Raw genomic sequence first — 55,873 nt, 5'->3', positions numbered from 1 at the left:
GCGCGGTCAGCGCCACCGAGGCGGCGGGGGAGCGCCGCACGGCCCGCTCGGCCAGCCGGCCGGCGCCGAACGCGCCGCCCGCGCACACCGCCGCGAAGAGGGCGCCGCGGGCGCGGTCGTCGCGCCACAGCCGCTGTTCCAGGGCACCGGCCAGCCGTCCGAACCCGGCCACCGGGTGGCCGCGACGGGGGTCGCCGGCCAGCAGGTCGCCGAGGAAGCCGAGCGCGGCGCCGTACGCGAAGACGCGGTCGGCACGCGTCATGGGCGGGTCGTGTCCGCGGCCGGGAAGGCCGCACGGGCGTGCCAGGGCATGGCAGGAGTCCTCACTCAGGGTCCGCGCCCTGGATCGACGTGACCGGCGGTGAGAGTCTCCTGGCTCCCGGATCGGCGCACTCCCCGGGCCTTCCAGCCGGTGGAACCGGCCGTGGCGTACGGGTGTCGGGAGGGCGCTCCCCGGTGACAGTGGCGGGACCGCGCCGGATTCGCACCGGACTTCCTCTCCTGCCGCCGTATGGCTCCCGGCAGTTCACCACGTGCCGCATAGCCCGTCAACTCGCCCTTGACCTGCCGCTCGGCACGCTCCGCGGACCCGGCGCGGAGGGGTGCGCCCCAGCCCACCGGGGGCGCGCCCCGCGGCCGCCCGCGGAACAGCGGAACAGCCGGCCGCCGCCCTCGGACGGTGCCGGGGGCGGCGGTCAGCTGGTACGGAGGCGGGCGCGGGGTGCGTCCCGGGCGTCCCGGGCTGGGCGGGCGGCCCGGCCGGTCAGCCCGCGATCAGGTAGATGCCGTACGCCACGGCCGCCGCGCACGCGGCGAAGCAGACGTAGGCGCCGGCCCGCGACAGCGCCGCGGTGGCGCCGCGCTGGACGGTGGCCGCGGCGGGCCGCGACAGCCCCAGCACGCCGAGCGTGAAGACCCCGACCAGGCCGACGGTGGACAGCACGGTCACCAGGAGGACGGAGCCGAGCGCGTGCCAGTCGATGCTCATGAGGGTGCCCTTCAGACCGTGGTGGGAGCGGAGGCCGCGGGGGCCGCGGACGGCTGGACGTGGAGCGGCGGCTGGAGTTGGGCCTCCAGCAGGTCCACGGGCTGGGCCGCCGACGGAGCCGGAGCCGGAGCGGAAGCCGGAGCAAGAGCGGAAGCCGGAGCCGTGGGCACCGACCGCTCCGGGGCCGGGGCCGGGGCTGCCACGGCGGCGGCCTGCGGGGCGACCGGCTCGACGTCGTTGACGTTGGAGTGGGTGACGGGCTTGCGCCGGGCGGCGGTCCGCACGACCGCGCAGACGGCGAGGCCGATCACGCCGACCGCGGTGACGCCCCAGGCGCCCCGGTCGGCCAGGTACGCGGCGCCGCCGCCGATCAGGCCGGCCGCCGGCAGGGTCAGCGCCCACGCGGCGACCATCCGGCCGGCGGTGCTCCAGCGCACCGTGGCGCCGGAGCGGCCCAGGCCCGTGCCCAGTACCGAGCCGGTGCACACCTGGGTGGTGGAGAGCGCGAAGCCCAGGTGCGAGGAGGCCAGGATGGTGGCCGCCGCGCCGGTCTGGGCGGCGAAGCCCTGCTGCGGCTGGATGTCCGTGATGCCCTTGCCGACCGTGCGGATGATCCGCCAGCCGCCGAGCCAGGTGCCCAGGGCGATGGCCGAACCCGCGCTGACGATCACCCACAGCGGCGGGTCGGAGTGCGGGGCGACGACCCCGCCGGTGACCAGCGTCAGCGTGATCACGCCCATGGTCTTCTGGGCGTCGTTGGTGCCGTGGGCCAGCGAGACCAGCGCCGCGGAGGCGATCTGGCCGGCGCGGAAGCCGCGCCCGGCCGCCTCCGGGTCGGCCCGGCGGCCCAGCAGGTAGGTGAGCCGGGTGGCGAGCATCGCGGCCAGACCGGCCACGAAGGGCGCCGCCACGGCGGGCACGATCACCTTGGTGACCACCGCGTCGCCGTGCACCCCGTGGGTGCCGACCGACACCAGCGTGGCGCCGATCAGCCCGCCGAAGAGCGCGTGTGAGGAGCTGGAGGGGAGGCCGGCCAGCCAGGTCACCAGGTTCCAGATGATCGCGCCGACCAGGGCGGCGAAGATCATCGCGGGTCTGATGCCGGCGGACTCGTCCACGATCCCGCCGGAGATCGTCTTGGCGACCTCCACGGAGAGGAAGGCGCCGACGAGGTTCAGCACGGCCGACATCGCCACCGCGAGGCGGGGAGCCATGGCACCGGTGGAGATGGTGGTCGCCATGGCGTTGGCGGTGTCGTGGAAGCCGTTGGTGAAGTCGAAGACGAGGGCGGTGGCGATCACGATTCCGATCAGGAGCGTGACGTGTTCCATAGACCCGGCAATCGTTCGGTATGGGTAGTGGCGAGGTGAACGTACGGATCGTTGGTGAACGGAAGGTGAACTGGGTACGGCGTCAGAGTACTGGCGTGAATCGCGGGTGAACCAGGTGGGATCGGAAAGGGCCGGGAACCCTTCGTTCTCGGGCTCCGCCGCCGGTCAGCGGGCCCGTTCACGTGCCGCGCACCGCTTCCTCACCGAGCCGCCCGGACCGCGTGCGGAACCTCCCCGGAACCCGTCCGGACCGTCCGCGCCTCCCGGGCCGCCTCGGTCCCCGCGCCCTCCCGCGCCTTCTTCCGGCCCCGGCGGCCGCGCCCTGCGGTACGGTCGGCGCGACCACAGGAGAGGGGGCCCAGTGCCAGACGCCGCGCACGGAACCGCCCGCGAGGCCGCGCCGCCCGCCGCCCCGGACACCACCGCGGACACCGCCCCGGAGCGGCCGCAGGAGCCGGAGGCGCCGGAGCGGCCCGCCGAGCAGGCCGTCGCGGAGGCGTGGCTCCAGGTGGTGGACGCGGCCCGCCGCACCGTCGCCGACGGCCTGGTCGTCGGCACCTCCGGCAACGTCTCGGCCCGCGTCGGCGGCCTCGTCCTCGTCACGCCCACCGGCGTGCCCTACCACCGGCTCGGCCCGGACGACGCCGTCGGCGTCGAACTGGACACCGGCCGCCAGGTCCTCGGCCGGCTCCGGCCCACCAGCGAACTCCCGCTCCACCTGGCCGTCTACCGCTCCACCGGTACCCGGGCCGTGGTCCACACCCACGCCCCGCACGCCACCGCCGCCTCCCTGCTGACCGAGGAGCTGCCGGCCGTGCACTACATGGCCGCCGAACTCGGCGGCCGCCCCCGTACCGCCGGCTACGCCCTCTACGGCACCCCCGAACTGGCCGAGTCGGTGCTGGCGGCCCTGCGCGGCGGCCGCGGCGGCTGCCTGATGCGCAACCACGGCATGCTCACCCTCGGCGCCGGGATCGACCACGCCTACGACCGCACCGCGCAGCTGGAGTGGATGTGCCGGGTGTGGCTGCTGGCCCGGGCCGCCGGCGACACGCCCACCCTGCTGGACGACGCCGAGCTGGCGGCGGCCGCCGAGCGGTTCCGCGGCTACGGCCAGCCCGCCGCCCCCGGGACCGGGACCGCCCCCGGGACCGAGGCCGAGTCCGGGCCCGGCGCCGCCACAGCGCCGTAGGCCCCTTCGCGGGCCGCCGGGAGCCCTTCGCGAGCCGCGGGAGCCGCCCGCCGGGAGCCGCCCGCCCGCCGGGTGGGCCGGCCGCCCGGCTGCGGGCTTCCGGCGGCCGGCTCACCCGTCCGGCGGCGCTCCGGGGTGCCGCCCGCCCGCCGGGGGCACAGACTGGAAGGACCATGCGCCTTCGATACGCGGTGGCCGTTCTGGCCACGACCGCTCTGGGTGCCGGGACGGCCGTACTGGCGGCCGGCCGGTACGGCTCCGGCATCGCGCTCAACCCCGCGCTGGCGGGCCCGGCCGAGGAGGGCCTGGTCACCGTCCACCGGGTCACCGCGGACCGGATCGTCCTCACCCGCACCCCGGCCACCGTCCGGCCCGGTGTGCACGGCCTGACCGGGCCCGGGGTGCACGCCACCGTCGGAGCCGTCACCGAACTGGCCGCCCACACCGTCACCCGTGAGCTGCTCGCCGTCGGCAAGGGCGAGCCGCACGCCGGCATGTTCGTCCGGATCACCCCCCAGGCGTACACCGGCGACCCCCGCTCGGCCCTCGGCCTGGACTTCGAGGAGGTCCAGTACACGGGGGAACTGGGCCTGACACCCGCCTGGAAGCTCGCCGGCGCCCGCGGCACGTGGGTGATCGCCGTGCACGGAGTGGGCGCCACCCGCGAGCAGCTGCTCCCCGTGCTGCCCGCGCTGCACCGCTTCCGGCTGCCCACGCTGGTGCCCGCCTACCGCAACGACCCCGGCGCGCCCCCTCGCCGGACGGTCTGGCGCACCTCGGCGACACCGAGTGGCGGGACCTGGACGCGGCCATGCGGTACGCCGTCGAGCACGGCGCCCTCCGGCTGGTGCTCTACGGCTGGTCCACCGGTGCCGCGATGGCGCTCCGCGCCCTCCAGCAGTCCCCGGTGCGCCGGCACGTGCGCGGCATGGTGCTGGACTCGCCGGTGCTCGACTGGCGCTCCACCGTCCACGCCGCCGTCAGCTCCCGCGGACTTCCCACCGCCCTCGCCCCGCTGGCGGTGCGCGCCGCCGAGGGCCGGACCGGACTGCGCTCCGGGCACCATGCGGAGGCCGCCTCCCCGGCCCGGTTCACCGTTCCCACCCTGCTCGTCCACGGGCCCGGCGACACCTTCGCGCCCTGGCAGGGCAGCCGGGAGCTGGCCGAGCGCCGCCCGGACAAGGTGGCCCTGCACCCGGTGCCGGACGGGTCCCACACCGGTATGTGGAACGTGGACCCGGAGGGCTACGAGGAGACGCTGAGGCGATTCCTGACGCCGCTCATGTGAGCATCTCCACGCGCGGGTTTGGGATTCTGGGGTGCGAGCGGCGAGACTGATCCGGTGACGTCCCGTATCCCGCGAGACACGCCGCTCCGCCTCGTCCCGCGCCGTCCGCTGACCGCGGCCCGCAGGACCGCCACGACGCGCAGGTCACGGCCTCCGCGTCCGCCTGAGGGGACCCCCTCGGTAGCCGAACTCGCCACGCTCGCACGCGCCGAACTCGCCACCGCGGCCCGCCTCGCCCGCTGGGTGGGCGGCGGCCCCGGTGTCGGCGGCCCCCCGGGACACCACCCGAGGCGCTGCTGCGCGCCGCCGCCCAGGCCCTGGACCTGACGCCCCCGCAGACCCGCGCGGCCTGGGACCGGGCCCGGCTGTCCGGCCTGATCGAGCTGCACCAGGGCACCGCGCGCCCCGGCTGGCGGCTGCGGGCCTGGGACCGCGACGACACCGCCGTGCTGCGCGGCTGGGTCGCCCTCTTCGACGCCTGGTCACTGGCCCACCCCTTCCTGCCCGGCGACCCCGTAGGGCCCGCCGCCGGTGCCGGGGGGAGCGGTACGGAGGCCGGTACGGACGGCGCCGCGGACGGCGGCCCCGGAACCGACCCCGCGCTGGTCGCCGAGGTCATCGAGGCCGCGCCCCAACTGCTCGCCCTGCTCCACCTCTCGCAGGAGGCGATGCCGGTCGACGCGCTGCTGGACCTGCTGCGCCAGCGGGTTGCCGAGCTGCGCACCGAACGCCACGAACCGCCCGCCGACGGCGACCCGCTGCCCGCGCTGCTGGAGTGGGTGCTGGACGCCGCCACGCAGGTGGGCGCGGTGCGTCCGCGCGACCCGCGGCGGCCCGACGAGGCCGCGCTGACCGCGCTGGGCAGCTGGGCGGTGTGGGTCAAGCTGGAGCAGATCTGCGTGGCCGCGCAGGGGCCCGCCGGCAACATGGAGCAGGACGCGCCCACCATGCTGCGTGCCTGCGCCGGGCTGTCGCCGGGCACCGCCAGGGCGGAGTACCGGGCGTGGCTGGCGGCCCGCCCGGCCGGCCTGGCGGTCACCGAGCTGCTGGAGGCCGCCCGCGGCGAGGACGCGCTGCTGCGCGGGCTGGCCTTCGAGGCGCTGCGGGTCGTCGGCGACCGGGCCGAGGAGGCCGTGCGGGAGGTGGTCGCCGAGCCGACGCTGCGGCCCTACGCGGTGCTGTGGCTGGCCGAGTTGGAGGGCGGCGACCCCGACGCCGCCACCGAGCTGCTCACCCGCGAGGAGGCCACCTGGCTGTGGGTGGACACCGCCGCGGCCGTCGCCGACCACGGTGACGGCCAGCTGCTGGTCAGCCACCTGGAGAGCGCGGTCCAGGGCTCCGTGCCCGGCCTGCTCCAGGAGCTGCGCGACGTCGGCCACCCGCGCACCGTCCAGGTGCTGGTGGCGCTGGCCGCGGCCCACCCCGATCCGGCGCTGTCGAAGGCGCTGCGCCGGGCCGCCTTCCAGGTGCACACCGGCGAGGCGTGAGCGTGCCGGGCCCCCGCGGCAGGGGGCCCGGCGCGAGCCGCGCGGCGCCGGGAACCCCGCCCGGCGCCCGGTACGGCTACCCGTCTCCGGCGGGGGGCAGCTCGGGCGAGTAGGTCCCGAAGCACCACAGGTTGCCCTCCGGGTCGCGGGCCACGTAGTCGCGCGAGCCGTACTCCTGGTCGGTGAGCGGCCGGACGACGTGTACGCCGCCGTGGGCCAGCGCCCGGTCGTGGTGGGCGTCAGGGTCGTCCACCACCACGTACACCGAGACCGGTCCGGGCTCGCCGGCCAGCTCGTCGTAACTGCCCTCCGGCGGCTGCTCCCCGGCGGTGCCGAGCATCACCACTCCGTTGCCGTGGGCCAGCTCGGCGTGGGCGACGCCGCCGTCCGCGTCCTCGTGGACGGCGAGTTCGGTGAAGCCGAACGCCTCCTTCAGCAGCTCGATGGCGGCCCTGGCGTCCCTGTACCGCAGAGCCGGGTACACGGTGGGCCGGGTCGCGGGCCGGTTCGTCGCCGGCCGGCCGTTCGGCGGGGTCATGTCGGTCTCCCTCCTCGGCGGGGCTCGTGGTGCCCGTCGTGCCCGTGGTGCCCGCCGTGCCTTTCGGGGGAGGCGGGCGGACACCGCGCGGAGCCGCCGGAGTTCGGCGGTACATGTCCGAGTATGGGTGATATGGGTCACCTGCGGGGCGGTGGAGCCCGCAAAGCGGTTGCCGTGTCCCCGTAGACTGTCCGTATGGCAGTCCTGCTCCTCGATTAGCCGCGCGGCTCACGACCCGACGCCCTCTGACGGCCCACCGCCGCCCTGTCGTCCCGCGGCCGCTTCCGCACGCCCGGCCGCGTCCACCGTGCAACCGCCCAGGAGTAACCCCCGTGATCACCGCCACCGGCGTCGAGCTGCGCGCCGGCGCCCGCGTCCTCATCGAGTCCGCCTCCTTCCGCGTCGCCAAGGGCGACCGCATCGGCCTCGTCGGCCGCAACGGAGCCGGCAAGACGACCCTGACCAAGGTCCTGGCCGGCGAGGGACAGCCCGCCGCCGGGACCGTCACCCGCAGCGGCGAGGTCGGCTACCTGCCCCAGGACCCGCGCACCGGTGACCTCGACACCCTCGCCCGGGACCGCGTCCTGTCCGCCCGCGGGCTGGACACCGTGCTGCGCAAGATGCGCGAGAACGAGGAGCGGATGGCCAACGGGAAGGGCGCCACCCTCGAGAACGCGATGAAGAAGTACTCGCGGCTGGAGACCGAGTTCCTCACCAAGGGCGGATACGCCGCCGAGGCCGAGGCGGCCACCATCGCCGCCGCCCTCGGCCTGCCCGACCGCGTCCTCGGCCAGCCGCTGCACACCCTCTCCGGCGGCCAGCGGCGCCGCGTGGAGCTGGCCCGCATTCTCTTCTCCGACGCCGACACGCTCCTGCTGGACGAGCCCACCAACCACCTCGACGCCGACTCCATCGCCTGGCTGCGCGAGTACCTGAAGACCTATCGCGGCGGATTCATCGTCATCTCCCACGACGTGGAGCTCGTCGAGACGGTCGTCAACAAGGTCTTCTACCTGGACGCCAACCGGTCCGCGATCGACGTCTACAACATGGGTTGGAAGCTCTACCAGCAGCAGCGCGAAGCCGACGAGAAACGCCGCAAGCGCGAGCGCGCGAATGCCGAGAAGAAAGCCGCCGCGCTGAATTCCCAGGCCGACAAGATGCGCGCCAAGGCCACCAAGACCGTCGCCGCGCAGAACATGGCCCGCCGGGCCGAGAAGCTGCTGGCCGGACTGGACGACGTCCGGCTGTCCGACAAGGTCGCCAAGCTGCGCTTCCCCGACCCCGCGCCGTGCGGCCGCACCCCGCTGATGGCCAGCGGGCTGTCGAAGTCCTACGGCTCGCTGGAGATCTTCACCGACGTCGACCTGGCCATCGACCGCGGCACCCGGGTGGTCATCCTCGGCCTCAACGGCGCCGGCAAGACCACGCTGCTGCGGCTGCTGGCCGGGGTGGAGAAGTCGGACACCGGCGAGGTCGTGCCCGGCCACGGCCTCAAGCTCGGCTACTACGCGCAGGAGCACGAGACGCTCGACCCGGCCCGCACGGTGCTGGAGAACATGCGCTCGTCGGCGCCCGACACCGACCTGGCCGAGATCCGCAAGATCCTGGGCTCCTTCCTCTTCTCCGGCGACGACGTCGACAAGCCGGCCGGGGTCCTTTCCGGTGGTGAGAAGACCCGGCTGGCGCTGGCCGCCCTGGTCGTCTCCAGCGCCAACGTGCTGCTGCTGGACGAGCCGACCAACAACCTGGACCCGGCCAGCCGTGAGGAGATCCTGGGCGCCCTGCGCACCTTCACCGGCGCGGTGGTGCTGGTCACGCACGACGAGGGCGCGGTGGAGGCGCTCCAGCCCGAGCGGATCATCCTGCTGCCCGACGGCGTCGAGGACCTGTGGGGCCAGGAGTACGCGGACCTGGTCTCCCTCGCCTGACCGCCCTGCCCCGCGGGGGGCCGACGGTGGGCCGGTGGCTCCGATGATCATGGTGAATCGATCATTCGGACCACCGGCCCTCCTGCATCTGTACGAGGCGGCCTGGTACCGGCTCCGACGCCCGGCCACCCGTCCGGCCCAGCCCGGCGCAACCGGTTTCCGGCCTGCGGGGCTTCCCGGTGAACGCTGCTGACCTGCCCGTATTGCCCCGGTCCGGATCGCCGTGGCGAATTGGCGACCAGGGAATTGCCGCCGCGGGGCGTTGTGCGGGTGGCTAAGCGGGACATTCAGTTTGCGAATGTCCGGTGATGGGCCTTGTGCATTGGGTGGCCATCAAGGACCTTAGGGGTGATCATGAGAGTGCATAGCGCACTTCCCTCAAGGAGGCACGGGTGGCCGAGACTCTGAAGAAGGGCAGCCGGGTGACCGGCGCCGCGCGCGAGAAGCTCGCGGCAGACCTGAAGAAGAAGTACGACTCCGGTGCGAGTATCCGGGCGCTGGCCGAGGAGACCGGCCGTTCCTACGGATTCGTGCACCGGATGCTGAGCGAGTCGGGCGTGACCCTGCGCGGTCGCGGCGGCGCGACCAGGGGCAAGAAGGCCGACGCGGCCTGAGCCCCGCGGGGGCGGCGCGCGGTACCCGGGCGTCTTCTCCTCACCCGGAGGTCGGACCGCGGGGCCAGGCTGGTTACTCTTCGGTAATCATGTCCGCGGTCCGCTCGGAGGTGCCCGATGCCCGCTGCCCCTGCCCTGCTCGAACGTGACGGAGTCCGGCTCACGCTGGAGGACGCCGTCGCGCACGTGACCTTGTGCGACCCGGCCCGGCGCAACGCGCAGTCGCCCAAGCTGTGGCGGGCGCTGGCCGAGGTCGGCCGGACGCTGCCTGGCTCGGTACGGGTGGTGGTGCTGCGCGGAGAGGGCCCGTCCTTCTCCGCCGGCCTCGACCGCCAGGCGTTCACCCCCGAGGGCTTCGACGGCGAGCCGTCCTTCCTGGACCTCGCCCGCGGCCCCGAGGAGGAGCGGGACCGGGCCATCGCCGGGTACCAGGAGGCGTTCACCTGGTGGCGGCGCGCCGATCTCGTCACGATCGCCGCCGTCCAGGGCCACGCGATCGGCGCCGGGTTCCAGCTCGCCCTCGCCTGCGACCTGAGGGTGTGCGCCGACGACGTGCGGTTCGCGATGCGCGAGACCTCCCTCGGCCTGGTGCCCGACCTCACGGGGACCAGGCCGCTGGTGGAGCTGGTCGGCTACGGGCGGGCCCTGGAGATCTGCGCCACCGGCCGCTTCGTGTACGCCGAGGAGGCGGCCAGGACGGGGCTGGCCACCGTGGTGGTGCCCGCCGCCGACCTGGAGGGAGCGGTCGCCGACCTCACCGCGGCGCTGCTCGCCTCGCCCCGCGCGGCGGTGAACGAGACGAAGGCGCTGCTGCTCTCGGCCCTCGCCGGGGCCCCCGAGGCCCAGTACGCGGCCGAGCGCGCCGCCCAGGGCCGCCGCCTCCAGGACCTGGCCGGCCTGGGCGACTGACCGGCCGGCCGGTCGACCGGCCCGAGCTGGGAGGGCGCGGACGGCCCGGGTCAGGCCGAGGTGACCAGCACGGCCACGGCGACCGGCCCGGGCGCCCCCGGGGCCGCCGCCGCGCGAGCCGCGGCGGCGGCCAGCCGGCCGACCGTCAGCGCGTGGTGGCCGGGCGCTGCCGCCAGCTGCACCTGCACCCGGCGGCCCGGCTCCGCAGGCGGCCGGGAATCGCGCACCCGCAGGCCGCCGGTCCCGGCCAGCACTCCGGCGAGGTCCGCGACGCCCGGCACGGCCCGCAGCGCCGCCTCGACCGCGAGCCTCGCGTCCGCGGAGTCCGACAGGGCCGGCCCGGAGCCGGTCCCGGACGCCGGCCCGGCCCCGGCAGGGGAGCCGCCTCCTCGGCCACCCCGGCCCGGCCGTGCGACTCGGCCCCCGAGCCCTCCTCGTCGACTCCCTCGTCCCCTTCGTCGAGCAACCCGGCCACCTCCAGGTCGACCACCTCCACCGCAAGGCCCAACCCCTCGCGGGCCGCGGTGAACAGGGCCTGCCGCAGCCGCTCGGCGGTGGCCGGCAGCGGCTCGGCCGCCGAGGCCTCGAACGCCGCCGTGATCCGCAGCGGCCCGTGCGGCAGCGCGCCCAGCGGCGCCGCGTCCAGCCCCGGCCGACCGCGGTCCGGGTGGCCGCGGTCCGGGGCGCCGCGGTCCGGGCCGCCGTCCTGGGCGCCGCGGTCCGGGCCGCCGTCGAGCGCGTCGCCGTCGTGCGCGCCACCATCGTGCGCGTCACCGTCCTGGAGCAGTACCGCGACGGAGCCCAGCCGCGCCCCGGGGAGCGCCGCGCAGCCGCGGCGCAGCGCGAGCACCGCCGCCCGTTCGGTGATCCACACGGGATCGTCCCCGTCGCCCAGCGGCAACAGGCGGCCGAGCGCGACCTGTTCCCGCACGGTTCGGGTCAGTCGGTCCCCGCTCACCCTTCGTCCCTCCCGTCGGCCGGCCACTCGATCGGGGGGTCGGCTCTACTCGCTCGCCGCATCCCCCACGCGCTCCAGGGCATGCGGATCTAGTGTGGTGCACGGAGCAGCCCAGACGAAGGGACGACTCGCGATGACGGACAGCCAGCAGTACGGACCGGGCGACCAGACCGGCACCTCCCTCGGTGAGGGCAGGACCTTGGACAAGGGCGGTTCCGGTGCCCGCCGGGCCCTGGGCGATCCGGCCACCCGCGGCCGTACCACCATCGCCGACGGCGTGGTCGAGAAGATCGCCGGCCTGGCCGCGCGGGACGTGGTGGGCGTGCACGCGATGGGCACCGGCCTGTCGCGCACCTTCGGCGCCGTCCGCGACCGGGTGCCGGGCAGCCGGTCCGCCGCCCGCGGTGTCAAGGCCGAGGTCGGCGAGGTGCAGACCGCTCTCGACCTCGACATCGTCGTCGAGTACGGCGTGTCGATCGTCGAGGTCGCGCGGGCCGTGCGGGAGAACGTCATCGCCGCCGTGGAGCGGATGACCGGCCTGGAGGTCGTGGAGGTGAACGTCGCGGTCGGCGACGTGAAGCTGCCCGACGAGGAGGACGAGGACGAGCGTGAGCAGCGGGTGCAGTGACAGTGACGTGCCCGGACGCGCACGGCGGGCGGACCGGTTGATGCGGACGGAGAGCGCGGCATGAGCATGGCGGTGATCGGCCTGGCGGCGGGGATGGCCCTCGGGTTCGCCGGATACTTCGGCGGCTTCGGGGCGTTCCTCCTGGTGGCCGCGTTGGGCGCGGTCGGCTTCGTGGTGGGCAAGTTCCTCGACGGCGACCTCGAACCCGGGGAGTTCTTCCGTTCGCGTGACCGCGACCGGCGGCGCTGATGGCCCGCCCCGTCCCCGTCCGCCTGCTGCCGGCCGGTGAGCGGGGTGCGCTGCGGATCACGGACCGGGTCGTCGCCAAGATCGCCGCGCAGGCGGCCGGCGAGGCGCTGGGCGACGCGCCGGGCGGGGAGCTGGTGCCCAAGGACGTCCGCCCGCACGCCACCGTCTCGGTGCGGCGGCAGACCGCCCGGCTGCGGCTGGCCCTCGAACTCGGCTACCCGGCGGACCTCGGCGCGGTCTGCGGCACCGTACGCCGCCATGTCACCGAGCGGGTGGAGATGATGACCGGCATGGACGTACCCGAGGTGGCCGTGGAGGTGGAGCGGCTGCACACCGCGGCGAGCCCGGGCGAGGACGAACGGAGAGTGCGGTGAGCGAGTCCGGCCACCCGGCCGCGCCGGGAGCGGCGGACGAGCCGGCCCCCACCGTCCGGCTGCCCGTCGGGGCCGGCGCCGGCCCCGCCCCCGCGGCCCAGCCGGGCACCGGCGGTTCCGGTGGCGGTTCCCACGACGGTTCCGGTGGCGGCCCCGAGGGGCCCGGCGGCGACTCCTCCGGCGGCCCGGACTCGGGCGCTGAGCGGTACACGCCGGGGCCGGGGGAGCCCGGCGGCGGCCACGCCCGCCGCTTCTGGTCCAGCCGCCGGTGGCCGGCCGCCCTGTGCGCCGCCGCCGTGCTGGCCCTGTCGGGGCTCTTCCTCTACGACGTGTCGGCGGTGCGGGCCGGTCGCAGGACGATGGCGTGGCGGCGCACCCTGGCCGACGAGTTGGCCACCCGGCACCTGGACAACGTCTGGATCATCGTCGGGGCGGCGGTGGCCGCGGCGCTCGGACTGTGGCTGCTCGTACTGGCGTTCACCCCGGGCGACCGCCAGGTGCTGGTGATGGCCCGGCGCGGGCCGCGGGGGGTGCGCGCGGGCCTGGACCGGCACGCCGCCGAACTCGTCCTGCGCGACCGGGCGATGGAGGTCTCCGGCGTGCGCTGGAGCCAGGTCGGCGTGAGCCGGCGCAAGGTCAGGGCCCGCGCCGACTCGCACTTCCGCCAGCTGGACGACGTACGGCGGGAGCTGACGGAGGCGCTGGAAGCGGCCATCGACCAGCTCGGCCTCGCCAAGCCGCTCCCGCTGCGCGTCCGGGTCCGGCGGGCCGACCGCAAGACGTAGGCGGGTCACCGAGGCAGGCGGAGAGCAGGCGGAGAGCAGGCGGAGAGCCGGACGATCCGCCGCAGCGGGGCTCCCGGCGGAGTCCCGTGACGGCGGGTCGGGGCCGGGAACGCGGGTCGAGTACAGCGAGGGAGGAGAGGGCCGATGCGCACCACCGTCAACCGAGTCCTGTTCGGGCTGATCGGCCTGGTGCTGCTGGTGGTGGGCCTGTCGGTGCTGGTCGGCAGTCTCGACCTCCAGCGCCACTGGGACTTCCGGATGCCGCACTGGTGGCCGTTCACCGGCCCGAAGGACGTGCTGCTCGCCGCGCACGACCGCACCCGCTACCGGTCCGACGGCTGGTGGTGGCCGGTGGTCATCGCCGCCCTGGCCGTCCTGGTGCTGGCGTCCCTGTGGTGGCTGCTGGCCCAGACCCGTACCCGGCGGCTGCGGCAGCTGCGGATCGACAGCGGCGACGGCTCCAGCGCCCTGCTGCGCGGCCGGGCCGTCGAGCGGGTGCTGACCGCCGAGAGCCAGGCGTACGACGGGGTCGAGTGGGCCGGGGCGCGGCTGGTCACCCGGCACGGCAACCCCGAGGCGCGGCTGCTGCTCGGCCTGGAGCCCTTCGCCAACCCGCGCGAGGTCGTCGACGGGCTGGACGACGACGTGGTGGAGCACGCCCGCACCTCTGCCGGCCTCGACGTACTGCCGACCGAGGCCCGGCTGCGGGCGGTTCGGCACCGGGCGCGCAGGGTCACCTGACGCGACGGCGGTTGGAGGCGGGCTCGCTCGCGGTGCTCGCGCGGGGTCGGCGGCGGGCTCGCGGTGGCTCACGAGCGGGCTGTCCGACAGCCGCGCGTCCGGGTCAGCCCCTGGCCCCGGCCGGCCCGCCGGACAGCGCCAGCGCGCTGTTGACCAGGCCGATGTGGCTGAACGCCTGCGGGAAGTTGCCCAGCTGGCGCCCGGCCACCGGGTCCCACTCCTCTGCCAGCAGCCCCACGTCGTTGCGGAGCGACAGCAGCCGCTCGAAGAGCTCCGCGGCCTCCTCCCGCTCCCCGGTGGCGTGCAGCGCGTCCACCATCCAGAAGGAGCAGGCCAGGAAGGCGCCCTCGGTGCCGGGCAGGCCGTCCACGCCGGCCGCAGCCGGGCTGTAGCGGCGGACGAACCCGCCGAGGTCCAGCTCGCGCCGCACCGCCCTGACCGTGCCGGCCACCCGCGGGTCCGACGCCGGAAGGAAGCCCACCTGCGGGATCAGCAGCGTCGCCGCGTCCAGTTCGGCGGAGCCGTAGGACTGGGTGAAGGTGCCGCGGTCCTGGTCGAAGCCCTTCGCGCAGACCTCCGCGTGCACGTCGTCGCGCATCGCCCGCCAGCGGCCGGCGTCCCCGCGCAGCCTCGGCGACGCCTCAAGGGTGCGCACCGCGCGGTCGGCGGCCACCCACGCCATCACCTTGGAGTGGACGAAGTGCCGCCGCGGGCCGCGTACCTCCCACAGGCCCTCGTCGGGCTCGTGCCACTTCGTCTCCAGGAAGTCCATCAGCGCCCGCTGGAGGTCCCACACGTGCGCCTCGGTGGCCAGGCCCCGCTCCCGCGCCAGGAAGAGGGAGTCCAGCACCTCGCCGTAGACGTCCAGCTGGAGCTGCCCGGCGGCGGCGTTCCCGACCCGGACGGGTGCCGAGCCCTCGTAGCCGGCCAGCCACGGCACCTCGTACTCCGGCAGCCGGCGCTCGCCCGCGATGCCGTACATGATCTGGAGGTCGGCCGGGTCGCCGGCCACCGCGCGCAGCAGCCAGTCACGCCAGGAGTGCGCCTCGTCCAGGTAGCCGCCGGAGATCAGCGCGTTCAGGGTGAGGGCGGCGTCGCGCAGCCAGCAGTAGCGGTAGTCCCAGTTGCGGACCCCGCCCACCTCCTCGGGCAGCGAGGTGGTGGCCGCGGCCGCTATGCCGCCGCTGGGCGCGTAGGTGAGCGCCTTGAGGGTGAGCAGCGAGCGCAGCACCGCGTCCCGGTGCGGGCCCTCGTACCGGCAGCGCGCCGACCACGCCTCCCAGTCCTTGAGGCAGGCGTCGAGCGCGGCGAACGGGTCGACCCGGCGCAGCCGCTGGTGGTGCGAGGCGTTCCAGGTCAGTACGAAGCCGATCCGCTCGCCCGCGGTGACGGTGAAGTCGGCGTAGGTGCGCATGTCCTGGCCGTACGTCGGGACCGGCGGGGTACTGCGCAGCCACACCGCGTCCGGCCCGGCGGTGGCCACCAGGTGGCCGTCCACCCGGCGCACCCACGGCACCACGTTGCCGTAGTCGAAGCGCAGGGCCAGCTCCGAGCGCATCGCCACCTCGCCGGACAGGCCCTCCACGACGCGGATCACGTCCGGTGCCCGGTCGCGCTGCGGCATGAAGTCGGTCACCCGGACCGTGCCGGTCGGCGTCTCCCACAGGGTGTCCAGCACCAGGGTGTCGCCCCGGTAGGAGCGTCCGGAGCAGTGCGAGGAGCCGGCCGGGGCTATCCGCCAGCGGCCGTTGTCCTCGTCGCCCAGCAGCGCGGCGAAGCAGGCGCCGGAGTCGAAACGGGGCAGGCACAGCCAGTCGACGGAGCCGTCCCGGCCCACCAGGGCGGCGGTCTGCAGATCGCCGATGATCGCGTAGTCCTCGATACGTCCCGCCACGTGCCCGCCTCGCCGCTCGACCGTCGCCTGCACCACGACCGTACAGGGGCCGGACGGCCCCTCGCGGGGCCGGCGGGTTTCGGACGGGGCGTCAGGCGCTCGGGCGGGCGGCGAGGCGGGCGGTATGACGGGCGGTATGACGGGCGTTCCGTCAGGCGGTTCGCGTCGGGCCTTCGTCAGGCGGTTCGTGTCGGGCCTTCTCCGGGCCCTCGGCGGGGCGGGTGTCCGGGGGCGGCGTCCTCAGGCCGGGGTCGAGGCGCCGACGCGGTCGACCACGCCCTCACCGCCCTCCGCCTTGGCGCAGTGCGCGCAGCAGTAGAAGCGGCCGTCCACCTGGACGCCGTGGCCGACGATCTGCACCCGGCAGTGCTCGCAGATCGGCGCCATGCGGTGGATGGCGCACTCGAAGCTGTCGAAGACGTGCACGGCGCCCTGCGCGTGCACCTCGAAGCTCATCTCGTAGTCGTTTCCGCACACCTCACAACGGGCCATGCGCCCATTGCGCCCCCGGGCGACGCCGTTCGCAATCCGCCCCGCTGCCGCCGGGACGGGATTCACCCGGGCGTACGCCCTGCGCCACGGCCGGCAGAGCCGCGTGAGGCGGGAGCCGCGGGAGGGGAGGAGGGGCAGGAGTGGTTTCGCAGCGTGGCCGTATGGTGCCAAGCTGTCGTTGTGATGGGCTACCTTCCACCCGAGACCTCCAGTTTCGTCGGGCGGGGGCCGGAACTCGGCCGGCTCGCCACGGCGTTGGCCCGGCACCGGCTGGTCACGCTGACCGGCCCCGGCGGGGTCGGCAAGACGCGGCTGGCCCAGCGGGCCGCGCTGGCGGCGACCGCCGTCGGCGGACCCGGCGCGGCCGACCGCCCCGACGGCGCCGGCTGGGCCGACCTCAGTGCCCTGGACGGCCCCGAACTGCTGGCGGCCACCCTCTCCGACGCCGTCGACCTCGCCGACCACTCGGCGCTGCCGCGCACCGAGGCGCTGGCCGCCTGGCTCGCCGACCGCCGGGTCCTCCTCGTCCTCGACTCCTGCGAGCACCTGGCCGAGGAGTGCGCCCGCACGGTGGCGGAGCTGCTGGCGGCCGCGCCCGGCCTGACCGTCCTCGCCACCAGCCGCCGACCGTTGAACTGCCCCGGCGAGCACCTGGTGGAGGTGGCACCGCTGGCGCCCGACGGGCCGGACGCCGTCGCCCTCTTCCGCGACCGGGTCGCCGGAGCGGGCGCCGGGGCGCTGCTCGACGAGCCCGGCGCGGACGGGGCGGTGCAGGCGATCTGCCGCGCCCTGGAGGGCATTCCGCTGGCCATCGAGCTGGCCGCGGGCCGGGTCGGGCCCACTCCGGTCGGTGAGGTGGCCACCGCCCTGGCCTCCCGCTTCGAGGTTCTGGCCCGGGAGGACGGCGACGAGTTCGTCTGGCCCCGCCGCCACCGGACGCTGCGCACCACCGTCGGCTGGAGCCACGAGCTGTGCGCGCCCCTGGAACGGCTGCTGTGGGCCCGGCTCAGCGTCTTCCGCGGCGCCTTCGGCCTCGCCGACGCCCGGGCGGTGGCCGCCGGCGGGCCGTTGGACGACGACCAGGTGGCCCCCGTCCTGGAGCGGCTGGCGGCGCAGTCCGTGGTCCACCGCACGGCCGGGCCCGACGGCGAGGACCGCTACCGGCTGCTCGACACCATCCGCGAGTACGGCCAGGGGTGGCTGCGGGAGCTGGGCGAGGAGCGGGCCGCCGCCGACCGGCACGCCTTGCACTTCACCGGCCTGGCGCGCTGGGCCGACGCGGTCTGGCCCGGCCGCGACCAGCTCCTCGGCTACCGCCGGGTGGAGGAGGCCCACGCCGACCTGCGCGCCGCCCTCGACCACCTGCTGGCCGCGGACCCCGCGGCGGCGGCCGAACTCGCTGGCCTGCTGGTGTACTTCTGGACCTGCTGCGGCCACCTGAAGGAGGCCCGGGGCTACCTGGAGCAGGCCCTGGCCGCCCATACCGTGCCGGGGCCCCGGCGGACCCGCGCCCTGATCGGCCTGGGCGCCACCCTCACCCTGCACGGCGACCACGCCGCCGCCCGGGCCGTGGACGCGCGGGTCCGGGCAGCCCTCGACGCCGATCCGGACAGCCCCGGCGACGGGACGCAGCGGCTGGCCGCGGCCTGCCTGACCGGCCTGCTCGGCCTGCTCTCCGGCCGCCCGCAGGAGGCGCTGGACGCCACCCGCGAGGCCCTGGCCGCCGTGCCCGGCACGCCCTTCGACTCACCCGACCGGCTGCGGTGCACCCTCGCGGAGGTGCTGTCGCTCACCGTGCTGGGCCGCTTCGACGAGGGGCGGCAGCGGGCCCTGGTACTGCGCCGGCTGTGCGTGCGCGGCGGTGAGCTGTGGACCCGCTCCTACCTGGACTACCAGCTCTCCGTCGTGGCCCTCTTCTCCGGCGTGCCCGCGGAGGCCGCCGGGTACGCGCGCACGATGCTGCGGGCCAAGGCGGCGCTGGGCGACGCGTTCGGCATCGCGCTCGGCCTCGACCTGCTCTCCGCCGCGCTCGCCGCCGACGGCCGGCCCGAGGAGGCGGCCGCCTTCTACGGCGCCGGCGGCGCGTACTGGCGCAGCGTCGGCCATCCGCAGCGGGGCGCGCGGGAGCTGGAGCCGGTCCGGCAGCGGTGCGAGGAGACGCTGCGGGCCGAGCTGGGCGACGAGGGGTACGCCGCCGCGTGCGCCCGGGGAGCCGCCGCCAGCGGCCCGGAGGTGCTGGCCGCCGCCGTCGGGCGGCAAGGGCCCGAAGGGCCGGAGGAGCCGGCAGGGGCGGAGGAGCCCGAGTCGCCGGCGTAGTCCGTGGCCGGCACGGTGGCCGTCACCGCGCGGCCTTCCTGACGGCCCGGCACGCGGCCCGACTGACGGCCCGGCACGCGGCCCCGGCTCAGCCGTGCACCTCGGAGGCCGGCACGACCGCCTTGAGCAGTTCGGTGAACTGCCGTTCGTCGACGACCGGCGTGCCCACCTGCCGCGCCTTGACGGCCTTGGAGCTGAACGTGTCCGGCTCGTTGGTGACCAGCAGGCTGGTGAGGCGGCTGATCGAGGAGGCCACGTGCAGGCCCGCCTCGGTGGCGCGGTCCTCCAGCAACTCGCGGTCTATGCCCGTGTCCCCGGTGAACGCCACCCGCATGCCCTGCACCAGCGGCCCGCCCGGAGCCAGCCGCCCCGGGTTCGGATACGGGCACGCCGGCCGCCGTCGGGCCGGCCGCCAACCGCCGCCGAACCCGGAGCCCGGGGCGCGGCCGGAACGCGGCCCCGGCACGGGCGTCCCCGGCCGGGGGGTGTCCACCCACTCCGTCAGCGGCACGCAGGTGTGCAGCGGCAGCCGCAGCCCGGCCGCGGCGGCCAGGCGCAGGCTGGGCCGGAACGCCTCGGCCAGCACCCGCGCGTCGTCCAGCGCGTGGTGGGCCCGCCGCTGGACCACGCCGTAGTGCGCGGCGAGCGTCTCCAGCTTGTGGTTGGCCAGCGGCAGCCGCAGCTCCTTGGCCAGCACGATCGTGCACAGCCGCTGCTCGACCGGCGCCGTCGTCCGGGCCCTGGCGAACTCCCGTGCCAGCATGGACCAGTCGAAGACCGCGTTGTGCGCCACGAGCACCCGCCCGGCCAGCCGCTCCGCGAGGGCGCCGGCGATCTCCGGGAAGAGCGGCGCGTCGGCCAGCAGCGCCGGGGTCAGCCCGTGGATCCACACCGGGCCCGGGTCGCGCTGCGGGTTGACGGGGGAGTACCAGTGGTCCTGCACCTCGCCGCGCGCGTCCAGCTGGTAGACGGCGGCGGACACGATACGGTCCTCCCGGCCGAGCCCGGTGGTCTCCACGTCCACCACCGCGTAGCCCCCGGGGTAGCCCGCCGGCCACGGCTCCCCGGCGGCGGCAGCGGCGGCAGCGGCGACGGAGGGCGGCGCGGCGGCGGGGGTCCCTTTGCCGCCGGAAGATGACGGCTCGGTCCGGTTGTCCAGCATGGTCAATGAGGATACGGCCCGCGGCGGACACCGCCGGCACCCGGCGCCCCTGACCGGAGCCGTACACCGGACCGGCCGGGCCGTCGTCGTGCCGCCGGCCGGCGCCGCCCAACGCCTCTCCCGAGCCCCCGATGCCGGCGGGCGGCACGGTCCGGCGGTCCGTCCCGGCCCGCGCTTACGGGTCCGGGCATGGCGGATCCACCCGACGCCGTGCCGCGGTCCGCTCCCCGTCCGCGCTGCCCGCGGTCGCCGAGACGGCCGGTCGGCCAACGGGCCCATCCCGACGACGGTGCCGCCGGCCGCACCGGTAAGGACACGGCGGCCGGCCTGTCCACGGACCCGGGCTGCCGCCTCCCGACGCCGCGGCGGATCCCGGTCCTCGTGGTCCGCCCGGCGCGGTACGGTCTCACCCCGCCGAGGGTGCGGCCGCACTGGCGGACGGTACTTCTGGCGCCGCCGGCGCGGGACTTCCGCTCCCGCCGGCCGCGCCCGACGAGCGCCTCGAACCCGGGGCGGCGAACACCGGGGCCGCCGGTCGTCGGCGGAGGCGCGGATACGGAGCCGTGCCGTGGACATCCGGGGCCGACCCGAGCCGCTGCGCGGCCTGTCGAGGCCACGGCCTTTCGATGTCCGCCAGGAACTGTTCCAGCGGCTGGTCCGGGATCGGCCCGGTGAACCCGCCCGAACCGCGGGGCCGTCAGGGTGCTGGGGCTCAGGGGCCCGTCCCGGCCCGGCCGGGCGGACCAGGGCCAGGCCCCGCCCGTTCGCGGTGGATAACCTGAAGGCATGGCTGATCTGGAGACGCGCGAGCTGGAGTACTTCGTCGCGGTCGCCGAGGAACTGCACTTCGGCCGCGCCGCCGAGCGCCTGTCCATCGCCCAGCCCGCGCTGTCGAAGGCGATCCGGCGCGTCGAGTCCAGGCTGGGCGTCCTCCTGTTCGTGCGGACGAGCCGTCACGTCTCGCTGACGTCCGCCGGGGAGGCGCTCCTGCGGTACGGCCGGCACGCGCTCGACGCGGTGAGCGCCGCCGCCCAGGGCGCCCGCCGGGCCGCCGACAGCCAGGCGCGGCTGCGGCTGGTGGTCAAGCCCGGCGGCGACGGCAACCTGCTCTCCGGCATCATCGCCGCCTACGCCGGCCGGCCCGACGCGCGCCGGGTGGACATCCTGTTCGGCGGCGCCACCGACCGCGCCGACCACGTGCGCGACGGCAGGGCCGACGTGGCGCTGCTGTACGTGCCGTTCGACGACCTCACCGGGCTCGACCACGAGACGCTGTACGTCGAGGGGCGCGTCGCGATCCTGCCGCGCGGGCACCGGCTGGCCTCGCGCGGCGAGCTGCGCATGGCCGACCTGGAGCCGGAGACGCTGCCGCGCTGGAAGGGGGTGCCGGGCAGCAGCGGCCCGGGGCCGGAGATCGAGGACGCGGCGCAGATGGTCCAGCTGATCATGCTCGGCCGGATGGTCGAGGTCCTTCCGCGCTCGCTCGTCGAACCCTTCCACCCGGACCTGGTGTACACGCCCGTGGTGGACGCGCGCCCCAGCCGGCTGGTCGTCGCGTGGTCGCGGCTCGACCGGCGGCCGCTCGTCGCCTCGTTCGTCGAGGCGGCGGTCGCCGCGAGCGCGGCACGGCGGGACATGGCGCCCGACCGGGCCGCGAGCACGGCGGGGTGACGTGAGGCACGGCGGGGCGATGCGACGACGGCGGGGTGACGTGACGTCATCAGCTTGACGGAGCGCTGGAACCCGCTGCCCGGCGGTGCTTCCCGACGGCACGGTGGCGCGCTACTCCCCGCTTCCGGCGGGGCGCCGGCGCAGCTCGGCGACGGTGAGCAGCGGCAGCCACACCCTGCCGTCGAGCCCGGCGGGCGGCGGCACGGTGCGCGGCGGGCGGGGCGGGGCGGCGACCGCCCGGGGCAGGGGCACGCTCCCGTACGGCCTGCGGGCCGGCAGCTGCGGGTCCGGGGGTGAGGGTGGTGGTGAGAAGCTCAACGGTGGTCCTCGCGGGCGGAAGGGGCTCCGGCACCGCGCGGACGGGCCGCCGAGCCGGTTGCTCCGTTCAACGAAACGGCGGGGCATGGGTGTCGCTCCCGCGGGCTCCGGCCCGGCCCGTCCGCCCACGCCCAGCGGGACCGTGCCCGTCGCGGCACTAGGGTGGGAGGGGATGGAGAGCGAACGGAACGCGCCGGGGCGCTCGCGAGGGGAAGGAGGCGCCGTGCTCACCGACACCTACGGACGGGTGGCGACGGACCTGCGGGTCTCCCTGACGGACCGGTGCAACCTGCGCTGCACCTACTGCATGCCCGAGGAGGGCCTCCAGTGGCTGCGCGGGCCGGACCTGCTCACCGACGACGAGGTGGTCCGGCTGGTGCGGATCGCGGTGACCCGTCTCGGGGTGCGCGAGGTCCGGTTCACCGGCGGTGAACCGCTCCTGCGGCCCGGGCTGCCGGGCATCGTGGCCCGCTGCGCCGACCTGGAGCCGAGGCCGTCCCTGTCGCTCACCACCAACGGCATCGGGCTGCGCCGGACCGCCGGGGCACTGCGGGAGGCGGGCCTGGACCGGGTGAACGTCTCGCTCGACACCCTGCGCCCGGAGGTCTTCCACGCCCTCACCCGGCGCGACCGCCACCAGGACGTACTCGACGGCCTGGCCGCCGCGCGCGACGCGGGCCTCGCGCCGATCAAGATCAACACCGTGCTCATGCGCGGCACCAACGACGACGAGGCCGCCGACCTGCTCGGCTGGGCGCTGGACGAGGGGTACGAACTGCGGTTCATCGAACAGATGCCGCTGGACGCCCAGCACGGCTGGGAACGCTCCGACATGGTCACCGCGCGGGAGATCCTGGCCGCGCTGCGCACCCGCTTCACGCTGAGCCCGGAGGGCGACACCGAGCGCGGCCACGCCCCGGCGGAACGCTGGCTGGTCGACGGCGGCCCCGCCCGTGTCGGCGTGATCGCCTCCGTCACCCGGCCGTTCTGCCGCGCCTGCGACCGTACCCGGCTGACCGCCGACGGCCAGGTGCGCAACTGCCTCTTCGCCCAGGAGGAGTCCGACCTGCGCGGGGTGCTGCGCTCGGACGCGGGGGACGAGGAGGTGGTCCGGGTGTGGCAGGCCGCGATGTGGGGCAAGAAGGCCGGTTCCGGCCTCGACGACCCGTCCTTCCTCCAGCCGGGGCGGCCGATGTCGGCGATAGGCGGCTGAGGCACGGGCACCCGGGCCGCACGGGCGTACGGGTGCGGCGGGAGGGGCTCCGGCCCCGCCTCCGCCGGTGCTCCCCTCGGGCGGTCGGCCCGGTCCTGACGCGGCGGCGCTCGTGGGCTGTCGCGGGTGTCGCCCGTGGTGACGTGCGGTAGGGGCCCGCCGGTCAGGTTCAGCCGTCGGCGGCCTCGGACCGCGAACGCCACTCCGGCAGCGCCACCACGTCCTTGAGGAAGCCGCGCATCCCGAGGAACTGCGACAGGTGCTCGCGGTGCTCCTCGCAGGCGAGCCACGTCTTGCGCCGCTCAGTGGTGTGCAGCTTCGGGTTGTTCCAGGCCAGCACCCACACGGCGGGGGCGCGGCAGCCCTTCGCCGAGCAGGTCGGCGTCTCGTCGGTCGTGTCGTTCATGGCGTCCAGTAAACCGCCATCCGAGGGATCCACCGCACCGGGCGCGGGCGTGGCGACGCCGGGCAGCCACGGGGGGAGCCGCCCGGCGTCGGTCCATTCGCTCCGACGGGGGATACGGAGCGTGTATCGAAGTATGGCACGGGGGGCCTTGCCTGTAGAGGGCTTCCTCGTGATTGGGATGAGCATTTCCTGAGGTTCGCCGACCGCCTTCCAGCGGTCTGGACCAGCGCCGGTCAGCGCCGGTCAGCACCGGAAACGCTGCCCCCGGCGGGCCGGGATCACGGTCGCCGTCCGTCCGCCCGACCCGCTCCGCGAGCACCGCGAAGCGGCGGCGTCCGGCCTGTTCGGGGGATGGGGGATACCCCTACGCGACGGGCTCCCCGCCGCGTTCGCGTGCCCGCGCCCCTGCCGCCCCGGAAACGGGCTCGGAGGCGGCCTCGGCGGCCTCGGGCCGGGTGGGACCGGTGCCCTCCCCAGTAGGGGACGCGTCCTCGTCACCCGCGAGGAGCTCGTCCTCCGGGACGTACGGCGACTCCCGCGCCTCCCGCTCGGTGCCGGTCTCCACCCGGGAGGGCTCGATCGCCGGCTGCGACGGCGGCGGTACGTACGTCGTCTCCGGCGGCGGCGGGATGTTCTCGCGGCCCGCGTTGGCGATCACCACGGCCACGTACGGAAGCACCGCGCCGACGACCAGCATCGCCCAGGCCACCGGGCGTTCGATGTTCCACAGCACGATGGTCAGGATCACCGACACCGTGCGGATCGACATGGAGATGGCATAGCGGCGCTGGCGGGCGCGGACGTCGTCGGCGAGGCCGGACCGCGCCCCGGTGATCCGGAAGACCTCAGAACCGCTGCGCTTCCGCATCCCCACTCACCGCCCGCTCCTCGTCCCGGTCCGTGCCGGGCACGCTTCCGGCACCCCTGTCCCGGCCCTTCCCACGGTACGCCGCCCGCCGTCCGCGAAGGAGGGCGGGGGACCTGTTTCGGCGAGTCGTACGGGCGGCCGGGGTCGGCGGGCGGCGCGGGTCCCGGGCGGGGCGCCGGACCGGCGGCCGCGGCCCGGCCACCGGATCGAGGTGCGGGGCGTGGCGGGCGGCCGCAGACTGGCGGGGCGACCATCACCCGGGCGCCGGCTGCCCGGGGCGAGGAGGCGATGGAATGAGCTGGCTGTGGGCGATCCTCGTGGGCCTGGTCCTCGGCCTGATCGCCAAGGCGATCATCCCCGGCAAGCAGAGCCTCCCGCTGTGGCTCACCATCATCTGCGGTATGGGCGGCAGCGCCCTGGGCAACGGTGTGGCCAGGTGGCTCGGAGTCGCCGACACCAAGGGCTTCGACTGGACCCGGCACGTCCTCCAGCTGATCGGCGCGATTGTGCTGGTGGCGCTCGGCGACGCCCTGTGGGGAGCCCGCCGCCGCAGACGGGACACCACGAGGTACTGACGCCCGGGACGGGACCAGCCCGGGAACGGCCCGGGGCGCGCCCGCGGCGCTTCTCCGAAGCGTGCGGTGCTCCCGGGTTCGGTACGTCCGGGGGCGGGGGAACGCCGACGGTGGGCGATGGCGGGGCCTCGCTCCGGGTCAGGAGCGGTGCCGTGGACCTGGCGGGCCGGTGCGCCTGCCGGGGCGCGGCTCAGCCGGCGGGGAGCAGCCGGAGCCAGCGCGCCGGTACCGCCGAGGTGAGCCACACGCCGTTGGCGCTGACCTGGAACGCGTGGCCGGTCGCGGCGAGTCCGGCGGCGTCCACCGCGAGGACCGCCGGGCGGCCGTGCCGGGAGCCGACGCGCAGCGCGGTCTCCTGGTCCGTCGACAGGTGCACGTCCTGCCGGCCCATCGGCCGCAGTCCCCGCGCCAGGATCAGCGGCACCGTGGCCGTGGCGGTGCCGTGGAAGAGCACCTCCGGCGGGACGGCGTCGGGCAGCCCGAGCTCCACCGGAACGGAGTGGCCCTGGCTGGCCCGTATCCGGCGTCCGTCCGCCGAGTAGGCGAACCGCTTCTTGTCGTTGGCGGCCACCACGTGGTCCAGCTCTTCCCGGGTGAGCGGCCGCCGGGCTGCCGCGAGGGCGTCGAGCAGGACATCGACCTCCACCCAGCCGGCCGGGTCGAGGCTCAGCCCCGCCGCCTCCGGGCGGTGGCGCAGCACCATCGACAGGTACTTCGACGCCTTGACCATCCGTTTGCCGTCCACCGGCGGCCTCCTCTCTCCAATGGTCCGTTCGGTCTCGTCTTTCGTCCGGTGGCGTCCCGTACGCGGCTCGTACGCGGCTCGTACGCGGCTCGTACGCGGCTCGTACGCGGCTCCCGCGCGGTGCCGGGCGGGCCGGAAGCAGCTCCGGCCCGCCCGGTCCGGTCACACGCCCTGGCTGACGGAGCTCATGTTGAAGTCCGGCACCCGCAGGGCAGGGGTGGCGGCACGGGTGAAGTAGTCGGACCACTCCCGGGGCAGGGTCCGCTCGGTGCGGCCCGCCTCCGTGGCGCGGCCGAGCAGGTCGACCGGGGACTCGTTGAACCGGAAGTTGTTGACGGCCCCGACCACCTCGCCGCCCTCCACCAGGTAGACGCCGTCACGGGTCAGACCGGTCAGCAGCAGCGTGGCCGGGTCCACCTCGCGGATGTACCACAGGCAGGTGAGCAGCAGGCCGCGCTCGGTGCCGGCGACCATCTCCTCCAGCGAACGGGTGCCGCCGCCGTCCAGCACCAGGTTGTCGGCCATGGGGGCGGGCGTCGTCCCGGCGAGGCCGGCGCTGTGCCGGGTGCTGACCAGCTGGTTCAGCGTGCCCTCGCTGACCCAGTCGACCGGCGCGAGCGGCAGCCCGTTGTCGAAGACGGAGGAGTCGCCCCCCGAGGCGCGGGCGACCACGAAGGGGGCCGCCTCCAGGCCGGGGTGGGCCGGGTCGCTGCGCAGGGTCAGCGGAAGCGGGGACAGCTTCTCGCCGATCCGGGTGCCGCCGCCGGGCTTGGAGAAGACCGTCCGGCCCTCGGCCGCGTCCCGCGCCCCGGCGCTCCACAGCTGGTAGATGAGCAGGTCCGCGACGGCGGACGGCGGCAGCAGCGTCTCGTACCGGCCGGCCGGCAGCTCCACCCGGCGCTCGGCCCAGGCCAGCCTGCGGGCCAGGCCGGCGTCCATGGTGCGCGGGTCGACGTCGGTGAAGTCGCGGGTGGAGGCGCCGGCCCAGGCGGAGCGGGTGCCGTCGGGGGACTTCGCGTTCAGCTCCAGGGTGCCGGTGGGCTGGTCGTGGCGCAGCCGCAGGCCGGTGGAGCTGCCGAGGTAGGTGGAGGCGACCGTGTGGTGCGCGAAGCCGTACAGCTCCCGGCCGCCGGCCCGGGCTTCGGCGAACGCCTCGCCCAGCGCCGGGGCGAACTTCGCGAAGACCTCGGAGGAGGTCTCGGCGGGCGGCTCGGTGAAGCCGGCCGAGGCCGGGGCGCCGGCCACCAGGGGCTGCGCGTCCTCGGCCGGACCGGCCTCCCGGGCCGCGGCCTCGGCCGCCCGTACCAGGGCCTCCAGCTCGTCCGCCGACACCGCCGAGCGGGAGACCACGCCGGAGGCGGTGCCCTGCGCTCCGTCCACGGTGGCGATGACGGTCAGTGTCCGGCCGCGGGTGACACCGTTGGTGGTCAGGGAGTTGCCGGCCCAGCGGAGGTTGGCGCTGGACTCCTCGTCGGCGATCACCACGCAGCCGTCGGCGCGGGAGAGCTCCAGGGCGCGCTCGACGGTCTCGTGGGGGGCGGCGGTGCTGCCCGTGCGGCTCATCGGCCTGCCTCCTGCGTGGTGTTGAGAATGCTGACGTCCCGGAAGAGGGCGGAGGGGCAGCCGTGGCTGACCGCGGCGACCTGGCCCGGCTGTGCCTTGCCGCAGTTGAAGGCGCCGCCGAGGACGTAGGTCTGCGGGCCGCCGACGGCTTCCATGGAGCCCCAGAAGTCGGTGGTGGTGGCCTGGTAGGCGACGTCCTTGAGCTGGCCGGCCAGCGCGCCGTTCTCGATCCGGTAGAAGCGCTGACCGGTGAACTGGAAGTTGTAGCGCTGCATGTCGATGGACCAGGAGCGGTCGCCGACGACGTAGATGCCGCGCTCCACGCCGGAGATCAGCTCTTCCGTGGACGGGCCGCCGGGCGCCGGCTGGAGGGAGACGTTGGCCATCCGCTGCACCGGGACGTGCTGCGGGGAGTCGGCGAAGGCGCAGCCGTTGGAGCGCTCGAAGCCGGTCAGCCGGGCGATCCTGCGGTCGAGCTGGTAGCCGACGAGGACGCCGTCGCGGATCAGGTCCCAGGACTGGCCGGCCACTCCCTCGTCGTCGTACCCGACGGTGGCCAGGCCGTGCTCGGTGGTGCGGTCGCCGGTCACGTTCATCACCGGGGAGCCGTACGTGAGGCTGCCGAGCTGGTCGAAGGTGGCGAACGAGGTGCCGGCGTACGCCGCCTCGTAGCCCAGCGCGCGGTCCAGCTCGGTGGCGTGGCCGATCGACTCGTGGATGGTCAGCCACAGGTTGGACGGGTCGACCACCAGGTCGTACCGGCCGGACTCCACGGAGGGGGCGCGCATCTTCTCGGCGAGCAGGCCGGGGATGCGCTCCAACTCGGTGTCCCAGTCCCAGCCGGTGCCGGTCAGGTACTCCCAGCCGCGCCCGGCCGGCGGGGCCAGGGTGCGCATCGAGTCGAACTCGCCGCTCGCGGGGTCGACGCAGACGGCGGTGAGCGACGGGTGGACGCGCACCCGCTGCTGGGTGGTGGTGGTGCCCGAGGTGTCGGCGTAGAACTTGTTCTCCTGCACGGCGAGCAGGGAGGCGTCCACGTGCGAGACGCCCTCGGCGGCCAGCAGCCGGCCGCTGAACTCGGCCAGCAGGCCGGTCCGGTCGGCGTCCGGTACGTCGAAGGGGTTCACCTCGTAGGAGGAGACCCAGGTGCGGTCCGGGTACACCGGCTCGCCGGCCAGCTCCACCCGGCTCCGCTCGGACGGGCCCGAGGCGGCGGCCACCTTGGCCGACAGCTTCGCCATGGCGACGGCCTGCGCGGCCACTCTGGCGGCCCCGTCCATCGTCAGGTCCACGCCCGCGGCGAAGCCCCAGGCCCCGCCGTGCACCACCCGCACGGCCAGGCCGAGGTCGGTGGTGTCCGATGCGCCGGCCGGCCGGCCGTCGCGCAGGTGCAGGTCGGCGCTGCGCACCCGCTCGATCCTGACGTCGGCGTGTTCCGCGCCCAGGGCGCGCGCCCGCGCCAACCCGGCATCGGCCAGGGCGCGCAACGGCAGCGCGACGAACGACTCATCCAACTCATGCGGCACGGCGATCTTCCTTCCCTCGCGTCACTCGCATACAACCACGTGCGCGCCGACCCGCGGCGGCGATTTCCCCGCGCCTGTGGACAACTCCCCGCGAGCCCGTGGCGTCCCGGCCGGAAAAGGCCGCGAAAAGGGGTCGGGAACGGGTCGGGAACGGGTCGGGCGGCGGGAAACGGGCCGGGGCGCGGGGCGGCGGAGCCCCGGGGCCGCCCGCGCCGCCCGCGCGTCCCCGGGCGGTGGAAGCGCGCATCCCAGCCGAATGGTCCATCTCAACTTCCTTGGCGTGCAAGGTACTTGGCTTGGTATGGACCAATCTCTATCCTCGTCGGCAACCGCCCTCGCCTGTCCGCAGGTTCCGTACACGCACCGCCACGACAAGGAGTCACGCATGTCCGTACGAGGCATCACGGCGAGCGCGGGAGCGGTCGCCGCCGCCACGGCCGCGCTGGCCGCGTTCACCACCGTCCCGGCGAGCGCCCACGGAGCGCTCGACACCCCGGTCAGCCGGATCTCCGCCTGCTACGCGGAGGGCCCGGAGAACCCCGTCTCCCAGGTCTGCAAGGACTTCGTCGCCGACAGCGGCACCCAGCCGCTGTACGACTGGAACGAGGTCAACATCGCCGACGCCGACGGGAACAGCCGCCAGATCATCCCCGACGGCCACCTCTGCTCCGCCGACCGCGACAAGTACCGCGCCCTGGACTGGGCCCGCACCGACTGGCCCGCCACCCCGGTCACCTCGGGCAGCTTCAACGTGCGGTTCCGGGTCACCGCCGCGCACCTCGGCACCATGACGCTCTACATCACCAAGCAGGGGTACGACCCCACCCAGCCGCTGAAGTGGTCCGACCTCGACGACACCCCCGTGGCCGTCTACGCCACCAGCGCGTCGGCGCCCTCCGGTTACTACCAGTTCACCGCCAACCTGCCCCAGCGCACCGGCCGCCAGCTGATCTACCAGGTGTGGCAGCGCAGCGACAGCCCGGAGGCGTTCTACGGCTGTGCCGATGTCGTCTTCGGACAGAGCGCCCAGGCGGCCGCCGCGGCCGTCCCGGACGTGGCCAAGGCCCCGACCGACACCCAGATCGCCGCCGGCGCCGCCCGGTCGACCGTCTCCCACCACGGCCACGGCGGCGGTGAGACGGCCCCCGCGACCACCGGGACCATCGCCGCCGGGACGGCGGCGGCCAGCGGCGGAACCCTGAAGGCGGCGCTGTCGGCGAGCGCCCTGGCCGCCGCCGGAGCGGTCGGCCTGCTCGCGCGCAGCCGTCGCCGGGCGGCCGCCCGCGCCCGCGGCTGACCCCGCCTCCGGCTCCGGGACGCCCGTCCCGGAGCCGGAGCGGCGCAGGTCACCGCTGTAGGAACCCCACAGGGTCCGCGCGGCCGCCCTGTCGGCGCCGATTCCCAAAAGCGGCGCGAGGACCGATAGGTTCTCACGGAGACACCCACGATCCAGGGAGTGATCCGTTGAGCCGCTCGGTTCTCGTCACCGGGGGAAACCGGGGCATCGGCCTTGCCATTGCCCGGGCTTTCGCCGACAACGGCGACAAGGTCGCCGTCACGTTCCGCTCGGGCGAGCCCCCGGCGGACCTCTTGGAGCGCGGCGTGCTCGCGGTCCGCTGCGACATCACCGACAGTGAGCAGGTCGAGCAGGCGTACAAGGAGGTCGAGGAGAAGCACGGCAACGTCGAGGTGCTGGTGGCCAACGCCGGCATCACGAAGGACCAGTTGCTGATGCGCATGTCGGAGGACGACTTCTCCTCCGTCCTCGACACCAACCTCGTCGGCGCCTTCCGGGTCGTCAAGCGCGCCAACCGCGGCATGCTGCGGGCCAAGAAGGGCCGCGTCGTCCTGATCTCCTCGGTCGTCGGCCTGATGGGCCAGGCCGGGCAGGCCAACTACGCCGCCTCCAAGGCCGGCCTGGTCGGCTTCGCGCGTTCCCTCTCCCGTGAGCTGAGCTCCCGGAACATCACCATCAACGTCGTCGCGCCCGGTTTCGTCGACACCGACATGACCCGCGCCCTCAGCGAGGAGCAGCGGGCCGGGATCGTCACCCAGGTGCCCATGGGGCGCTACGGGACCACCGAGGAGATCGCCGCGGCCGTGCGCTTCCTCGCCTCCGACGACGCCGCGTACATCACTGGAGCCGTCATCCCGGTTGACGGCGGATTGGGCATGGGTCACTGAGTCACATGAGCGGAATCCTCGACGGGAAGCGCATCCTGATCACCGGGGTGCTGATGGAGTCCTCCATCGCCTACCACACCGCCAAGCTGGCGCAGGAGCAGGGCGCGGAGATCATCCTGACGGCCTTCCCCCGGCCCACGCTGACCGCGCGCGTCGCCAAGAAGCTGCCCAAGCCGACCAAGGTCCTCGAACTGGACGTCACCAACACCGAGCACCTGGCCGGGCTGGCCGACGCCGTCCGCGCGGAGCTCGGCGGGCTCGACGGAGTGGTGCACTCCATCGGCTTCGCTCCGCAGGACGCCCTGGGCGGCAACTTCCTCAACACGCCGTTCGAGTCCGTGGCCACGGCCATGCACGTCTCGGCGTACTCGCTGAAGTCGCTGACCACGGCCTGCCTGCCCCTGATGGACGGCGGCGGCTCCGTCGTCGGCCTCACCTTCGACGCGCAGTTCGCGTGGCCGCAGTACGACTGGATGGGCCCGGCGAAGGCCGCCCTGGAGGCCACCTCCCGTTACCTGGCCCGCGACCTGGGCAAGCAGAACGTGCGCTGCAACCTGGTCTCGGCCGGACCGCTCGGCTCCATGGCCGCGAAGTCCATCCCCGGCTTCTCGGACCTCGCCGAGGTGTGGAACCACCGCTCCCCGCTGGAGTGGGACATGAGCGACCCCGAGCCGGCCGGCCGCGGTGTGGTCGCCCTGCTGTCGGACTGGTTCCCGAAGACCACCGGCGAGATCGTCCACGTCGACGGCGGCGTGCACGCCATCGGCGCCTGACACCCACCGCTCCCTCCGAGGGCTCGGAGACCGCCGCGCGGCAGCCGCGGCGGTGACGGACGCGGCGCCGACCGCCCCGCACCCGCACGGGTGCGGGGCGGTCGTGCGTCCGGACGCGGTCGCGACGCCACCGGTGGCGGTCCCGCGTGCTGACGGCCGCCGGCCCCGCGTGCCGCCGGCCGCCCGTCACGCGGCTCTGACGGCCGCCGGTGACGCGCCGGCGGCCCGCGGCGGGGTCTGAGCGCCGCGGCCCTACGGTCGCGGGTCGGTGAAGCGGCAGAAGAAGGCGTGCTTGCCCGCCTCCGCCGCGGCGGCCTCCTCGTCCCCGGCGTGGATCGCGGCGACCAGCCGATCGTGGTCGACGTAGTCCGCGTCCCGCAGCTCCGGGCCGAGGTCGGCGCGCAGGAAGTCCCGGACGACCTCGCCCAGGTCGGCGTAGAGCGCCGTGAGCACCTCGTTGTGGGAGGCCGCCACCACCGCGAGGTGCAGGGTCGCGTCGGCGGTGACGAACGCCTCCGCGTCGCCCGCTTCCCACGTCTGCTCGCGGTTCGCCATCAGGGCGTCGAGCTGCCGCAGGTCCGCAGCCGTACGCCGGCGCGCGGCGAGCCCGGCCGCCGTGGCCTCCAGCGAGCCGCGCAGTTCGGCCACGTGCAGCGGGTCGGCGTCCGCGAACCGGCGCTGCATCACCCCGGCCAGCTCGCTGGTGGCCGCCACGTAGGTGCCCGAGCCCTGGCGGATGTCGAGCAGCCCGTTGTGCGCCAGCGCCCGCACCGCCTCGCGGACGGTGTTGCGGGCCACCCCGAGGAGGTCCACCAGCTCGGGTTCGGTGGGGATGCGGGAGCCGACCGGCCAGGTGCCGGAGGCGATCTCCGCGCGCAGCCGGGCGATGACCTGGTCGGCGAGCGGTGCCGGGCGGGAGACGGGACCGAGATTCATCCCATCATTCTATGATGGGTTCATGCACGACGACGAACCGATCACCACCGGCCCCGCCGCCGCCCCTCCCACCCGAGCCCGTTCCGGCGCCGCGGACCTCGCCACGGACCTCCCGGCCACCCGGCCCGCCGCGGCCGCCGCCGCCACACCGCCCGTACCGGAGGCCGCCGAGGACCGGCCGCAGGCCCCCTGGGTAGGCCGGCTCGTCATCGCCGCGCTGCTGCTCGCCGCCCTCAGCCTGCGTCCGGCCGTCACCAGCCTCGGCGCGGTGCTGAAGCAGGTCCGCAGCGGCCTCGGGATGAGCGGCACCATGGCCGGACTGCTCACCTCGGTGCCCGCCGTCTGCTTCGCGCTCTTCGGCTTCGCCGCACCCCGCCTCGCCCGCCGCTTCGGCCCCGGCGCCGTGGTCTGCGCCGGCATGGCCGCCATCACCGCCGGCCTCGCGCTGCGCCCGCTGGCCGGCACCACCCCGGTGTTCCTCGCCGCCAGCGCTCTCGGCCTGGCCGGGATCGCCGTCTCCAACGTGCTCGTGCCGGTCATCGTCAAGCGCTACTTCCCGCACCGGGTCGGCACCGTCACGGGCCTGTACTCGATGGCGCTGTCGGTGGGCACCTCCGCGGCCGCCGCCGTCACCGTGCCGCTGGCCCACGCCATGGGCGGCGGCTGGCGGCTGGGCCTGGGCATGTGGGCGGTGCCCGCCGCGGTCGCCGTGCTGCCGTGGATCCCCCTGATACGGGACCGGGCCGCCGCCCCGGCCCGCCCGCGCGCCTCCGCCGGGGACGCGCCCTCCCCGGCCGCCCCGGCCCAGGGGGAGCACGGCCGCATCACCCGCAGCCGCACCGCCTGGGGGCTCGGCTGCTTCTTCGGCCTGCAGAGCACCGCCGCCTACGTGACCATGGGCTGGTCGCCGCAGATCTACCAGGACGCCGGCATCTCCGCCGGCCGCGCCGGACTGCTGCTGGCCTTCATCATGGCGCTGAGCGTGCCGCTGTCCTTCGTGCTGCCGCCACTGGCCGCCCGGATGCGCTCCCAGGGCCCCGTCGTGGCCGTCCTCGCCGTCTTCCAGGTGGCCGGCTTCCTCGGGCTGTGGGCCGCGCCGGCCGCCGAGCCCTGGCTGTGGGCCTTCCTGCTGGGCGTCGCGAACTGCGCCTTCCCGCTGGCCCTGACGATGATCGGGATGCGCTCGCGCACCGGTGCCGGCGTCGCCCGGCTGTCGGCGTTCGCCCAGAGCACCGGCTACCTGATCGCCATCCCCGGCCCGATCCTGGTCGGCACCCTGAACCAGGCCACCGGCGGCTGGGGCCTGCCCATGGGGCTGATGGCGGTCCTGGCCGTGCCGCAGGTCGCCGCCGGGATGGTGGCCGGCCGCAACCGGCACGTCGAGGACGAACTGTGACCCGGCGGAGGAGAGCCCAGGAGACGGTGCCACACTGGCGTCCATGCCCGTACTGGAACCGAATCCTCCGAACCCGCAGCGCCGACTGCTCATCGTCTTCGGTCTGATGATGGGTGTCCCGGCGATCGTGGCCATCGTCGCGATCATCGCCGCCGGAATGGGATAGCCCTGGACGCGTACCGGAGCGCGTTCGCCCAGGGAAGGTGGGGACAACCCCACCTTCCCTAGGGGGCGGGGCTCAGGGACAAGTGGGTGGACGACCGGATGGGACCGGCCGCCCCGCCCCCGTAGCGTCGAGCCGTACCGCCGGGCACCAGGGCACGGCGGCAGGTCCGAGCACGTCCGCCGGCGGGCGGGGCGGCCGGACCGTCGACGGTTTCCGCGGAGGCGTTCACCGTGAGCACGCGCACTTCCCACCTCGGTCAGCGGCAGCCCCGGCCCACCGGCCCCCGGGACCCCGACAGCCGGGCCGACGGCACGCGGGCCACGCTGCCGTGGTGGGCGCTGGCCCTGCCGGCCGCCGCCTTCTTCGCCCTCCTCGCGCTGCTCGACGCCGGGCCCGCGCGGGGCGCCGGCTCGGGGGCAGGCGCCGCGCAGGCCGCACACCTGGCCACCGCCCTGGGCACCCTGCTCTCCCGGCTGGCCTGAGCCCCTTGGCCCGAGGCTCCTGGCCTGAGGCCCCTTGCCTGAGGCCCTGGCCCGAGGCCCCTGCCCGGAGCGCGTCCGGAGCCCGTCCTGATTCGGCCCCCGGTCGCTCCGGGGCCGCCAGGGCCCCTGCCCCGTCTGGCCGCGGTGAGGTGCTGTCCGCCCAGTGGAACGCCGGGTCCCACGGACCGGTCCGCCGGTGGACATCCCGCGCCTGACCGCGGGATATCTGGAAAGCTGAGGGGCATGAGCGCCGACACACCCCGCACCCTCGTCGTGGTCAGGCACGCCAAGGCGGACTGGCCGGACGTCCCCGACCACGAGCGCCCGCTCGCCGAGCGCGGCCGCCTGGACGCCCCCTCCACCGGCCGCCGGCTGGCCGAGTCCGGCCTCACCATCGACCTGGCCCTGTGCTCCACCGCCGTCCGCACCCGCGAGACCTGGAAACTCGCCGCCCCCGAGCTGGCCCACCGCCCCCGGACCGTCTACGAGGAGCGGCTCTACGACGCCTCACTCGGCGAGCTGATCGCCCTGGTCGACGAGACCCCCGACGACGTCGGCTGCCTGCTGCTGGTCGGCCACAACCCGGGCATGCACGCCCTCGCGGACGCGCTGGCCGGCGGCGGCGACGCCGAGGCGCGCGACCGGATGAACCGCGGCGGCTTCGCCACCTCGGGGCTGGCCGTGCTCACCTTCACCGGCTCCTGGAAGGGCGTCGAGCACGGCGTCTGCCGCCTGACGGAGTTCTGGGCGCCCCACGAGGGCTGACCGCCCCGCCCGCCGCCGGAACCGCGCGCCCGGCCCGTTCCCCCGCTCCGGGGAGCCGCGCCGGGGCGCCGCGGGCGTCACCCCTGGGAGGCGGTCGCGCCGTCCGTCTCGTCGGCCGCCTCGATCTCCTCGCGGGTGATCCCCAGCAGGTAGAGCACCGTGTCCAGGAAGGGCACGTTCACCGCGGTGTCCGCGGCCGCCCGCACCACCGGCTTGGCGTTGAACGCGACCCCGAGGCCGGCCGTGTTGAGCATGTCCAGGTCGTTCGCGCCGTCGCCGATCGCCACGCTCTGGCTCAGCGGGACCCCGGCCTGCTGGGCGAACTCGCGCAGCAGCCGCGCCTTGCCGGCCCGGTCCACGATCGGCCCCACCACCCGGCCGGTCAGCCGGCCGTCGACGATCTCCAGGGTGTTGGCCGCGGCGAAGTCCAGCCCCAGCCGCTCCTTGAGGTCGTCGGTCACCTGCGTGAAGCCGCCCGACACCACGCCCACCTGGTAGCCCAGCCGCTTCAGCGTGCGCACCAGGGTGCGTGCCCCCGGCGTGAGGCGGACCTGCGCGCGCACCTTGTCGACGGCCGAGGCGTCCAGGCCGGCCAGCAGCCGCACCCGGGCGTGCAGCGACTGCTCGAAGTCCAGCTCGCCGCGCATCGCCGCCGCCGTGACCTCCGCGACCTGCTCCTCGCAGCCGGCGAAGGCGGCGAACAGCTCGATCACCTCGTCCTGGATCAGCGTGGAGTCGACGTCCATCACCACCAGCCGCTGGGCCCGGCGCTGGAGGCCGGCCGGGACCACGGCGACGTCCACGCCGTGCGCGGCGGCGCCCACCGACAGCGCCGAGCGCAGCTCCGTGTGGTCGGCGCCGGACACCGCGAACTCCACCGCGGTCACCGGGTACTTCGCCAGTCGGAAGATCCGGTCGATGTTGCCGCCCGAGCCGGTGATCAGCGCCGTCAGGGCCGCAGTGGAGGCAGCGGTGAGCGGATGGCCCAGCACCGTCACGTACGAGCGGCCGCGGCCGCGGGGGCGGTTGTCACCGACCCCGGAGATGATCTCGGCCTGCATCTTCATGGACTCGGCCCAGGTGTGCACGGTGACCCGCAGCGCGCCGTCGGAGTCCCGGCCCGGCGGCACGGTCACCAGGGCGCACAGCACTATCCGGCCCCGGGTGACGACCTGCTCGATGTCCACGACGTCCACGCCGAACCCGGCGAGCACCTCGAAGAGCCCGGCGGTCAGGCCCGGCCGGTCCCGGCCGAAGATCTTCACCAGCAGCGTCGGCGCGTCGGCCTGGGGGGCGGCGTCCCCGGGCACGGCCGGGGCCGTCCCACGGAACCCGGAGGGGGTGGCCGGCACGGCTGCCGGCTGCGTGTTCGAGGCGTCGTTCATGGTGTCTCCACCGTATCCGCCGTCCGACGGCCGGCTGCCGGCCGTCCCGAGGAACGGACACCGCGCGTCCGCCGCCTGGCCGCCGCGGGGAGCGGAACGGCGCCGGAGCCGTCGCCCGACTCGAACGGTTCCTCCGGGTGTCCGCGATCCCTAGACTGCCTGCGCATGGGGGAATCCGGGGGACGACACAGTGGGGCATGGGGTGCCTGAACTCGTACTTGAACTGAACGGACGGACCTGGCCGCTTGACCCGTCCCGGTCATACAGCCTCGGTCGGGACCCGCGGGGCGACCTCGTCCTCGACGACGCCCGGGTGTCCTGGCGGCACGCCAGCCTCCGCCGGGGGGAGCAGGGCTGGCTGCTGGAGGACCTCGGCAGCACCAACGGCACCTTCGTCCAGGGGCAGCGGGTCCAGCGCGCCGAGGTGGCCGCGGGCGGCACCGTCCACCTCGGCAACGCCACCGACGGGCCGAGGCTGCGCTTCAGCGCGCCCGCGGTGGCCGGTGCCGAGCCGGTTCCGGCCCCGGCGGCCCAACCGGCGGCGGCCCACCAGCCGGCACCAGCCCAGCTGTCGCAGCCGCAGGGCGGACCCGTCCAGGGTGGTCCCGTGCAGGGTGGTCCCGTGCAGGGCGGTCCCGTCCAGGGCGGCGACCGGGTCGGCGACCGCAACCCGAGCACCTTCCACCAGATCGCGCTGGGCCGGATGATGCGCATAGGCCGCGCGCTGGAGAACGAGCTGGTCGTCTCCGACCTCCAGGTCTCCCGCCGCCACGCGGAGTTCCGGGCGCACCCCGACGGCCGCTTCGAGATCGTCGACCTCGGCAGCCACAACGGCACCTACGTCAACGGCCAGCCGATCCAGCGGCACCTGCTGGGCGCGGGGGACATCGTGGGCGTGGGCCACTCGACGTTCCGGCTGGTCGGCGACCACCTGGAGGAGTTCGTCGACACGGGCGCGGTCTCCTTCTCCGCCCGCCGGCTGTCGGTCCGGGTGCCGCAGGGCAGGACAACCAAAACCATCCTGAGGGACGTCTCCTTCGGCGTCCCGGAGAAGTCGCTGATCGGGGTGATCGGCCCGTCCGGCTCCGGCAAGTCCACGCTGCTGCGCGCGCTGACCGGCTACCGCCCCGCCGACCAGGGCGAGGTGCTGTACGACAACCGCGACCTGTACAAGCAGTTCGCGGAGCTGCGCCAGCGCATCGGCCTGGTGCCGCAGGACGACATCCTGCACAAGGAGCTCCAGGTGCGCACCGCGCTGCGCTACGCCGCCAAGCTCCGCTTCCCCGGCGACACCGCGGCGGCCGAGCGCGAGGCCCGCATCGACGAGGTGCTGCGCGAGCTGAAGCTCGACATCCACGCGGACAAGAAGGTCACCTCGCTCTCCGGCGGCCAGCGCAAGCGCGTGTCGGTCGCCCTGGAGCTGCTGACCAAGCCGTCGCTGATCTTCCTGGACGAGCCGACCTCCGGGCTCGACCCGGGCATGGACCGCGACGTGATGAAGCTGCTGCGGGGCCTGGCCGACGACGGCCGCACCGTGCTGGTCGTCACCCACTCGGTGGCCGAACTGGCCCTGTGCGACAAGCTGCTGGTGATGGCACCGGGCGGCTCGGTGGCGTACTTCGGCCCACCGGACGAGGCACTGGCCTTCTTCGGGTACGAGAACTGGGCCGACGTCTTCTCCGCGTTCGAGAACTACCGCGACCACGACTGGTCGGGCCGGTGGCGCGGCTCGCAGCAGTACCTGACGTACGCCGCCCACCTCGACGCCGCCGCGCCGCAGGCCGCGCCCGCCATCCCGAACCGGGCCGCCCGGCCGCCCAAGCCGCAGGGCTGGGGCTCGCAGCTGTACACCCTGGTACGGCGCTACCTGTCGGTGATCGTCTCCGACCGCGGCTTCATCGGTCTGATGGTCGTCCTGCCGGCGGTGCTGGGCGTGGTGAGCTGCCTGATACCCGCCGACCACGGCCTCGGCGTCGGCAAGCCGCCGCACTTCGCCAACAAGGACGCGGGCACCATCCTGATGATCCTCGCGGTCGGCGCCTGCTTCGCCGGGTCCGCCAACTCGGTCCGCGAGCTGATCAAGGAGCGGGTGATCTACGAGCGCGAACGGGCCGTCGGCCTGTCCCGCTCGGCGTACCTGATGTCCAAGGTGATCGTGCTCGGCCTGATCACGATCCTTCAGGGCGCCATCATCTGCGGGATCGGCTTCGCCCCGCGCGCGATGCCCGTCGAGGGCGTGGTGCTGCACGGCCACCCCGGGCTGGAGATGGCCCTGGTCATCATGGCGTTCGGGTTCACCTCGATGATGGTCGGACTGATCATCTCGGCGCTGGTGAAGACGGCGGAGAAGACCATGCCGCTGCTGGTCATGTTCGCGATCGTGCAGATCGTCTTCACCGGGGTGCTCTTCCAGCTCTACGGCAAGCCCGGTGTGGAGCAGCTGTCCTGGCTGATGCCGGCCCGCTGGGCGGTCGCCGGCGCCGGCGCCACCGCCGACCTCAACCTGCTGCTGCCCTGGGACCCGACGCACCGCACGAGCGACGCGCTGTGGAATCACACCGCGGGCACCTGGACGCTGGACCTCGGGGTGCTGCTGGTGATGTCGCTGCTCTGCGGCGTCGTCGTGGCCCGGCTGCTGCGCCGGCACGAGCCCGAGGTGATGCGCGGGTAGCCGCGGGGACCCCGCCTTCGAGGGCCGACGGCCCGGAGCGTGCGGAAGGGCGGTGGGACGTCGTCGTCCCACCGCCCTTCCGGTTTCCCGCTGTTCTCGATGTCCCCGAGCGCGGGAAACGGTTCCCGACCGGAAGACGGGTACCGGTATTCGGCCCCGGCGGTCAGTACGCGGAGTTGACGTTGTCCATTCCGCCGTAGACGTGCCAGGCGTAGTTGCACGCGGCGGCGATGTTCGCGACCGGGTCGTAGACGTTCCAGGAGGTACCGGAGACGTGGTACGCGTTGAACGTCGGGTCGATCGTCTGCAGCAGCCCCTTGGACGGAATGCCCTTGGCGGCGTTGGAGTCCCACAGGTTGATCGCGTTCGGGTTGCCGGAGGACTCCCGAATGACGTTGCGGTAAATGCCGTTGTAGGTCGGCACCGGGATGTTGTGCGCGGCCAGCACCGCCTGGGCGTGCCGGATCCAGCCGTCCAGGTTGTCCGGGTAGACCACCGCGGCGACCTTCACCACGGGGGTGGTGGTCGTGGTGGCCTTCGCGGCGGGCGCGGTCCGGATCGCCTGACGCTCGGTGGAGCGGCTGGCGGCAGCGGCGGCCCGCTTGGCGGCGGCGTCGGCGACGGCCTTACGGTGAGCCGCCGCGTCGGCGGCGGCCTTCTTCTCCGCGGCGGCCTTGGCGGCCGCCTTCTGCTTGGCGAGGACCTGGGCTGCGGCCTTCTGGGCCGCGGCGTCGGCGGCCGCCTTCTTCTGGGCCGCGGCGTCGGCCGCTGCCCGCTTCTGGGCGGCGGCCTTCTTCTGGGCGGCGGCCTGGTCGGAGACGGCCTTCTGCGAGGCGAGACCGCTCTTGGCGGGGACGTCCTTGACCTGGTCGGCAGTGGAGACGGAGAACCCAGTCGGGTCGCCAGCGGCGGCGGCGGACCCTCCAGCGGTCGCCTCCAGACCGGTCACTGTCAGGGCCACCGCGGCCGCGGCGGCGATGCCTGCCGCCGTGATCTTGTGCTTCCTGGACAGACGGCCGACCTTCGGGATCGTGGGGAGCTGCATTCGGGATTACCTCTTCCGATTGGGACTCGAGAATTCTTAGAGAGCCCTGAATCGGCGGTCAACGAGCCCTTCTACGAACCGGTCTCGTAGAAGTGCCGGTCGATCGGCCGGATAATCCGGAGTCGTCGCCGGTGATAGCGGGGAGGGAATTCCACTAAGCCGCTTAGTATGTGACGCAGGCCCTGTCGGTGAGTTCACAGGAGGGCACCCCCGAAGTCGCCGAAGGTGACCGCGGGGGTGCTTTATGTGACGCTTATTCCGGATCTGGACGGGACGTCAGAACGGCTACGGCAGCAGCAGGTTCACGTCGCCGAACTCGTGCCACCGGTAGCGGCCCCGCAGGGCCAGCGCGTAGACCCGTTCCAGCAGCGGCTCGCCGGCCACCGCGCGGAGCATCAGCAGGTGCGACGCCGCCGGCTCGTGCAGCCCGGTCAGCAGTCCGTCCACCGCCCGGACGCCGCGCTCCGGGGTGACGACCAGGTCGGTCCAGCCGCGGGCGGCACGCACCTCGCCGCGCCGCCCGGCCGCCGACTCCAGCGCCCGCACCGCGGTCGTGCCCACCGCCACCACCCGGCCGCCGGCCGCCCGGGCCGCGTTCACCTGCCGGGCGGTGGCGGCCGGCACCGCGTACGGCTCCGGATACGGCGGCTCGTGCGCCTCGGCGGAGGCCACGCCCGTGTGCAGCACGACCGGCGCGACCTGCACACCCCTGGTGACCAGCTCGGTCACCAGCGCCGCGGTGAAGGGCCGGCCCGCGCTCGGCATCTCCGCCGACCCCGGCCCGTCCGCGGAGCGGGCCGAGAAGACGGTCTGGTAGGCCGAGAGCGGCTGGTCGGCGTCGGTGTAGCCGTAGCGGATCGGCCGCCCGTGGCGGCGCAGGCGGCGCGGCATGTCGGCCGGGGCGGCCGCCGTCACCCACAGCCGGCCCCGGCAGGGGCGCCGCCGCCCGCTCCCGCCGCCCTTCCCCGGCCGGCCCGGCCGGGCCAGCGGCTCCGCCAGCTCCAGCAGGCCGCCCCCGGCCAGCTCCACCACCGCCCCGGCCGGTCCGCCGTCGCGGGGCACGGTCGAGCCGCTCCCGTCGGGGGAGCGCACCTCCACCACCCAGCGGCCGTCGTCGCGGAGCGTCGAGAAGTGCACCACCACGGCCTCGGGGCGTCCGGAGCCGGAGAGGAGCCGACCGTCCAGGGCCGCGGGCAGCGTGCGTGAGGTGTTCACCACCAGCACGTCCCCGGCCCGCAGCAGCGAGGGCAACTCCCGGAAGGCGTGGTGGCCCACCTCCCCGGAGGCCCGCTCGCCGACCAGCAGCCGCACGCCGTCCCGCCGCGCCGGCGGCGCGGAGGCCGCCAGCGCCGCCGGCACCCTCAGCCGGGCCAGCCCGCCCGAGGCCACCCGGTCCGCCTCCGCGTCGCACGTCGGGCAGGGGTCCGGCACGGGTGGATGGCCGGTCGTCTTTGGACGTGTTCCGCCGGACGTCCCGCGCGGTCCTGCTGCCGCGCCGGACGAGCCCGCCACCGCCGGCCGGGTCACCGTCCCGCCCCGTCAGGGCCGCGGCCGTGTACCGCCCGCTGGGCCACGCGCCGTCCAGCAGCCGCAGCAGGGCCGGCGCCACCTCCTCCGGCAGCGGACGGTCGGTGAAGCCGGCGTCGTCGGGGACCGCCGCCGCGTACAACCGGGTCCGCAGGTCGCCCGGGTCCACCCACCACACCCGCAGCTCCGGCTCCTCCACCGCCAGCACCGCCGACAGCTGCTCCAGCGCCGCCTTGCTCGCGCCGTACCCGCCCCACGCGGGGTACGCCCCGACCGCGGCGTCCGAGGTCACGTTGAGCACCGCTCCCCGGGCCGTCCGCAGCAGCGGCAGCGCCTCCCTCAGCAGCGCGAACGGCGCGACTACGTTCACCTCCAGCGCCTCCCGCAGCCCCGCCACCGGCAGCTCGGCCAGCGGCACCAGCGGCTCCGCGCCCAGCGCGCTCGCGTTGTTCACCAGCAGGGCGACCCCCGCCCCGCCGGCCAGTACGGCCGCCGCCGCCACCAGCTCGGCGCGGTGCCCCGCCGAGGCCACGTCCCCGGGCACCGCCCGGACCCGGCCGCCCGCCCCGCCGGCGCCGCCCGTTCCAGCTCCGCCGCCGCCACTCGCAGCGCCTCCGCGTCCCGGCCGTCCACCACCAGGTCCCAGCCGCGTCCGGCCAGCACCCCGGCCAACGCCCGGCCCAGCCCCCTCGAAGCTCCCGTGAGTACCGCCACCGGCATGGCCCAGCCTCCCGTCGCCGCGGGCCGGGACGCCTTCCGCCCGGCCGTCGGCCCCACCGTAGGAACGGCCCCGGCCCGCGCGCGTCGGCCGCCCGCAGCACCCGCCGGGGTCCTTTCGCCCTCCTCCGGGCGACCCCGACCGCGGGTCCCCACCAGGCCCGCCCGACGGCCTAGGCCCCCGGGACCAGGGCGGCCCCGACCTCGGCCGCATCCTCACGGGGCGGCCCGCCGGTACGGTGGGCGGCATGGGCCCCAGGACGCCGAAGGGCGGAATCGAAGCGGTCAGCGCCGCGATCCTGGCGATGAACCGCCGGCTGGAGGTGCGCGAGGTCCTCCAGACCATCGTCACCTCCGCGCGGGAGCTGCTGGGCGCGGAGTACGCCGCCCTCGGCGTGCCCGACGACCGCGGCGGCTTCGCCCAGTTCGTGGTCGACGGGGTCAGCGACGCGCAGTGGAAGGCCATCGGCCCGCTGCCCCGGCAGCACGGCGTGCTCGCCGCGATGCTGGAGGAGGCGACCCCGCAGCGGCTCACCGACGTCCGCGAGTTCGCGAGCTTCGCCGGCTGGCCGGCCGCCCACCCGGTGATGCGCGACTTCATCGGCATGCCCGTGATGGACGGCGAGGACGTCCTCGGCGCCGTCTTCCTCGCCAACAAGATCTGCCCGAAACCGTCCGACCAGGGCGGCTGCGCCTTCACCCAGGAGGACGAGGACCTGCTGCGGCTGCTGGCCGACCACGCCGCCATCGCCCTCACCAACGCCCGGCTGCACGAGCGCAGCCGCGAGCTGACCCTGGCGGGGGAGCGGGCCCGCATCGCCCACGAGCTGCACGACGCGGTCTCCCAGAAGCTGTTCTCGCTGCGGCTCACCGCCCAGGCGGCAGCCGCCCTCGTCGACGCCGACCCGGCCCGCGCCAAGCGCGAGATCCGCGAGGTCACCGCGCTCGCCGCCGAGGCCGCCGACGAGCTGCGGGCCGTCGTGGTCGAGCTGCGACCCGCCGCCCTGGACGAGGACGGCCTCGTCGCCACCCTGCGCACCCAGGCCGGCGTCCTCGACCGGGTGCACGCCGCGCGCGTCACCTTCCACGCCTCCCAGGTGGGCGCGCTGCCCGCCGCCCAGGAGGAGGCGCTGCTGCGCGTCGCCCAGGAGGCCACCCACAACGCGCTGCGGCACGCCGGAGCAGGCACCGTCGCCGTCACCCTCGAAGGGCTCGGCAAGCGGGCGCTGCTGCGGGTCGCCGACGACGGCCGGGGCTTCGACCCGGACGCCGTGCGGCGCAGCGGCCGCCACCTCGGGCTGGCCTCCATGCGGGACCGGGCCGACAGCGTCGGCGGCCGGCTCGCCGTCCAGTCCGAGCCCGGCAAGGGCACCGTTGTCGAGATGGAGGTGCCAGGTGGTTGACCCGGCGGCGGGGCGCGGTACCCCGCGGGAAGCACGAGCCGAGGACCCCAGGGCGCGGGTCCCCGCGGCACCGGGCCGCCCCGCGCCGCCCGCCGGCCCGCCCGAGGCGGGCGCCGAGCAGCCGGGCGCGGACGGGGGCGCGATCCGGGTGCTGCTGGTGGACGACCACCAGGTGGTGCGCCGCGGCCTGCGCACGTTCCTTGAGGTCCAGGGCGACATCGAGGTCGTCGGCGAGGCCGCGGACGGCGACGAGGGCGTGGCCCGCGCCCTGGAGCTGCGGCCGGACGTCATCCTGATGGACGTCAGGATGCCCGGCACCGACGGCATCGAGGCGCTGCGGCTGCTGCGCGAGGCCGGCAGCCCCGCCCGGGTGCTCATCGTGACCAGCTTCACCGAGCAGCGCACGGTGGTCCCCGCGCTGCGGGCCGGCGCCGCCGGGTACGTCTACAAGGACATCGACCCGGTCGCCCTCGCCGACGCCATCCGCTCCGTCCGGGCCGGCCACGTGCTGCTCCAGCCCGAGGTGGCCGGCGCGCTGCTCGCCCAGGACCAGTCCGGGCCCGGCGGCGGCCGGGGCGGCGGACTCACCGAGCGGGAGCGCGAGGTGCTGGCCCTCATCGCCGACGGCCGCTCCAACCGGGAGATCGCCCGCGCGCTGGTGCTCTCCGAGAAGACGGTGAAGACCCACGTTTCGAACATCCTGATGAAGCTCGACGTCGCCGACCGCACCCAGGCCGCACTGTGGGCGGTCCGCAACGGGGTCGGCGGCTGACCCGCCCGCCGCCCCCACCGCCCCCACCGCGCCCCGCGCGACTGGCGCTCGCCCTGGTCGACGGGGACGAGATCCGTACCACCAGGTCAGCCGGTGCCCCGGCCGACCGCGGCCGACCCGCGGCAGACGGGGACGGAGCGTCGTCTCGGGCAACGCCGTCCAGGTCCCCGCGCACGTGCGTGTGAACCCGGTGAACCGGGTCGGCAACCGCCTGAACGTGCTCGGGCTGCCAACCCGGTGTTCGGCGACGGCGGCGCCACCGGCTGGCCACCGGCGCGATCCGGGCAGCCGCCCCGGCAGGGCCCCGGCGGCCCGGTGCCCGTTCCGGCGCCCGGGCCCCCGCCGGCGACGCCGCGCGCTACGGCCGGCGCCGCTCGACCTCCTCCACGTAGGCGTTGTACGCCGCCACCTGCGCCCGCCGCGCGGTCCGCTCCACCGGCCGCAGCGCCTCCGCGCGGGCCGCGATCTGCGACGCGCTCACCGCCGCGCCGTGGCCGTCCGACGCGATCGACACCAGCGCCGCCACCCGCTGGGCCAGCGCCAGCACCCGCACCGCCCGCGGCGGGTACCCCGGCGCCAGCACCTCCCGCCCCCGCTCGGCCCGCGCCCGGTACGCGTCGAGCGCCGCCTGCGCGGCGGGACCCGAGCCGGCCACGTCCAGCGCGGCCAGCGCCTGGGTGGCGTCGCGCAGCGCCTCCGCCAGCTCCCGCTCCGCCTCGCCCAGCGAGGGCACGTCGGCCGGCGGCGCCTCGCGCACCGGCAGGCACCGCCACTCCACCTCGACGTGGACGTCGCCGGGCGGCCCCGCCTCGTGCACCTCCGGCACCAGGCCGAGCGCCGCGCCGACCGCCACCACCGCCTCGCCGGCCGCCAGCGCGCGGGCGTTGAACTCCGGCGGTCCCGACAGCCCCAGCGGGTGCCCCGCCACCGGGAGCGCCAGCCGCAGCCCGGTCACCCCGAGGACCCGCAGCCGGCCGAGGCCGAGCGTGAGGCCCACCGGCGCCGGCTCGCCCGGCAGCCCGGTCATCCGGTGCACCGCGTCCTCGGCCGTGATCCGCTGGGCGACGTCGTCGGGTGCGGCAAGTCCGGCAAGAAGGGCATTTCCCCAGGCCGCCAGGCGCCCCGAGCGTGGTTCATCAAGCATGCCCACCAGCCTATGGACTGGACCCCGGACGTGGTGGCGTAAGTTTTCCCCGGAGGTTCCCTCAGGTCCGGGCCCGCACCGTGCCTGAACCGTGCCGATCCCGGCACACCGGAGATACCGTGACGCCCGTCACGCCCGGAAACCGCCGGCACCACGGGAGCCCCGCCGAGACCGGCCAGACACTGCAATGGGAGACAGCGCGCCGATGAGCGATGTACTGGAGCTGGTGGACGTATCCGTGGTCCGCGACGGACGGGCTCTGGTCGAACAGGTCTCCTGGTCGGTCTCCGAGGGTGAGCGCTGGGTGATCGTCGGCCCCAACGGCGCCGGCAAGACCACCCTGCTCAACGTGGCCTCCAGCTACCTCTTCCCCACCAGCGGAGCGGTCCAGATCCTCGGCGAGAAGCTCGGCGCCGTCGACGTCTTCGACCTGCGGCCCCGGATCGGCATGGCGGGCGCCGCCATGGCCGAGAAGATGCCGCGCCGGCAGACCGTCCTGGAGACGGTCCTCACCGCCGCCTACGGCATGACCGCCACCTGGCGCGAGGACTACGAGAAGGTCGACGAGGACCGGGCCCGCGCCTTCCTCGACCGGCTGGGCATGAGCGAGTTCCTCGACCGCAAGTTCGGCACCCTCTCCGAGGGCGAGCGCAAGCGCACCCTCATCGCCCGCGCCATGATGTCCGACCCCGAGCTGCTGCTCCTGGACGAGCCCGCCGCCGGCCTCGACCTCGGCGGCCGCGAGGACCTGGTGCGCCGGCTGGGCCGCCTCGCCCGCGACCCCATCGCCCCCTCCATGATCATGGTCACCCACCACGTGGAGGAGATCGCGCCCGGCTTCACCCACGTGCTGATGATCCGCCAGGGCCGGGTCGTCGCCGCCGGACCGCTGGAGACCGCCCTGACCTCCCGCAACCTCTCCGTCTGCTTCGGCCTGCCGCTGATCGTCGAGCGCCGCGGCGACCGGTGGACCGCCGCCGGCCTGCCCCTGAAGTAGCCCCGGGCCGCCGCCCGCCCGCCCCGGAGTGACCCAGGGCGCCGGCACCCGCTCCTCCGGCCCGCCCCGCGGCGGCCCGGAGCGACCGGGCGCGGGGGCGGCTCCGGTCGCACAACCACCTTCCACGGCCGGGGTGTTCCGCGCGCACTGCCGCAACCGGGGTGCGTACGCCTACGATTGGCACCGTGGACGCATGGTTGTGGTGGCTCGTAGCCGCCGTGGGGCTGGGCATCCCGCTGGTGATCACGGCGATGCCGGAGTTCGGCATGTTCGCGGTGGGCGCCGTGGGCGGCGCGGTCGCCGCGGGTGCGGGCGGCGGCGCCGTCGCCCAGGTGATCGTGTTCGTCGTGGTCTCCGTCGCACTGCTGGTCTTCGTGCGGCCCCTCGCGTACCGCGGCCGGCAGCGGCCGGAGCAGCGCAGCAACGTCGACGCGCTCAGGGGACGCCAGGCCGTGGTCCTGGAACGGGTGGACGACGGCGCCGGCGGCCGGATCAAGCTCGGCGGCGAGATCTGGTCCGCGCGCTCCCTGGAGCACGGCCGCGCCTTCGACCCCGGAGCGCAGGTGGACGTGGTGGAGATCGACGGGGCCACCGCGGTGGTGATGTAGGCGGTACCAGGCCGCGAACGCGTCAAGACGAAGTCCCGGAAGAACCGCGCACCGCAGCGAATCGGCCGTCAACGGGCGGGAATTCACCGAAACCGCCCCCGACCCGCCTACTGTCTGCGACAATTGATCATGTCGTAGTACCTGAATCAGCCCCAGTCCACCGGCCCGGGAGCGGCCATGCAGCCCATCATCATCGTCCTCATCATCCTGGTGGTGCTCGTCTTCATCGCGCTCATCAGGACGGTCCAGGTCATCCCCCAGGCCACGGCCGCGATCGTGGAGCGCTTCGGCCGCTACACCCGCACCCTGAGCGCCGGGTTGAACATCGTCGTCCCGTTCATCGACACCATCCGCAACCGCATCGACCTGCGCGAGCAGGTCGTGCCCTTCCCGCCGCAGCCGGTGATCACCCAGGACAACCTGGTCGTGAACATCGACACGGTCATCTACTACCAGGTCACCGACGCCCGAGCGGCCACCTACGAGGTCGCCAGCTACATCCAGGCGATCGAGCAGCTCACCGTCACCACCCTGCGCAACATCATCGGCGGCATGGACCTGGAGCGCACCCTCACCTCGCGCGAGGAGATCAATCACGCCCTGCGCGGCGTCCTCGACGAGGCCACCGGCAAGTGGGGCATCCGCGTCAACCGCGTCGAGCTCAAGGCGATCGAGCCGCCGACCTCCATCCAGGACTCGATGGAGAAGCAGATGCGCGCCGACCGGGACAAGCGCGCCGCGATCCTCACCGCGGAGGGCACCCGGCAGTCGCAGATCCTCACCGCGGAGGGCGAGAAGCAGTCGCAGATCCTGCGCGCCGAGGGCGAGGCCCGGGCCGCGGCCCTGCGCGCCGAGGGCGAGGCACAGGCCATCCGCACCGTCTTCGAGTCCATCCACGCCGGCGACCCGGACCAGAAGCTCCTGGCCTACCAGTACCTCCAGATGCTGCCGAAGATCGCCGCCGGCGAGTCCAACAAGCTCTGGATCATCCCCAGCGAGCTGAACGACGCGCTCAAGGGCCTCGGCGGCATCGTCAACATCCCCGGCGCCCCCGGCTCCGGCACCCCCGGCCCCGCCGCCAACGGGAACGGCGGCGGAGGCGTCCCCGCCGCACGCCAGGCCGCCCCTCCGGCGCCCCGGCGCGAGGCCCCGCCGTTCGACAAGGACTGAGTCCCGCCGACCCCGGGCCTGCCGCGGACTGACCACACGTCAGCTCGCGGCGGGCCGGGGGAAGTCGGCAGGAATTCAGGCAGGCGGGTGACGGCCGTGGTGTGCGATGATCACGGGCCATGTCCCCAGCAGAGGCTGTCGCCGTGTTCGCCGCCGGTGTCGGCGCCGGCACCATCAACACCGTCGTCGGCTCCGGAACCCTGCTGACCTTCCCCGTCCTCCTCGCCGTCGGCCTGCCCCCCGTCACCGCCAACGTCTCCAACGCGCTCGGACTGGTCCCCGGCTCGGTCGCCGGCGCCATCGGCTACCGCCGCGAGCTCAGCGGCCAGCGCGGACTGCTGCTCCGGCTCGGGGTGATCGCCCTCGCCGGCGGAGTGACGGGCGCGGTCCTGCTCGTCACCCTGCCGTCCAAGGCCTTCGACGCCATCGTGCCGGCGCTGGTCGCCGCCGCCCTCGTCCTCGTCGTCCTCCAACCGCGGCTGGCCCGTGCCCTCCAGGCCCGCCGCGAGCGCAGCGGGACCACCGCCCCCGCGCACGGCGGGCCGCTGCTGGCGGTCGGCATCCTGCTCGCCAGCGTCTACGGCGGCTACTTCGGCGCCGCCCAGGGCGTCCTCTACCTCTCCCTCATGGGCCTGCTGCTCGACGCCACGCTGCAACGCGCCAACGCCCTGAAGAACGTGCTGGCCGCCCTGGTCAACGGGGTGGCCGCGGTCTTCTTCATCGCCGCCGCCCACATGGACTGGGCGGCCGTCGGACTGGTCGCCGCCGGAGCCACCCTCGGCGGGATCGCCGGGGCCAGGGTGGGCCGCCGACTGCCGCCCGCGGTGCTGCGCGGCCTCATCGTCGCCGTCGGCCTCGCAGCGATCGTCCAACTGCTGCTCGGATAGCCGGACGGGCCCCTGGACTTCCCCGCCCCGGGGCCCGTCCCGCGCCGGCACCGCTCAGGCCGGCGCGGCCAGCCACTCCAGCCCGGCGCGGCCGCGCACCCCGAGCGCCAGCAGCAGCGCGTCCGCCGGGGTCGGCTCGAACGGCCGCACCAGCAGCCGCATCCCCGCCTGCTCCGGCGTGCGGTCCGCCTTGCGCTGGTTGTCCTCGGAGCATGCCGCCACCGTGTTCAGCCAGGTGTCGCCGCCGCCCCGGGACCTCGGCTGCACGTGGTCCACGGTCGTGGCCCGCCGGCCGCAGTAGGCGCACCGGTGGCGGTCCCGCACCAGCACCCCCCGCCGCGACCACGGCGCGCGTTGTCGGAACGGCACCCGGACGTACCGGCACAGCCTGATCACCTGCGGCACCGGTATCTCCACCTGCGCCGCGCGCACCCGCAGCCCCGGATGGGCCTGCTCCACCACCGCCTTGTCCTGCATCACCAGCACGACCGCCCGGTGCAGGGACACCGTCGACAACGGCTCGAAGCTCGCGTTCAGTACCAGGGTCTCGCGCATTCCACCCACCTCACGGGTCGTCGCAGTGGGACCAGAGTGCCCCCGGCCCCAGGGCCCGACAACGCAATTTCCCCGGGCCTGTGCCCCGCCCTCGCTCCCCGGCGCACGCCGCCGACCAATCGCGTGCGGCGAAGCGAGGAACGGCGCCCGGGACCCTTCCTGTAGGTGGCACTTAGTGCCATAGTGCGGGTGTGAGACCTCCAATCTTCGCAGGTGCTTCGCAGGCTTGGGCGGCACTGGGTGCCGATTCTTCTCTGCTCGACCGGGTGTCCTACGGCGGTCCGTCCGGCGGACTGCCGGCGCGGCTGCCCGTCATGGAGCTGGCGCGGGCCACTGTCGCGGTGTGCTCGCTCGCGGCCGCCGAGCTCACTTCCGTACGCACGGGGCGGCCCGTGCCCCGGGTGCGGGTCGACGACGAGTCGGTCGCGACGGCGTTCCTCAGCGACCGGCTGGTGCGGGTCGACGGGCAGGCGTGGTCGACCTTCGCGCCGCTGTCCCGGTTCTGGCGGGCGGCCGATGGATGGGTCCGTACGCACGCCAACTACCCGCACCATCGGGCCCGGTTGCTCACCGCTCTCGGGGTGCCGGGGGACGCCAGCGAGGAGGCGGTGGCCGGGGCGATCGCGGGGCGTACCGCGCTGGAGGTGGAGGAGACCGTGTACGCGGCGGGCGGTCTGGCCGTCGCGGCACGCAGTCCCGAGGAGTGGGCCAAGAGCGAGCAGGGGGTCCTGGTCGCGGGGCAGCCGCTGCTGACGACAGCGCGCGTCGCCGACGCCCCGAACCGGGTGCTCGGTGACGCCGCGCTGCCGTGCGCAGGGCTGCGTGTTCTGGATCTGACCCGGGTGCTCGCCGGGCCGGTCGCCACCCGAACGCTGGCGCTGCTGGGGGCGGACGTGCTGCGGATCGACGCCCCACAGCTGGCGGAGAGCCAGGAGGCCCACAACGACACGGGGATGGGGAAACGCTCGACCACCCTGGACCTGGGTGACGCCACCGGCCGCCGGGTCTTCGAGGGGCTGCTCGACGAGGCGCATGTGGTGGTTACCGGTTACCGGCCGGGCGCGCTGGACCGGTTCGGGCTGACGCCCGAGGCGCTCGCCGGGCGTCGTCCGGGTCTGGTGATCGCCCAGCTGTCCGCGTGGGGCCGTTACGGGCCGTGGCACGAGCGGCGCGGCTTCGACAGCCTGGTCCAAGTGGCCACCGGCATCGCCGAACTGGAGGACTCGCCGGACTCGCCCGGCGCGCTGCCCGCCCAGGCGCTCGACCACGGCACCGGCTATCTGCTGGCGGCCGGGGTGCTGCGCGCGCTCACCGAGCAGCACCGCACGGGCGGCACCAGGCTGGTCCGCCTGGCTCTGACGCAGACCGCCCACTGGCTGGTCCACGACCTGGCCCCCGCTCCGGGCGAGGATGATGGCTTCGACGCCGGGCGCTGGCTGACCGAGACTGACAGCCCCATGGGCCGGCTGCGGCATGCGCTGCCGCCGGTGTCGTACGAGGGAGGCCCGGTGAACTGGGCACGCCCGCCGGGTCTGTGGGGCACGGACGCAGCCGTCTGGGGCGGAGCCTGACAAGAACTTTCGAGGTGGTGCGCCCGTCAGGCCGATGCGTCCGTGTCCGGCTTCGGAGACAATGGAACCGTGGTTGGCACTGAGATTGATCATGGTGCGGGCTTGGTGGCTGTTTCATAGGTGGTCGCTCGTGAAACACCCGGCCGCCCGGCGGTCCACCTGCGGCGATCATGTTTCATGAGTCGTTTCAAACGACTGGACGTCTGAAACACCCTCATGAAACGGTCCGGGCTTGTGAGCGACGACTTCAAGCGCGTGGAATCACACGACTGCCCGATGTCCACCTGCGCCGCCCCCACGGGCTCCCCGTGCCGGACCGGCAAAAACAAGGTGGCTGTCCAGTACCACACCGCCCGCTTCCGCCTCGTACCCCAACTCGCCAAGGCCCTCAGCGTCCCGACCCCCGCCGTACGCAAGCCGGGCTCGGCGTGGACCGAACTGCCCCGGCCCGTGCGCGCTGGCGCCGGACCGGTCGGACACGTCAGCCTCGGCTACGCCCGAGCCTCGACCGCCCGCCAGTCCCTCGACGCACAACTCGACTCCCTCGCCGAGGCCGGGGTGACCCGGGTCTTCTCGGAGAAGATCTCTACCCGCGCTACCAAGCGCCCCGAGCTGGAGGCCGCTGTGAAGCTCGCCGGTGAGATCCGCTCCTCCGGCATCGCCGTCACCCTCGTCGTGCACGAGCACAAGCGCCTCGGCCGCGGCATCGAACTCGCCATGCTCGCCGAGGAACTCAAAGCGAGCGACGTCGGCCTGGAGTTCCTCACCGGAGAGCTGAAGGGCTCGCACGACGGTTGAACGGATGAACGGACGAGAGAACGAACGGACGAGGGGACGAACGGATGACGCGGCCCGGGCCTTCCGGCGCGGGGAAGCGCGGCGCTCCGGATGCCGTCGCCCGAGGGCCGGGCATCCGGAGCGCGTGGGTCCGGCGCGGACACCCGGTTGCGGACCGGGCTCCGGCAGACGACCGGCGGCGCGCGGCGGGTACCGCTCAGCACAGCCGGCCGGCGTCCCCGCCGAGGCGGTGCCGGCCAGCCGGCACGCGACAGCCCGCCCGGTCCGCGGGACCGAGGAGCCGGTCGACCGCCGGCCCCCCTACTGTCCGCTCAACAGGCCCCGGACGCAACGGAATTCACCGCCGAAAGCCGGCTCCGCGGCATCCGGCGGACCACGGCTGCCCGCAACGCACGCGGGGCCGGGTCCGCCACCGGAGTGCTCAGGACGTCGCACCCCGGACCGGGACCCGGCCCCGCTGCGGCAGCCCCCGCGGCCCCGGGAGAGGGGCCGGGCAGGAGCACCGCACCGGCTGAGCTCAGCCCTCGGCCGGCACCTCGTACGTACCGACCAGCTGCGCCCGCCCGATCGCGTGGAAGCGCAGGTTGAACCCGACCACCGCCGGCGAGGCGTCGGCGTCCACGCCCAGCTTCTCGGCGTCCACCGCGTAGACGGTGAACACGTAGCGGTGCTCGCCGTCACCGGGCGGCGGGGCCGCGCCGCCGAAGTCCCGCGTGCCGTAGTCGTTGCGCACGTGGACCGCGCCGGACGGCAGCCCCGGGAAGCTCCCGGAGCCGGCACCGGCCGGCAGCTCCGTCACCGACACCGGCAGGTCGAAGACCGTCCAGTGCCAGAAGCCGCTCCCGGTCGGCGCGTCCGGGTCGTAGCAGGTGACGGCGACGCTCTTCGTCCCCTCGGGGAAGCCCGACCAGCGCAGCTGCGGCGAGGTGTTCCCGCCCGCGAACACCTGGTCCTGCTTCAGGGAGCCACCCGGCGCCACGTCGTCGCTCTCCACCGAGAACGACGCCACCGGCGGATGGAAGTCATGGGGGAGCGGCCGCCGTGCTTTCTCGGTCACCTGGACACCTCCTGCGGGAGTCCTGTGCGGACCCCGATCGACACCTCTTGCGCCCCGAGCCTATGACCCGGGCGCCCGCGCACCCCCGCCGACGCCCCGACCACCCGCCGGTCGGCGTCCACTACGCTCGGTGCCCGTGCCCACCCCCGTGCCCACACCGCCGGAACGGACCCCGCTCGACCGCTCCTTCTTCGACCGGCCTGTCCTGGAGATCGCACCCGACCTGCTCGGACGCGTCCTGGTGCGCCACACCGGCGCGGGGCCGATCGAACTGCGCCTCACCGAGGTGGAGGCCTACGACGGGCCCAACGACCCCGGCTCCCACGCCTACCGCGGACGCACCGACCGCAACGCCGTGATGTTCGGACCGCCCGGGCACACCTACGTCTACTTCACCTACGGCATGTGGAACTGCCTGAACCTGGTCTGCGGACCCGTGGGCCGTCCCTCCGGGGTACTGCTGCGGGCCGGCGCGATCATCCGGGGCGCGGAACTCGCCCGCCCGCACCGCCCCACCTCACGCCGGGACAGCGACCTCGCGCAGGGCCCCGCCCGGCTGGCCACCGCCCTCGACGTCGACCGCACCCTGAACGGCTCCGACGCCTGCGCCGCCGGCGGCCCCTTCCGCGTCCTCGCCGGCACCCCCGCGCCGCCGGCGGCCGTCCGCAGCGGGCCGCGCACGGGGGTCGGCGGTGACGGGGCGGCCCACCCCTGGCGCTACTGGATCGACGGCGAGCCCAGCGTCAGTCCGTACCGGGCCCACAGCCCGCGCAGGCGGCGCTGAACGGGGACGGCGCGGGAAACGGGTTTGCCCTGATCCCGTAACCTCGGACACGCTGAGACCCGCCCGCCGGGACGGCGGCCCAGGACGTGAGGGGCCGCATCCGGGAGGCACCCGAGACACCGCTCAGCCGCCGGCGAGGCGGCACCGAGCACCATCCACCGGCAAGCAGCACGCAGTAGAGGAGACACGGACACCGTGACGGACATCGTCGACGAGCTGCGGTGGCGGGGCGTACTCGCCCAGACCACCGACGAGGACGCCCTCCGTAAGGCGCTCGCGGACGGTCCCGTCAGCCTGTATTGCGGCTTCGACCCGACCGCGAGCAGCCTCCATGTCGGGCACCTCACCCAGATCCTCACCCTGCGCCGCTTCCAGCTCGCCGGCCACCGGCCGATCGCCCTGGTCGGCGGTGCCACCGGTCTGATCGGCGACCCGAAGCCCAGCGCCGAGCGGGTGCTCAACGACGTGGAGACGGTACGCGAGTGGGTCGCCGCCCTGCGCGGGCAGCTCGGCGCCTTCCTCGACTTCGACTCCGCGGGCGACGCCCAGGCACTCCTGGTCGACAACTACGAGTGGACCGAGGGCCTGTCCGCGCTGGAGCTGCTCCGCGACTTCGGCAAGCACTTCAGCGTCAACCAGATGCTCGCCCGCGAGACGGTCAAGACCCGCCTCGACGGCGAGGGCATGAGCTACACCGAGTTCAGCTACGTGATCCTCCAGTCGCTGGACTACCTGGAGCTGTACCGGCGGCACGGCTGCACCCTGCAGATCGGCGGCAGCGACCAGTGGGGCAACATCACCGCCGGGCTCGACCTGATCCGCCGCGTCCTGGGCAACCAGCCGCACGGACCGGCCCACGCGCTCACCCAGAACCTGCTCACCAAGGCCGACGGCACCAAGTTCGGCAAGACGGAGGGCGGCGCGGTCTGGCTCGACCCCGAGCTGACCACCCCGTACGCCTTCTACCAGTTCTGGCTCAACAGCGACGACCGCGACGTCCCCCGCTACCTGCGCACCTTCTCCTTCCGCTCCCGGGAGGAGATCGAGGAGCTGGAGCGCGCCACCGCCGAGCGGCCCCAGGCCCGGGCGGGGCAGCGGGCGCTCGCCGAGGAGCTGACCACACTGGTGCACGGTGCGGACCAGTGCGCGGCTGTCGTGGCCGCGTCCAGAGCGCTTTTCGGCCAGGGCGAACTCGCCGACCTGGACGAGCGCACCCTGGCCGCCGCCCTGGCCGAGCTGCCGCACGCGCAGGTCACCGAGCTCGCACCGGTGGCCGACCTGCTGGCCGAGGTCGGGCTGGTGCCGAGCAAGTCCGCGG

At 74.9% G+C, this 55,873-nt stretch carries 54 protein-coding genes, 3 pseudogenes and 1 riboswitch (1 of these 58 cut by a window edge); of the genes and pseudogenes, 35 read left to right on the top strand and 22 right to left on the bottom strand.

Annotation, left to right across the window (positions count from 1 at the left end; genetic code table 11):
- From BS72_RS02005 to BS72_RS01995, 3 genes are all read right to left on the bottom strand, one after another.
- Positions 1-262, bottom strand: the beginning of a protein-coding gene (locus BS72_RS02005) for a cobalamin biosynthesis protein (protein ID WP_037905895.1). The gene continues 713 nt to the left of window position 1, outside the view; 262 of the gene's 975 nt are visible here — the first part of the coding sequence; the start codon lies at positions 260-262; its stop codon lies beyond the left edge, outside the window.
- An 83-nt stretch (positions 263-345) separates the two neighbouring features.
- Positions 346-547: riboswitch (cobalamin riboswitch) on the bottom strand.
- Positions 548-763: 216 nt separating this feature from the next.
- Entirely contained in the window at positions 764-988 is a 225-nt protein-coding gene (locus BS72_RS02000) for a hypothetical protein (RefSeq protein WP_037905894.1), read from the bottom strand.
- Positions 989-999: 11 nt separating this feature from the next.
- Complete coding sequence (locus tag BS72_RS01995) at positions 1,000-2,319, bottom strand: inorganic phosphate transporter (protein ID WP_078900945.1); 1,320 nt, start codon at positions 2,317-2,319, stop codon at positions 1,000-1,002.
- Positions 2,320-2,827: 508 nt separating this feature from the next.
- On the opposite strand from BS72_RS01995, the gene BS72_RS01990 reads away from it, so the two are divergent.
- The 3 genes and pseudogenes from BS72_RS01990 to BS72_RS01980 all read left to right on the top strand — a co-directional run bounded on the left by BS72_RS01990 (position 2,828) and on the right by BS72_RS01980 (position 6,286).
- Positions 2,828-3,511: a class II aldolase/adducin family protein gene (locus tag BS72_RS01990; RefSeq protein ID WP_232792236.1), complete on the top strand. Its 684-nt coding sequence runs from the start codon at positions 2,828-2,830 to the stop codon at positions 3,509-3,511.
- Between the two features lie 811 nt (positions 3,512-4,322).
- Positions 4,323-4,799, top strand: a complete 477-nt coding sequence (locus BS72_RS39715) for an alpha/beta hydrolase family protein (RefSeq protein ID WP_407638920.1) — start codon at positions 4,323-4,325, stop codon at positions 4,797-4,799.
- A gap of 54 nt (positions 4,800-4,853) precedes the next feature.
- Positions 4,854-6,286: pseudogene (locus BS72_RS01980) on the top strand (hypothetical protein).
- Positions 6,287-6,362: 76 nt separating this feature from the next.
- Here the strand turns inward: BS72_RS01980 and BS72_RS01975 are convergent.
- Entirely contained in the window at positions 6,363-6,824 is a 462-nt protein-coding gene (locus tag BS72_RS01975; protein WP_051950545.1) for a VOC family protein, read from the bottom strand.
- Positions 6,825-7,156: 332 nt separating this feature from the next.
- Between BS72_RS01975 and BS72_RS01970 the strand changes: the two genes are divergently transcribed.
- The 3 genes from BS72_RS01970 (at position 7,157) to BS72_RS01960 (ending at position 10,278) form a co-directional block, all read left to right on the top strand.
- Positions 7,157-8,755, top strand: coding sequence for an ABC-F family ATP-binding cassette domain-containing protein (locus BS72_RS01970; RefSeq protein ID WP_037905892.1), 1,599 nt, complete (start codon positions 7,157-7,159; stop codon positions 8,753-8,755).
- 392 nt (positions 8,756-9,147) lie between these two features.
- The gene (locus BS72_RS01965; RefSeq protein ID WP_037905890.1) at positions 9,148-9,369 is read left to right on the top strand and encodes a helix-turn-helix domain-containing protein; all 222 of its coding nucleotides are present in this window, start codon (positions 9,148-9,150) and stop codon (positions 9,367-9,369) included.
- Positions 9,370-9,486: 117 nt separating this feature from the next.
- Positions 9,487-10,278, top strand: a complete 792-nt coding sequence (locus BS72_RS01960) for an enoyl-CoA hydratase/isomerase family protein (protein WP_037905888.1) — start codon at positions 9,487-9,489, stop codon at positions 10,276-10,278.
- A 50-nt stretch (positions 10,279-10,328) separates the two neighbouring features.
- On the opposite strand, the gene BS72_RS36235 is transcribed toward BS72_RS01960, so the two are convergent.
- On the bottom strand, positions 10,329-10,559 hold the full coding sequence (locus BS72_RS36235; RefSeq protein WP_157856131.1) for a hypothetical protein: 231 nt from the start codon (positions 10,557-10,559) through the stop codon (positions 10,329-10,331).
- Positions 10,560-10,687: 128 nt separating this feature from the next.
- On the opposite strand from BS72_RS36235, the gene BS72_RS36230 reads away from it, so the two are divergent.
- From BS72_RS36230 to amaP, 6 genes are all read left to right on the top strand, one after another.
- Positions 10,688-11,329: a hypothetical protein gene (locus tag BS72_RS36230; RefSeq protein WP_157856130.1), complete on the top strand. Its 642-nt coding sequence runs from the start codon at positions 10,688-10,690 to the stop codon at positions 11,327-11,329.
- Positions 11,330-11,369: 40 nt separating this feature from the next.
- Positions 11,370-11,864: an Asp23/Gls24 family envelope stress response protein gene (locus BS72_RS01950; protein ID WP_037905886.1), complete on the top strand. Its 495-nt coding sequence runs from the start codon at positions 11,370-11,372 to the stop codon at positions 11,862-11,864.
- 60 nt (positions 11,865-11,924) lie between these two features.
- Entirely contained in the window at positions 11,925-12,113 is a 189-nt protein-coding gene (locus tag BS72_RS01945; protein WP_037905884.1) for a hypothetical protein, read from the top strand.
- Positions 12,113-12,487 carry an Asp23/Gls24 family envelope stress response protein gene (locus BS72_RS01940; RefSeq protein WP_051950542.1) on the top strand — a complete coding sequence of 125 codons (375 nt, stop codon included), beginning with the start codon at positions 12,113-12,115 and terminating at the stop codon, positions 12,485-12,487. The genes BS72_RS01945 and BS72_RS01940 overlap by 1 nt, the downstream gene beginning before the upstream one ends.
- Positions 12,488-12,546: 59 nt before the next feature.
- On the top strand, positions 12,547-13,272 hold the full coding sequence (locus BS72_RS01935) for a DUF6286 domain-containing protein (RefSeq protein WP_407638932.1): 726 nt from the start codon (positions 12,547-12,549) through the stop codon (positions 13,270-13,272).
- 144 nt (positions 13,273-13,416) lie between these two features.
- Positions 13,417-14,013, top strand: a complete 597-nt coding sequence (gene amaP, locus BS72_RS01930) for an alkaline shock response membrane anchor protein AmaP (protein WP_037905882.1) — start codon at positions 13,417-13,419, stop codon at positions 14,011-14,013.
- A 103-nt stretch (positions 14,014-14,116) separates the two neighbouring features.
- Here amaP and BS72_RS01925 read toward each other — a convergent pair whose 3' ends face one another.
- The gene (locus tag BS72_RS01925) at positions 14,117-15,907 is read right to left on the bottom strand and encodes a glycoside hydrolase family 15 protein (protein WP_037907260.1); all 1,791 of its coding nucleotides are present in this window, start codon (positions 15,905-15,907) and stop codon (positions 14,117-14,119) included.
- Positions 15,908-16,147: 240 nt separating this feature from the next.
- The gene (locus tag BS72_RS01920; protein ID WP_078900943.1) at positions 16,148-16,399 is read right to left on the bottom strand and encodes a hypothetical protein; all 252 of its coding nucleotides are present in this window, start codon (positions 16,397-16,399) and stop codon (positions 16,148-16,150) included.
- Between the two features lie 183 nt (positions 16,400-16,582).
- Here BS72_RS01920 and BS72_RS01915 point away from each other — a divergent pair, with 183 nt between their 5' ends.
- A complete protein-coding gene (locus tag BS72_RS01915; protein ID WP_051950539.1) occupies positions 16,583-18,715 on the top strand; it encodes an ATP-binding protein in 2,133 nt (710 codons plus the stop codon).
- Between the two features lie 88 nt (positions 18,716-18,803).
- Here the strand turns inward: BS72_RS01915 and BS72_RS01910 are convergent, their stop codons facing one another.
- Complete coding sequence (locus BS72_RS01910; RefSeq protein ID WP_037905878.1) at positions 18,804-19,877, bottom strand: DEDDh family exonuclease; 1,074 nt, start codon at positions 19,875-19,877, stop codon at positions 18,804-18,806.
- A gap of 786 nt (positions 19,878-20,663) precedes the next feature.
- Here BS72_RS01910 and BS72_RS01905 point away from each other — a divergent pair.
- On the top strand, positions 20,664-21,548 hold the full coding sequence (locus BS72_RS01905) for a LysR family transcriptional regulator (RefSeq protein WP_051950536.1): 885 nt from the start codon (positions 20,664-20,666) through the stop codon (positions 21,546-21,548).
- 111 nt (positions 21,549-21,659) lie between these two features.
- On the opposite strand, the gene BS72_RS36225 is transcribed toward BS72_RS01905, so the two are convergent.
- Complete coding sequence (locus BS72_RS36225; RefSeq protein ID WP_157856129.1) at positions 21,660-21,866, bottom strand: hypothetical protein; 207 nt, start codon at positions 21,864-21,866, stop codon at positions 21,660-21,662.
- Positions 21,867-22,038: 172 nt separating this feature from the next.
- Here BS72_RS36225 and moaA point away from each other — a divergent pair, with 172 nt between their 5' ends.
- On the top strand, positions 22,039-23,079 hold the full coding sequence (moaA, locus tag BS72_RS01900) for a GTP 3',8-cyclase MoaA (RefSeq protein ID WP_078900941.1): 1,041 nt from the start codon (positions 22,039-22,041) through the stop codon (positions 23,077-23,079).
- A gap of 169 nt (positions 23,080-23,248) precedes the next feature.
- Here the strand turns inward: moaA and BS72_RS01895 are convergent, their stop codons facing one another.
- Both BS72_RS01895 and BS72_RS33495 read right to left on the bottom strand, forming a co-directional pair.
- Positions 23,249-23,485, bottom strand: coding sequence for a hypothetical protein (locus BS72_RS01895; protein WP_037905874.1), 237 nt, complete (start codon positions 23,483-23,485; stop codon positions 23,249-23,251).
- A gap of 364 nt (positions 23,486-23,849) precedes the next feature.
- On the bottom strand, positions 23,850-24,353 hold the full coding sequence (locus BS72_RS33495) for a DUF3099 domain-containing protein (RefSeq protein WP_078900940.1): 504 nt from the start codon (positions 24,351-24,353) through the stop codon (positions 23,850-23,852).
- Positions 24,354-24,646: 293 nt separating this feature from the next.
- On the opposite strand from BS72_RS33495, the gene BS72_RS01885 reads away from it, so the two are divergent.
- On the top strand, positions 24,647-24,928 hold the full coding sequence (locus BS72_RS01885; RefSeq protein ID WP_037905872.1) for a GlsB/YeaQ/YmgE family stress response membrane protein: 282 nt from the start codon (positions 24,647-24,649) through the stop codon (positions 24,926-24,928).
- A 190-nt stretch (positions 24,929-25,118) separates the two neighbouring features.
- Here BS72_RS01885 and BS72_RS01880 read toward each other — a convergent pair whose 3' ends face one another.
- The 3 genes from BS72_RS01880 to BS72_RS01870 all read right to left on the bottom strand — a co-directional run bounded on the left by BS72_RS01880 (position 25,119) and on the right by BS72_RS01870 (position 28,762).
- Positions 25,119-25,673, bottom strand: a complete 555-nt coding sequence (locus BS72_RS01880) for an RNA 2'-phosphotransferase (RefSeq protein ID WP_037905870.1) — start codon at positions 25,671-25,673, stop codon at positions 25,119-25,121.
- 162 nt (positions 25,674-25,835) lie between these two features.
- Positions 25,836-27,236, bottom strand: a complete 1,401-nt coding sequence (locus BS72_RS01875; protein WP_037905869.1) for a metallopeptidase TldD-related protein — start codon at positions 27,234-27,236, stop codon at positions 25,836-25,838.
- Positions 27,233-28,762 carry a TldD/PmbA family protein gene (locus BS72_RS01870; RefSeq protein ID WP_037905868.1) on the bottom strand — a complete coding sequence of 510 codons (1,530 nt, stop codon included), beginning with the start codon at positions 28,760-28,762 and terminating at the stop codon, positions 27,233-27,235. The genes BS72_RS01875 and BS72_RS01870 overlap by 4 nt, the downstream gene beginning before the upstream one ends.
- Before the next feature lie 385 nt (positions 28,763-29,147).
- On the opposite strand from BS72_RS01870, the gene BS72_RS01865 reads away from it, so the two are divergent.
- From BS72_RS01865 to fabI, 3 genes are all read left to right on the top strand, one after another.
- Positions 29,148-30,059, top strand: a complete 912-nt coding sequence (locus BS72_RS01865) for a lytic polysaccharide monooxygenase auxiliary activity family 9 protein (RefSeq protein WP_037905866.1) — start codon at positions 29,148-29,150, stop codon at positions 30,057-30,059.
- A gap of 167 nt (positions 30,060-30,226) precedes the next feature.
- Positions 30,227-30,946, top strand: coding sequence for a 3-oxoacyl-[acyl-carrier-protein] reductase (fabG, locus tag BS72_RS01860; protein WP_037905863.1), 720 nt, complete (start codon positions 30,227-30,229; stop codon positions 30,944-30,946).
- A 5-nt stretch (positions 30,947-30,951) separates the two neighbouring features.
- Positions 30,952-31,719 (top strand): enoyl-ACP reductase FabI, encoded by a 768-nt coding sequence (gene fabI, locus BS72_RS01855; protein ID WP_037905861.1) that lies wholly within the window; start codon positions 30,952-30,954, stop codon positions 31,717-31,719.
- A gap of 252 nt (positions 31,720-31,971) precedes the next feature.
- Here fabI and BS72_RS01850 read toward each other — a convergent pair whose 3' ends face one another.
- Entirely contained in the window at positions 31,972-32,655 is a 684-nt protein-coding gene (locus BS72_RS01850) for a FadR/GntR family transcriptional regulator (RefSeq protein WP_037905859.1), read from the bottom strand.
- Between the two features lie 22 nt (positions 32,656-32,677).
- Between BS72_RS01850 and BS72_RS01845 the strand changes: the two genes are divergently transcribed.
- The 4 genes from BS72_RS01845 (at position 32,678) to BS72_RS01835 (ending at position 35,464) form a co-directional block, all read left to right on the top strand.
- Positions 32,678-34,051 carry a CynX/NimT family MFS transporter gene (locus BS72_RS01845; protein ID WP_037905857.1) on the top strand — a complete coding sequence of 458 codons (1,374 nt, stop codon included), beginning with the start codon at positions 32,678-32,680 and terminating at the stop codon, positions 34,049-34,051.
- 43 nt (positions 34,052-34,094) lie between these two features.
- Positions 34,095-34,217, top strand: coding sequence for an SGM_5486 family transporter-associated protein (locus tag BS72_RS39065; protein ID WP_265736767.1), 123 nt, complete (start codon positions 34,095-34,097; stop codon positions 34,215-34,217).
- 230 nt (positions 34,218-34,447) lie between these two features.
- A complete protein-coding gene (locus BS72_RS01840; RefSeq protein ID WP_037905855.1) occupies positions 34,448-34,699 on the top strand; it encodes a hypothetical protein in 252 nt (83 codons plus the stop codon).
- A 243-nt stretch (positions 34,700-34,942) separates the two neighbouring features.
- Positions 34,943-35,464: a SixA phosphatase family protein gene (locus tag BS72_RS01835; RefSeq protein ID WP_037905853.1), complete on the top strand. Its 522-nt coding sequence runs from the start codon at positions 34,943-34,945 to the stop codon at positions 35,462-35,464.
- A 77-nt stretch (positions 35,465-35,541) separates the two neighbouring features.
- Here BS72_RS01835 and serB read toward each other — a convergent pair whose 3' ends face one another.
- Positions 35,542-36,849 carry a phosphoserine phosphatase SerB gene (gene serB, locus BS72_RS01830; protein ID WP_051950531.1) on the bottom strand — a complete coding sequence of 436 codons (1,308 nt, stop codon included), beginning with the start codon at positions 36,847-36,849 and terminating at the stop codon, positions 35,542-35,544.
- Between the two features lie 190 nt (positions 36,850-37,039).
- On the opposite strand from serB, the gene BS72_RS01825 reads away from it, so the two are divergent.
- Positions 37,040-39,520, top strand: coding sequence for an FHA domain-containing protein (locus tag BS72_RS01825; RefSeq protein WP_078900939.1), 2,481 nt, complete (start codon positions 37,040-37,042; stop codon positions 39,518-39,520).
- Positions 39,521-39,683: 163 nt separating this feature from the next.
- On the opposite strand, the gene BS72_RS01820 is transcribed toward BS72_RS01825, so the two are convergent.
- The 3 genes and pseudogenes from BS72_RS01820 to BS72_RS36995 all read right to left on the bottom strand — a co-directional run.
- Positions 39,684-40,565: a transglycosylase SLT domain-containing protein gene (locus BS72_RS01820; protein WP_051950528.1), complete on the bottom strand. Its 882-nt coding sequence runs from the start codon at positions 40,563-40,565 to the stop codon at positions 39,684-39,686.
- Positions 40,566-40,850: 285 nt separating this feature from the next.
- Positions 40,851-41,954: an S-adenosylmethionine:tRNA ribosyltransferase-isomerase gene (locus BS72_RS37000; protein ID WP_037907247.1), complete on the bottom strand. Its 1,104-nt coding sequence runs from the start codon at positions 41,952-41,954 to the stop codon at positions 40,851-40,853.
- Positions 41,955-42,105: 151 nt separating this feature from the next.
- Positions 42,106-42,812, bottom strand: a pseudogene (locus tag BS72_RS36995) (SDR family NAD(P)-dependent oxidoreductase); the annotation flags it as partial.
- Positions 42,813-43,057: 245 nt separating this feature from the next.
- On the opposite strand from BS72_RS36995, the gene BS72_RS01810 reads away from it, so the two are divergent.
- From BS72_RS01810 to BS72_RS39710, 3 genes and pseudogenes are all read left to right on the top strand, one after another.
- On the top strand, positions 43,058-44,212 hold the full coding sequence (locus tag BS72_RS01810) for a GAF domain-containing sensor histidine kinase (RefSeq protein ID WP_037905849.1): 1,155 nt from the start codon (positions 43,058-43,060) through the stop codon (positions 44,210-44,212).
- A 142-nt stretch (positions 44,213-44,354) separates the two neighbouring features.
- Complete coding sequence (locus BS72_RS01805; RefSeq protein ID WP_037907245.1) at positions 44,355-44,984, top strand: response regulator; 630 nt, start codon at positions 44,355-44,357, stop codon at positions 44,982-44,984.
- A gap of 151 nt (positions 44,985-45,135) precedes the next feature.
- Positions 45,136-45,201: pseudogene (locus BS72_RS39710) on the top strand (hypothetical protein); the annotation flags it as partial.
- A 141-nt stretch (positions 45,202-45,342) separates the two neighbouring features.
- Here the strand turns inward: BS72_RS39710 and BS72_RS31945 are convergent.
- Positions 45,343-46,128 (bottom strand): hypothetical protein, encoded by a 786-nt coding sequence (locus tag BS72_RS31945; protein ID WP_078900938.1) that lies wholly within the window; start codon positions 46,126-46,128, stop codon positions 45,343-45,345.
- 205 nt (positions 46,129-46,333) lie between these two features.
- Between BS72_RS31945 and BS72_RS01795 the strand changes: the two genes are divergently transcribed.
- The 4 genes from BS72_RS01795 to BS72_RS01780 all read left to right on the top strand — a co-directional run bounded on the left by BS72_RS01795 (position 46,334) and on the right by BS72_RS01780 (position 49,790).
- Positions 46,334-47,125, top strand: coding sequence for an ABC transporter ATP-binding protein (locus BS72_RS01795; protein WP_037907241.1), 792 nt, complete (start codon positions 46,334-46,336; stop codon positions 47,123-47,125).
- Positions 47,126-47,301: 176 nt separating this feature from the next.
- Entirely contained in the window at positions 47,302-47,733 is a 432-nt protein-coding gene (locus tag BS72_RS01790) for an NfeD family protein (RefSeq protein WP_107498676.1), read from the top strand.
- Between the two features lie 177 nt (positions 47,734-47,910).
- The gene (locus BS72_RS01785) at positions 47,911-48,903 is read left to right on the top strand and encodes an SPFH domain-containing protein (RefSeq protein WP_037905844.1); all 993 of its coding nucleotides are present in this window, start codon (positions 47,911-47,913) and stop codon (positions 48,901-48,903) included.
- A 119-nt stretch (positions 48,904-49,022) separates the two neighbouring features.
- On the top strand, positions 49,023-49,790 hold the full coding sequence (locus tag BS72_RS01780; RefSeq protein WP_037905842.1) for a sulfite exporter TauE/SafE family protein: 768 nt from the start codon (positions 49,023-49,025) through the stop codon (positions 49,788-49,790).
- A 54-nt stretch (positions 49,791-49,844) separates the two neighbouring features.
- On the opposite strand, the gene BS72_RS01775 is transcribed toward BS72_RS01780, so the two are convergent.
- Positions 49,845-50,345, bottom strand: a complete 501-nt coding sequence (locus BS72_RS01775) for an HNH endonuclease (RefSeq protein WP_037905840.1) — start codon at positions 50,343-50,345, stop codon at positions 49,845-49,847.
- 191 nt (positions 50,346-50,536) lie between these two features.
- Here BS72_RS01775 and BS72_RS01770 point away from each other — a divergent pair, with 191 nt between their 5' ends.
- Complete coding sequence (locus BS72_RS01770; protein ID WP_107498652.1) at positions 50,537-51,916, top strand: CoA transferase; 1,380 nt, start codon at positions 50,537-50,539, stop codon at positions 51,914-51,916.
- 216 nt (positions 51,917-52,132) lie between these two features.
- Positions 52,133-52,714, top strand: a complete 582-nt coding sequence (locus tag BS72_RS01765; protein ID WP_456049129.1) for a recombinase family protein — start codon at positions 52,133-52,135, stop codon at positions 52,712-52,714.
- A gap of 517 nt (positions 52,715-53,231) precedes the next feature.
- Here the strand turns inward: BS72_RS01765 and BS72_RS01760 are convergent.
- Positions 53,232-53,771, bottom strand: coding sequence for a YbhB/YbcL family Raf kinase inhibitor-like protein (locus BS72_RS01760; RefSeq protein ID WP_037905838.1), 540 nt, complete (start codon positions 53,769-53,771; stop codon positions 53,232-53,234).
- A gap of 148 nt (positions 53,772-53,919) precedes the next feature.
- Between BS72_RS01760 and BS72_RS01755 the strand changes: the two genes are divergently transcribed.
- Entirely contained in the window at positions 53,920-54,555 is a 636-nt protein-coding gene (locus BS72_RS01755) for a DNA-3-methyladenine glycosylase (RefSeq protein ID WP_037907234.1), read from the top strand.
- A gap of 195 nt (positions 54,556-54,750) precedes the next feature.
- The coding region (gene tyrS, locus BS72_RS01750) for a tyrosine--tRNA ligase (protein ID WP_037905836.1) at positions 54,751-55,873 on the top strand (1,123 nt) is incomplete at its 3' end.

It is taken from the genome of Actinacidiphila yeochonensis CN732 (assembly GCF_000745345.1).
GTDB classification, from domain to species: Bacteria; Actinomycetota; Actinomycetes; order Streptomycetales; family Streptomycetaceae; genus Actinacidiphila; species Actinacidiphila yeochonensis.
Note: the sequence above shows the minus strand (reverse complement) of the source record. Positions and strands in the feature narration are given on the sequence as shown.

Bases quoted from the DNA above. Each gene is read 5' to 3' on its own strand.
- BS72_RS02000 (WP_037905894.1), bottom strand. From the start codon at position 988: ATGAGCATCGACTGGCACGCGCTCGGCTCCGTCCTCCTGGTGACCGTG.
- BS72_RS01995 (WP_078900945.1), bottom strand. From the start codon at position 2,319: ATGGAACACGTCACGCTCCTGATCGGAATCGTGATCGCCACCGCCCTC.
- BS72_RS39715 (WP_407638920.1), top strand. From the start codon at position 4,323: ATGCGGTACGCCGTCGAGCACGGCGCCCTCCGGCTGGTGCTCTACGGC.
- BS72_RS01975 (WP_051950545.1), bottom strand. From the start codon at position 6,824: ATGACCCCGCCGAACGGCCGGCCGGCGACGAACCGGCCCGCGACCCGG.
- BS72_RS01960 (WP_037905888.1), top strand. From the start codon at position 9,487: ATGCCCGCTGCCCCTGCCCTGCTCGAACGTGACGGAGTCCGGCTCACG.
- BS72_RS01950 (WP_037905886.1), top strand. From the start codon at position 11,370: ATGACGGACAGCCAGCAGTACGGACCGGGCGACCAGACCGGCACCTCC.
- BS72_RS01945 (WP_037905884.1), top strand. From the start codon at position 11,925: ATGAGCATGGCGGTGATCGGCCTGGCGGCGGGGATGGCCCTCGGGTTC.
- BS72_RS01940 (WP_051950542.1), top strand. From the start codon at position 12,113: ATGGCCCGCCCCGTCCCCGTCCGCCTGCTGCCGGCCGGTGAGCGGGGT.
- amaP (WP_037905882.1), top strand. From the start codon at position 13,417: ATGCGCACCACCGTCAACCGAGTCCTGTTCGGGCTGATCGGCCTGGTG.
- BS72_RS01920 (WP_078900943.1), bottom strand. From the start codon at position 16,399: ATGGCCCGTTGTGAGGTGTGCGGAAACGACTACGAGATGAGCTTCGAG.
- BS72_RS01915 (WP_051950539.1), top strand. From the start codon at position 16,583: ATGGGCTACCTTCCACCCGAGACCTCCAGTTTCGTCGGGCGGGGGCCG.
- BS72_RS01910 (WP_037905878.1), bottom strand. From the start codon at position 19,877: ATGCTGGACAACCGGACCGAGCCGTCATCTTCCGGCGGCAAAGGGACC.
- BS72_RS01905 (WP_051950536.1), top strand. From the start codon at position 20,664: ATGGCTGATCTGGAGACGCGCGAGCTGGAGTACTTCGTCGCGGTCGCC.
- moaA (WP_078900941.1), top strand. From the start codon at position 22,039: ATGGAGAGCGAACGGAACGCGCCGGGGCGCTCGCGAGGGGAAGGAGGC.
- BS72_RS01895 (WP_037905874.1), bottom strand. From the start codon at position 23,485: ATGAACGACACGACCGACGAGACGCCGACCTGCTCGGCGAAGGGCTGC.
- BS72_RS33495 (WP_078900940.1), bottom strand. From the start codon at position 24,353: ATGCGGAAGCGCAGCGGTTCTGAGGTCTTCCGGATCACCGGGGCGCGG.
- BS72_RS01885 (WP_037905872.1), top strand. From the start codon at position 24,647: ATGAGCTGGCTGTGGGCGATCCTCGTGGGCCTGGTCCTCGGCCTGATC.
- BS72_RS01875 (WP_037905869.1), bottom strand. From the start codon at position 27,236: ATGAGCCGCACGGGCAGCACCGCCGCCCCCCACGAGACCGTCGAGCGC.
- BS72_RS01865 (WP_037905866.1), top strand. From the start codon at position 29,148: ATGTCCGTACGAGGCATCACGGCGAGCGCGGGAGCGGTCGCCGCCGCC.
- fabI (WP_037905861.1), top strand. From the start codon at position 30,952: ATGAGCGGAATCCTCGACGGGAAGCGCATCCTGATCACCGGGGTGCTG.
- BS72_RS01850 (WP_037905859.1), bottom strand. From the start codon at position 32,655: ATGAATCTCGGTCCCGTCTCCCGCCCGGCACCGCTCGCCGACCAGGTC.
- BS72_RS01845 (WP_037905857.1), top strand. From the start codon at position 32,678: ATGCACGACGACGAACCGATCACCACCGGCCCCGCCGCCGCCCCTCCC.
- BS72_RS39065 (WP_265736767.1), top strand. From the start codon at position 34,095: ATGCCCGTACTGGAACCGAATCCTCCGAACCCGCAGCGCCGACTGCTC.
- BS72_RS01835 (WP_037905853.1), top strand. From the start codon at position 34,943: ATGAGCGCCGACACACCCCGCACCCTCGTCGTGGTCAGGCACGCCAAG.
- serB (WP_051950531.1), bottom strand. From the start codon at position 36,849: ATGAACGACGCCTCGAACACGCAGCCGGCAGCCGTGCCGGCCACCCCC.
- BS72_RS01820 (WP_051950528.1), bottom strand. From the start codon at position 40,565: ATGCAGCTCCCCACGATCCCGAAGGTCGGCCGTCTGTCCAGGAAGCAC.
- BS72_RS01810 (WP_037905849.1), top strand. From the start codon at position 43,058: ATGGGCCCCAGGACGCCGAAGGGCGGAATCGAAGCGGTCAGCGCCGCG.
- BS72_RS31945 (WP_078900938.1), bottom strand. From the start codon at position 46,128: ATGCTTGATGAACCACGCTCGGGGCGCCTGGCGGCCTGGGGAAATGCC.
- BS72_RS01795 (WP_037907241.1), top strand. From the start codon at position 46,334: ATGAGCGATGTACTGGAGCTGGTGGACGTATCCGTGGTCCGCGACGGA.
- BS72_RS01785 (WP_037905844.1), top strand. From the start codon at position 47,911: ATGCAGCCCATCATCATCGTCCTCATCATCCTGGTGGTGCTCGTCTTC.
- BS72_RS01780 (WP_037905842.1), top strand. From the start codon at position 49,023: ATGTCCCCAGCAGAGGCTGTCGCCGTGTTCGCCGCCGGTGTCGGCGCC.
- BS72_RS01775 (WP_037905840.1), bottom strand. From the start codon at position 50,345: ATGCGCGAGACCCTGGTACTGAACGCGAGCTTCGAGCCGTTGTCGACG.
- BS72_RS01765 (WP_456049129.1), top strand. From the start codon at position 52,133: ATGAAACGGTCCGGGCTTGTGAGCGACGACTTCAAGCGCGTGGAATCA.